This window comes from Brevibacillus sp. NRRL NRS-603, assembly GCF_003013445.1.
In the GTDB taxonomy this organism is placed as follows: domain Bacteria; phylum Bacillota; class Bacilli; order Brevibacillales; family Brevibacillaceae; genus Brevibacillus; species Brevibacillus formosus.
This window is the reverse complement of sequence record NZ_PXZN01000005.1, coordinates 57672-115342: the sequence shown is the minus strand read 5'-3', so window position 1 is coordinate 115342 and position 57671 is coordinate 57672. Positions and strand designations below refer to the sequence as shown.

Here is a 57671-nt window from a genome sequence, read left to right as displayed (position 1 = left end):
TGAAGATAAGTTCATTGCCCCCTTCGAACCTTATGCTTCTATGCCAACTCCCAAAGAAATAAGAGACTCAAAAGATAAAAACGACAGGAAAGAAAGTATCTCAGATCGAATTGGAAGAGAAGTACAGGAAGCTAAAGAAAAGATTAAAGACATTTTTAAATGGTGAGAGAATCAATAGTTACAAGAAATTAGGAGGTATTAGTGGTATTAATGGATGCTTACATAGATAATCTATATCTTGGTGCTCAAGGAGCATTTATCACTTACATTGTATTATTCTTATATTTTTGGTTAATTAAAAAACGTCGCTTTGTTTCACTACTTGATCCCAAACTAATAGGAGTAATTATTCTGGGTACACTTGTTATCACAGCTTTCTTTACTGTTATTGAATTGTAATTCTATTATAATTGCCCTCCCCAGGTTGTTCTGAAGGAGGGCAATTATTATTTGGTGATGCCTACAGTATCACGCAATGCATCTGCTGCGTAACGTGCGGCCTCCCTAACTTTTGTGATTCCTTGTCTATTTTTTTCACAGGTTTATCCTCCTTCTATGGATGCTTGTTCCACCAACCTTCGCCACCGAGAGCGTCATTGTAGTCAGAAATTTTTACGCCTCACTGCCAAATAAAAAATGGGCCACAAATATTCTTACATATTGTTTAACGGCGTCGTCTATATTTGTCAGTCATATACACGAGATGTAAACGGAGTCCTTCTACACAGTGATCAAGGATACCAGTACATTTCGAAGCAATATAATCAGTTTCTTCAGCAAAATCAAATTGTAGCAAGTATGTCTAAAATTGCTAAGATAATGCTCGTAATGAAGGGTTCTTTGGACATTTAAAAGCAGAGTGTTTGCATCTTCGCTCATTTCAAACGGAAGAAGAAGGAAACAAGCTGTTCGTGTCTATATAACTTTTATAATCTTCAACGGTTTCAATTTCGATAATAAAACCTGAGCTCGGTAGAATACCGAACACAGGCAACTTAGATAGGGCTTGTTTATAGTTGTCTACTTGACAGGGGTAAGATCAGATTTCATCGGATAAACCAAGTGCTTAATCCAATGCCTATTCCAAAGGGGCAGTTCAATGAAGCCTAGAGGCGATAATCCTTGATATAGCAAGCTTCTTAGCGCTTGGAGAATTGAGGTGCGTGACGAGCTGCTTTCAAGCCGTATTTCTTACTCTCTTTTATACGAGTAAAAAAGGCTGGCGTCGGAAGACCAATTACACTTCAACATCTTTGTCCCACCGTCTTTCCAGATCTCTCACGGTCGAACTTTTCTCGACATCCTGTTCATTCTTGTAAGTTCCCAGCATGACGTCAAAAACAGGGCTGGTAACACCGTACCAATAATGTTCATTTTTGAAGTGATGCCAGAGATGGAGCTTTTTCATCCAGCGCCCCCATGGAGATATGGGCTGAACCGGACGGTGGGCGATGTAATGCGTCCATTCATAAAATAGCAAAAATCCGATCACACCTGTAATAAAGGCATTGGTCACAATCAAGTCGGAAGTAAGCAGATAGCAAATGCCTCCGGTTCCTGCAATGAGCGGCAAGCTGTACCATACGGGCAAGAACAGCAGGTGCAAGTTGTTGGGATCGGCGTGATGATCGTAATGTAAGCGTTTTAACAAATGGAGAAAAAATGGGTTTCGAGGCGGTTTAAGGTGAAAGAGAAATCGATGAATCAAGTATTCGCTTGCCGCATATCCAATCATCCCCGCAACGAGTGCCACCCATATTTCCAATACGTACCATTCGGAAAGAGTGAAAGACAAGCTAATCAGGAATAGCATGCTCATGATGAGGATATCCGGAAACGTAAAGAATTCCTTCAGAAACTTTGGCTTCAACAGAACGCCCTCCTCTTGTGTTCCTTCACTTGTCTTGTTCCAACACGGTTCGGTTTCTCCACAGCTCCAAACTTTTTTCCATTGCCTTTCTGGCTACACGCTCTGCTTCGATGACATCTCCCTGTAAAGCGACGTTCAACAGTTCATGGTAATAGTGCCAAGATGCTTCGCGGTGTTCCGGGATGGAAAAATACCTTCGCGCCATTTTTAGGTAAAAGGAATCAAAACTGTTTACAATCAGTAAGTAGATAGGATTTTGGGAAAGCCTCGTCAGATTTTTCTGAAGCTCCCAGTCAAACACTGCATAAGAATCAGCATCAGGGTTCAGTTGATCGAGATTGGCAAGCAATGCGACTACCTTCGGCTGATGAGCAGCAACCGCGTTACGAATGTAAACAGGCGCCAACGATATCCGCAGTTCCAGCAAGTACGAAATAAACTCATCCGTAACATCGTCGTGGTTTTGAATGATATGGACAAGGGTCATTATATTGCCTTGATGCCAATAATCGTTGACAATTGCCGGATGTCCTTTCCGCACAGTGATCCAGCCATCTCTTTCCAAGCGTTGCAGTGCTTCTCTAACGGTTGGCCGACCTACCCCGTAGTACTCTGCCAACTCCCGTTCCGGTCGCAGCGTACTTCCTGTAGGATACTCTCGGGTCAAAATTGCCTTGATTAATTTCAGCTCAATTTGATCCGACGACCGTTCTTTCTTTCCCCCTTTTTTCTCCAATGTCATGATCGCCTCCCTGCGCTGCTGGTCCTACAACAAATTTTCGTGGTATTACCACAAAAGGTAATATTTTACATAACCCTTGTCAAGAGGTGACCTACACGATCAAAAAAGGCATAGCCCTCTCCCGAAAAAGAGAAGGCTATGCCTCTTGTTTTACTGGCGTGATTATTCTGTCACTTCTACCGACCAGCCAAACTTGTCTGCACGCTCACCGTACTGGATTCCTGTCATCTCTTCGTACAGTTTCGTCGTCAATTCCCCTGTTTTTTCACCGTTAATGATCATCTGATGTCCGTTCCAGTTCAGATCACCAACTGGGGAAATAACAGCCGCTGTTCCGGTACCGAATGCTTCCTCCAGATCACCGTTGACGTAAGCGGCATGCAAGTCTTCCATGGAAATCCGCTTCTCTACGACTGGAATTCCCCAGTCCTTGAGCAATTGGATGGTCGAGTCTCTTGTGATACCCTCCAGGATGCTGCCATTTAAAGCTGGGGTCCACACTTCCCCTTTTACCTTGAAGAACACATTCATGCTGCCTACTTCTTCAATATATTTATTCTCTACACCATCGAGCCACAGCACTTGCTCATAGCCTTTTTCTTTTGCTTCCACTTGTGCTTTCAGACCGCCTGCGTAGTTACCTGCCACTTTCGCGTTTCCTGTTCCGCCTCTTACGGCACGAACGTAGTTGTTTTCTACATAAATTTTCACGGGCTGCATACCACCCGCATAGTACGCTCCAACTGGAGAGAGTACAATCACCAATTTGTACGTATGCGAAGCGCGCACACCAAAGCATGGCTCTGTCGCGATTACAAAGGGACGAATGTAGAGAGACTGTCCGCTTTCTGTTGGAATCCAATCTTTATCTACTGCCACCAGCTGCTTCAATGCCTCGACCATGAATTCCTCGTCGATCAACGGCATGCTCATACGCTCTAGCGAACGGTTCATACGCTTGAAGTTTTGATCAGGACGGAACAAGCGAACCTTGCCCTCTTGATTGCGATAAGCTTTCAAGCCCTCGAACACAGCTTGCCCGTAATGGAACACCATTGCTGCCGGGTCCAATGTCAGCGGAGAGTAAGGGACAATTTGTGGATCATGCCATCCTTTACCTTCTGTATAATCCATGGTGAACATATGATCGGTAAAATGAACACCGAACCCCAGCTTGTCAGACGCTGGTTTCTCTTTTTTCTGTTCTGTCCGGGTAATTGTTAACTGACACTCCATCTTCTACATCTCCCTTAGTATGAAAACCACGATTTGAAACTTCCTATATATACAAAATAGCAACAATTTTGCATGATTTCCAGCGTAAGTTTCTCCTACCTCTACATTTTCTGGTTATTTAGCGAAAACTTCGCAATAATTTCGCGATCGATTTTTTTCTTTGTCGGCAGGATGAAAGGAATAGGTATCCCGAAAAGAATGGATAGTGACAAAATGAGGAGGGATATGTATGACCACAAAATCTCGCTTGCACGGAAAAATTGCGATCGTAACAGGAGCCAGCCGCCTTCAAGGGATTGGTGCTGCTATCTGTAAAATGCTGGCCTCACATGGCGCCGATATTTTCCATACGTATTGGACCGCCTATGACCAATCCATGGCGCATGGGATTCAAAAGGATGAACCCGCCATCTTGCAGGAAGAAATCAGACGCTGCGGAGTGAGATGTGCTGGGATTGAGATCGACCTGTCACAGCCCGATGCCTACAAAGAGGTGCTCGACGCAGTTACAGCACAACTGGGCGAACCAAGTATCCTCGTCAACAACGCTTGCTACTCAACAAATGATGGCTATGAGGCATTGGATATTGCCAGTTTGGACGCACATTATGCTATCAATTTGCGGGCAACAACGATGCTCAGTGTGGAATTTGCCCGTCGCTTTTCTCAACAACGCGGAGGCAGAATCATCAACATGACTTCAGGTCAATCCAAAGGCCCGATGGTCGGTGAGATCGCGTATGCCGCAACAAAAGGAGCCGTGGATGCCCTGACGGCTACACTTGCTGCCGAAGTAGCTACGCGAGGGATTACGGTCAACGCTGTAAATCCTGGGCCCACCGATACAGGCTGGATGAACGACGAAATCAAGCATTACCTTTTGCGGCAATTTCCATTCGGGCGGATCGGACAGCCCGAGGATGCAGCGCGTCTGGTCGCTTTTCTAGCAAGTGACGAAGCGGAGTGGATTACGGGACAGATCATGCATTCCGAAGGCGGGTTCATACGGTAAGTGAAAAAAGCACAATCCGCTGTTTCTAGCAGATTGTGCTTCTTTTTTGTTCAGGCTATAGTTTGCTCACGATTGGGAAAGAAGGCTTGAACAGCTCTTTTCCGCCCAACTGTTGATAGTCTCGCTCGACGTAGCCCAGACGCATTTTATCAAAGTAACACTGTCCCTTTGCTTTGATCTCTTCCAGATCAACTCCTGGTAGGAGGCGATCTTTCATTACGGTGCGTCCAGCAATGATGGAGAGCTTTACATCACGGCCTGAGCCACACGTGATGATCGTACGGATTGGATCATCAACCGCACCCATGTGGAAACCATCCAGATCGATGGCAATCATATCTGCTTTTGCCCCCGGCGCCAATCGCCCCAGATCATCTCTGCCGAGGAAACGTGCGCCTCCCAATGTCGCTGCGCGGTAAATATCCGCGTAGCTGGAATCTGCGACATCGCCTTCCACCAAACGGGAGAGCATGCTGGCTGTGCGAATGTTTTGGATGAAGTCAGGCGGGAACGTATCGGTTCCAATCGCGATGTTGACCCCACGACGCTTGTAACGGGCAAACGATTCGAGTGCCTCACCGTGGCGGCCGACTACGAGCGGGCAGTGAATCACGGTCGTACCTGTCTCTTGCAGGATCGCCAAATCGTCCCCCTCTCCGAATTTCGCCTTACTAAAGCCTGGAATGAAATGGGCGTGCGGAATTGCTGTTTTCTTTCCGAGGAAGCCAATCTCATTCAGGAACTGAATCGGGGATTTGTTGTGACGACGATGGATTTCCGTATATTCATAAAGACCTTGCGCGGCATGCAGACGGATCGGACATCCGAGCTCCTCGCTGTAGCGCTTTGTGTTGATCAGGCTCTCTACAGATTGTGTCTCGATTCGCTCTGGCGCCAGCATTCCACGGATGAGTCCGTTGTGAGCCCCATCGAAATCTTTGACAAATTGGACAGCCCGCTCCAAACCTGCTTGTCCTTCCGCTTCGTTCCACAGTACTTCGATCTCTCCATTTGCCTTCACGACACGCATGCCAGACTGATAGCTCGGCCCCATGTACATACGCAATCCCAAGCGTCCTGCATGATCGGCTGCGGCTGCCAGCTCCTCATACGTTTCCGCCCAGCGCTTGTAGAAAACGGATGTAATCGGCATCGCTGTCGTTACCCCATTTAGAATCAGCTGGCTGTAGGCGTAAAGGGATTTGAACGCCTCTTCCTCAGGGGTCATTACCTCATGGTAGCCTTTACGGTAGTAGTCTTCCGACCAGAGCATGTTTTTGTTTCGAGCAGAAGCTTGCTCCAGATGCACGATGTCGTGATCAATGTCACCCAACGCATTCAGGTCAATGAAGCCCGGACTGACTACTGCATTGCCGGCATCCATCACTTCATCTACCTCGCCATCAAAATCGTGCCCTACATACACAATGGTTTCATTCTCGTAAACGACTTCCCCATCTTTGATAATCACATGATCGTCGCCGTCAAAACCGATGACATATTTTGCGGTTATTTTCTTTTTCATGATGTTCCTCCCCATTCTTTCTCGTTCCGGCCTCTCCACTCCATTGCATCCTTCGCTATTATAGGAAATATTCTGTAAAATTCGTTTCAAAACTTTTACGTTTATTTGCACAATCTTTACTCCTTTTCGAAAACAAGGAAGATTCCAGACAATACGTAAAGATCATGCAAAAACTAGTAAAGAAGATGAACAACCTTGTTCGAAATATTCACTACAATTAATTAGAGACAGCTAGATTGGACTCTCATCCACTACATGCAAGATAGAGAAAGGGCTGATTTCTAGTGATGCAAGCTTTTTGGTTAACCAATGTTCGTCTCGATAAAGGATTTGAAACAGGAGATGACGGCGTCTTTCACACAATCTCAGAAATCTGTCATTTGAAGATTGAAGACGGCAAAATTGCAGAGATCGTCTCGGCGAACGAACCACTCGACACCACGTTACCGCAAGAAGATGCAAAAGGTTTATTGGCCCTCCCCTCTTTTGTTGAAAAGCATAATCATCTGGATAAAACGTATGCGGGCGCAACCTGGAAATCCTGCCTCCCTCCGAAAAAACTGATTGATCGCTTGGAGTTCGAAGCAAAAGAAATGCCGCTGATGACCGGGACGACCAAAGAGCGCGCACAAGCGATGCTCCAGCTCCATATCAAAGGCGGTGCCACACATGTGCGTACACACGTCAACATCGATCCATACATCGGGCTAAAAAACTTGGAGGGTGTTCGTGCAGCACTGGAAGAGTACAGCGATCGCCTGACGTATGAAATCGTTGCTTTCCCGCAGCAGGGGCTCCTGCGCACACAAGCAAGCTCCTTGATGAGACAAGCGATGAAGGAAGGCGCAACACTGGTTGGAGGCTTGGACCCGGCTGGGATCGATAATGAGTTGGAAGGCTCCTTGCGTGAAATGATGGACATTGCGGTGGAAGCAGATGCGGATGTCGATATTCACCTGCATGATCCGGGGACACTCGGCTTCTATACGATCAAAAGACTGCTCGATCTGACCGAGGAAGCTGGCTGGCACAACCGGATGGCAATCAGTCATGCCTTTGCGCTCGGAGATGTGTCGATGGAGGAAAGCTCGGACATGGCAGATCGATTGTCCCAGCTGGGAACGATGATCATGACGACCGTTCCGATTAATCGGGCAATGCCACCTGTTCCGATGCTTCATGCCAAAGGCGTACATGTCGCACTTGGCTATGATGGGTTCTACGATTCATGGTCGCCATATGGAACAGGCGATATGCTCGATAAGCTAAACCGTCTCGTCGAGCGCTACCGTTGGGTCGATGAGAAATCATTGGTGCAATCCCTATACTTCATCACCGGAGGAAAAACAACGCTCGATAAAGATGGCAACCGTGCATGGCCAAAGGTTGGCGACGTGGCAAGCATCGTGTTTGCCGAAAGCTCCTGCTCTGCGGAAGCGATTGCGAGAAAATCTCGTCGGGCTGCTGTTATGTTTAAAGGGAAAATTGTGCATGGTGCTTTGGAGAGAATGGGAGAAACAAAGTAGCCAGATAGACCACGGAGGCTTCGCTGATTTTTCAGGGAAGCCTTTATTGTTTTGGTCTAAATCGAGCCTTTGGTGGTGGGAGAAAAAAGAAGAAAACACTCAAGTTCTTGGGCTACCTGCTATGGGGTCATCCCTGCCCAGCTCCATGGAAAAAAAGAAACCCGCGTCCAAAGTCGCGCCTCTGCGAAGTATTTCAGAGGTGGACGCTAAAGGCAGGTTTCTTTTTTTCTATTGCGCTTCGGCTGGTGTCCCAAAGACTTTCGCTTATTTCTTCTTTTTTCTCTTACCAGCTTGAGTGTTTCTTCGCGCTTAAAAGCTTGAGCTATCGAACCCGCCATTTTATAGCCAAGCCTTTTTTAAAAGCTTCACACCAAGCAGAATCTCATCACTTGATAAATTACTGAATCCAAGTTTAATCATTGGTTGATCCGTTTTGTTTTTTATAAAGAAGAGTGAAGTAGGATAGACTTTAACTCCATGAAGGAAGGCTTGTTGAATGAGCCATTCTTCTGAGCGTTCCAGGTGTACTTTGACTAATACGTACAAACCTGACTGCTCCCCGATGATAGAGATATGATGTTTGAAATGATTCCTTAATTCACAAACAAATTGCTGCATTTTTCGTTTATAAACAAGACGCATCCGTTTAATATGGCGATTCCATTCCCCTTCCTCCATAAATTTCGCCATGGCGAATTGGCTAAGGAGTGAAGTGGGGCTCTCGAAATATGCGAATTGATTTTTATAACAGTTGACCAGTGGCTGTGGCAATACCATATAACTTAAACGAATCCCAGGCAAAAAGCATTTCGAGAAATTTCCGAGATAAATAACTCTCGTTGAATCGATGGAAGCGAGAGCCGGGAATGGTTGTTGGGTATAGCGATATTCACTGTCATAATCGTCTTCGATAATATACCCATGCCTCTTTTCTGCCCAATGGATGAGTGCATGCCTTTGTTGAATGGGCATACTTACCCCATATGGACTGTGGTGGGACGGCGCCACATAAATCAATCTTGATTTCATTTGTTCCAAGTGTGAAAAATCAGCACCTGTCTCATAGACAGGTAACGTTTCGAGTGTAAAACCATTCAATTGAAAAGCCTTCCTAGCGCCATCATAACCAGGGTCTTCCACAATCACGCTGGAAAAATCATGTTTCAGGACAAGACCGAGATACACAAGCATTTGTTGGGTACTACTGCCGATAATGATGGCATCTGGTTCTGTTTTCACTCCACGAGACTGGAGTAAATAGGCTGCGATCTGCTCACGTAGGCTTCTTTCACCAAAAGGTTCTCCGTACCGAAAGCTGTTCTTTTCCGTTAATACTTGATTCGAAATCCTCCGCCACGTTTTTAAAGGGAAATGCGATTGATCGACGACGTCTGCGCGAAAATCAATCCGCACAGGTGGTACCGGCTCTGTTTGCTTGTGAGTAGAAGAGCTGCCGACCTCTTGAAATAAAACGGGCTCTAACTCATTTACAAAATAACCTTTTCGGCCCTCTCCACGAACATACCCTTCAGCAACAAGTTGTTCATACGCCATTAATGTTGTATTCCGGCTTACATGTAAGGAATCCGCAAGTTGACGAATGGAGGGCAGTGGCTCGTCCGCCTTAATATCGCCTTGTTCAATAAATGACTTAAATTTCTCGTAGATTTGTTTGTATTTAGGAGAGTTATCCTTGAATGTAAAAATGGTATTTTTCATTCGCACCCCTTCTGACATGTATACTTGTTTGTTATTGTATCTTTTTTTATGTCAGTTTATATCATACGCTTGGATTACATTCAAGTTAAAGGGTGGTTACTATGTACATTCCTAAGCTGTATCGTATGGAACATGATGAGGCAGTTCAAACGATGAAGGCTAACCCGTTTGCCCTATTGATTACGGTTGATGAACATCGCCCATTAGCTACGCATATCCCGTTGGAAATTCGTGAAGAGGAAGGGAAAATCTATGCGACTGGGCACATTGCATACGGAAACTTGCAGAAGAAAACGTTGGATAACAACAGAGATGTTTTGCTGATTTTTCAAGGACCGCACGCTTACATTTCGTCAAGCTGGTATGAGAGTGAACAGGTTCCCACATGGGACTATCTCGCTGTACATGCGTATGGGACAGCACGTATCCTCACGAAGGATGAAATGAAGTCGGCTTTGGATTCTATGCTGAAACACTATGAATCTCACCGAGAAAATGGTCGTCTCTGGGATACATTTGATCCTGAATTGCTTGAGAGAGAAATGAAAGGAATCGTTGGTTTTGAAATTGAAATCACCTCGATTCAAGGGGCAGCCAAAATGAGCCAGAATCGCAACAACACCGATTATCAATCGATTGTGGCAAAGCTTGAAAAATCAAATGATCAAGGAGAAATTCAGGTTGCTCAGTGGATGCGTGAGCAACGGAAAGAGTTATTTAAATGATCAACCTATAGATACAACAAGGAGTTGCTTCTTATGGAGTTTTCAACGATTTGGCTATTTGTTATTGCCGCTGCTACGCTGTTAATCATACCTGGACCAGCTGTGTTCTATATTATGGCAAGAAGTATCGATCAAGGGAAGCAAGCAGGCCTGATTTCAGTCCTAGGTGTGGCTCTTGGTGGCTCTGTTCACGTTTTAGCTGGAGCAATCGGCGTTTCTGCGATCCTTATGACATCAGCAACAGCCTTTCATATCGTGAAATACCTGGGTGCTGCTTATCTTATCTATCTGGGGTGTAAGACATTACTTTCTAAAGCTGATAGCACGGCTTCTGACATTCCAAAAGCCCCTCGCAAAAAATTACGAAAGGTTTTTTACGAATCAGCGCTTGTAGAGGTAATGAATCCCAAGACAGCACTCTTCTTTTTAGCCTTCTTTCCGCAATTCATATCACCTACTGTCGGGTCAGTCACCGCTCAATTTTTGCTTTTAGGAACGATATTTATTATCCTTGCTTTTGTTAGCGATGGTCTGTATGCCTTTCTCGCAGCAAGTATGAGAAAGCGGATTGTGGGTAGTACGGCGAGTGCAAAGGTAATGAATCGGATCACTGGTTATTTCTACATTGCTCTAGGGATTTTCTCTGCCTTTGCGAGCCCCTCCAAAACATAATTAGTGAAATGAAACGGAGAGATCGGTTATGTCGAGATTTATCATTGAAGATGATTTTTGGACGTTATTTCCGCATGCAAAAATAGGCATCGTGATTTGCCAGGGGATTGATAATTCAAGGAGGGACGTTGAAAAATACGAGAAGCTGCTTCATGACGCAGAGAAAGAAGCACATAAATTTTTACGTCTGGAGGAGTTCAGCAGTAATCCTGTCATTTCCGTTTGGCGAGAAGCTTTTCAGAAATTCAAGACAAAAAAAGGGGCAAGGTGCTCCATTGAAGCTTTATTAAAAAGAGTGAAAAATGGCAATCCGATTGGAACCATTAACCCGCTTGTTGACATCTATAATTCTATTTCCTTGCGTTATGGACTTCCCTGTGGCGGAGAAGATATCGACACTTTTGTAGGCGATATTCGGCTGACACTAGCAAAAGGCAACGAACCGTTTATCCCATTGGGACAGGATGAAAATGCTTCGCCATATGAAGGAGAAATTGTTTATAAAGACGATGTCGGCGCTATATGCAGATGCTGGAATTGGCGTGAAGCTCAGAGGACGATGCTAACAGAAAACACGAAAAATGCATTCCTCTGTATTGAATTAATCGATGAAACAAGAAGCGATGAATTCCATATGGCGCTTAAAGAATTGTCTGATTTCGTGCCACATCATCTTGGCGGTATGGTGAAAATGGAAGTGCTCGATATCCATCATAAAGAAATGACCATCTTTGGTTAAACAACCGGCAGCCACATGCACTGGCTGCCGTTCTTTTAGAACATTCCATTCTCATTGGGGGAATCATCCGGTATGGGTTGGCCAACATCCCACAGCTCGACGATTTGGTCGTTATGAAAACGGAAGATATGAACCACAGCTCCCCCGAGATCCTCTTGGTTTTGCCTCACATGAGAATGAACGGCAACGATATCCCCCTCTTCGATGGCACGTTGCATTTCGAGAATCTTATGCGGATTCTTTGCGGCGTTCTCTTCCATTGCGATCATGAGAGAATGAGCATCGCCACGGAAAAAGGGATTATGGTGGCGGAAATTCGGACCTGTGTATCTTTGGTATGCTTCTCGCACATTTCCCGAAGCTACCAGTTGCAGAAACGACACCGCATTCTCTTTGAGGGAAGTCTTCAAAACCAATCATCCTTTCCTTAATAAGATACCCGTTCATACAACACGTCTATCTATGCCCAACTTTTTACACTTTTTAACTCTCCTCGTCACTTGCTATGCTTTCAATCTTGCCATATGTATTTACTATTTCTTCTGTATACCCAATTAACCTTTTTCCCACATCCGATACTCCTCTATTCTGTCATTACTATTTTCTAGAGGAAACCGCTCACCTTGCCTGCTGCGTTGAGGTATAATAGTTCAAAGCAAAGGGGGCAGGAAACTGTGGAGTGGTTAATCGGTCTGGCATGCAGCGCTGGGATTGCCGGGGCGGCTTATGTAAAACGATCGCTGTCTGGTTCCGGCTTTTTGGCGGCAGTTATACTCGGCACCGTGATGTATGCACTCGGAAGCCCTATCTGGTTCGGCTCCCTCATCGCTTTTTTTGTCTCGTCCACCTTGTTATCCAAGTGGAAAAAGCATAAAAAGGAAGAGGCAGAGAGCGGTTATGAGAAAACCGGGAGACGCGATGCTGGCCAGGTGCTAGCAAACGGCGGGCTCGGGCTCCTGTTATGTGTAGCAAATTGGGCGTTGCCCCATCCGCTTTGGTGGTACGCGTTCCTTGGCGTGATGGCGGCGGTCACAGCCGATACATGGGCGACAGAGATCGGCGGCTTAAGCCGCAAGCCTCCGCGATCGATTAAAACGGGACAGCGTGTCCCGCCTGGCACTTCTGGCGGCGTTTCTAGCCTGGGCATGGGTGCTTCGCTTGCCGGTGGACTATTCATCGGCGGTGTAGCGTGGTTGCTGCTTGCGATACTCGGTCAACCCGCGCCGGATGTGATCACACCTGCCCTTAGACTGGCAGCCTGGATTGGTACAGCAGGACTGGCGGGCATGGTAGGGTCACTGGTTGATTCGTGGATCGGTGCGACATGGCAGCAAATGTACCGTTGCGGGTCTTGCGGCCGTGAAATCGAGCAGGCTCGTCACTGCGGCAAGTCAGCCGTACGAATCCGCGGTCGCGCTGGTTGGAACAACGATGCCGTCAATGTCGCTGGATCGCTTGCAGGTGGTGCTTTCGCCGTCTTATTGGCACTGGCATTCGGTTTATCGTTTGGCCTATAAAGAAACGGAAAGACTTCGTATCACCAAACGATACTGAGTTTTTCCGTTTCTTTATTTTGAGACACAAGTCTCGGCTATTTTCGTCATTTTCTTCGCGTTCTGTACCATTTTTGAGACGCACGCCCAAAGGATGAGGCCCATTAGGAGAAAGCCGACGTTCATGCTGATGACGCCTCCCCATCCGTACGCGGACCAAAACAATCCTCCGAGTGTTCCCCCTACACTTGAACCCGTATAGTAGAAAAACAAGTACAAGGAAGAGGCCTGTGCTTTGTTTTGTAAAGCAAGCTGTCCTACCCAGCTGCTTGCAACGGCATGCGCTCCAAAAAATCCAAAAGTAAAAAATCCAAGTCCTGCAATCTTCAGCATGAGATTCGCTTCCCACGTCAAACAGACACCGATCAATGCAAGGAATAAGCTTGTGAATAACAGCCTTTGCTTACCGTGACGATCTACTAATTTTCCGGTCCAGACAGAGCTGAACATTCCGATGATCATAATTAAAAATGTCCAGCTTATATATGTTGGGCTGAGTGAATAGGGCTTTTCGAGCAATACATAAGCGATGTAATTGAACAACGCTACATTACTTCCTAGAAGTAAAAAGCCGATGATAAATAAACAAATGAGACTGGGAGCCTTTAGATGGTCCATTAAAGACAGACCTAACTTTCTCATTACGAATGGACGTGCTTTGAAATTTTGTGATGGTGGCAAAGTGTTCCAAAAAATCAGTGTGGCAACCAAACTGATGAGACCAATCCCCCCTATTGCGATCTGCCAGCCGAAGTAGTCACTCACCATTCCTGAGAAAACCCTGCCAAACACAGCCCCAATGGAATTGCCGCATATATAGAGACCCATAGCCGCTCCCAGGCTTTTGGATTCGATTTCTTCTCCAAGATAGGCCATTGCAATGGAGGGTAAACCCGCCAATGAAACACCTTCAATCGTTCGCAATACCAGGAGAATATGAAAATTCGAACTGAATGCTGTGAGAATGCAAAACACAGACGAAGCGAGCATGGAAACGATCATGATTGGCTTGCGTCCCCATACTTCAGACAACGAACCAAAAATGAGCATACTGACGGCAAGAACCATGGTTGTAATGGAGAGGGATAGGCTTGCTGTCGTTGGACTAACCGCAAATTGTTTTGAAAATTCCGGCATCAAAGGCTGTACGCAGTAAAGGATCCCAAACGTATTGAAACCAGCGGCAAAAAAAGCAAAGCTGGTTTTGCGGAAAAGTGGCGTGCCTTGTTGTATCATGTGATCACCATATCATTTCAGGATGATTATGGTTTCATGGTATCACCATTTATCTATGATGTATAATTCATTATAATCATGTTTTCCATGCATTTATGTAATGAAAAGTCCGAACGGAAAGTGGTGCTTTCGAATGGAATGGCAACAGTTCGAATATTTTCAAACCCTGGCGAGAATCCAACACGTGACACATGCTGCCGAAGCTCTCTCGATTTCCCAGTCTGCCCTTAGTCGTTCGATTGCCCGATTTGAGGATGAAATAGGCGTGCCCCTGTTTGACCGTCAGGGACGTTCGATTCGGCTAAATAAATATGGTCATCTCTTTTTAAAGCGAGTCGAAAATATGATGAAGGAATTTCATGAAGGAAAACAAGAGATCATGGATTTACTTGATCCAGATCAGGGAGAAGTGTCTCTTGGGCTTCTGCACACGTTAAGTACCAGTCGCATCCCTGATTTACTAGCTTCTTTTCGCTCCCTCTACCCAAACATTCATTTTCGACTCGGACAAGGTCCCTCCCATACGCTTATGAATCAGTTGCAAGGAGGAGAATTTGATCTTTGTCTACTTGCTCCTATGGATATGAAATCACCCTTTGTATGGAACTCTCTTTGGAATGAAGAACTGTTTGTGATTGTCCCCAAAGACCACAAATATGCAAATCGCACCTCGATTACTTTGGAAGAGATTGCAGATGAATCCTTTATCCATTTAAAACAAGGCTACTCCCTTCGTATCACCGTCGAGCAATTGTTTCAAGTAGCGGGAATTACACCTCCCATTACATTTGAAGGAGAGGAAGCAGATACCGTTGCAGGACTGGTCGCTGCTGGACTGGGAATCTCCCTTTTGCCCAATTTAAAAGGAACGGACCAGAGTAAGATCACACAAATCCCTGTCAAAAGCCCGAAGTGCCAACGAACCATTGGAATTGCCTGGGTAGAAGGGAGATATTTATCACCTGCCACTGAAAAATTCAAACAATTTGTTATGAACCATGCCTGCGATTTTGAATAGGGATGGGTGAACCTACGACTCTCCCCACTGCCTTGATTTCCGTCGCCAACTCATGAGTACCAAAGACAACGCGATTGTCGTGAGGATAATGCCAAGCACTTGCAAACCCTCGGCGCTAAACTTATCTCCCATGACAATGCTGATCAATAATGAGGAGAGAATGGTTCCCAGGTATCTGGATGTATTAAATAATCCGGATGCTACGCCGATGATTTCTTTTGGAGAGCTTTTGAACAAGGCTGCTTGCATTCCGACATTGTTTAACCCGTTGCTAATGCCGAATGCCGCTAATGCCACACACACACTGATCACATGTGAATCTTGGTTTAACGTCACGAGCCACAATGACCCAAATGTCATCAGCATAGCAGATACGACCAATGCCGGCCGAGGTCCTGATCGATCAATCCATCGTCCTGCTAGTGGAGACACAATGAGTGAGCATAAACCTAAGCTGAGCATGAGCATTCCTGTATCGAACTCACTGACATGACGAACCATTTGCAAGTAGGACGGAAGTCCGAAAAAAAGCGAATAAAAAAGGACGTTAACGAGCATGAATTCGATATTGACCCACGTCATCGCAGGATACTTCGCGAATGTCCGCAAAGGAATAAACGGGGAAGTCGTTTTTAACTCATGTCGTACGAAAGCTCCCAGTGTAACGAGGCCGATCCCTCCAACCATGATATGCCACCCTGAGACATGCCCCGATGATTTTGCAAAAAGCAATCCAACGAGCAATGCAACCAGACCGACTGCGAAGAGTACGATCCCTGTTGCATCAATCAACTCCATCCATTTTCGAAAGGACATGTTATGTGCAACAGATGCTGCCGATTCATCCTTTGGAATCATCCTCCAGGCTAACAGCAAGCTCGCCACCACGAACGGAATATTAATGAGAAAGATCGCAGACCAATCCCAATAATGAAGCAATACCCCGCCAATAAAAGGTCCAATCGCTGCTGCTCCAGACAGGAAGATGGACAGTACGGAAAGCGCAGTCGCTTGCTTCTCCGTAATATGGATTCGTACAATGGCCATTCCAACGGCAACCATCATGCTTGTTCCAATCGATTGCACAATTCGGAATACAATGAGCCACCCGAAGTTTGGTGATAATGGAGCCAATAAGGAAGCAACGAAAGATACGACAAGCCCGGTAAGAAATATCTTCTTGCGGCCGAACAAATCACTTGCTTTTCCCATGACAGGTTGAGCGATTGCACTCGCAATGTAGAACGAGAAAATAATCCACGAAACAACCGTGAAATCAAGACTGTACACATTTTGCAGCCTTGCAATCGCAACAGAAATCATCGAAGAATTTAATGGGTTCAACAATATCCCTAGTCCAACGGAAATCATCAACCACCTGTTGTGAGCCCCCATTTCCAGCCCTCCTTGTAGCGTTTTGTTGATATCGTAATGGAAACCAAGCATTTACTCCAACGCATTTCATGTTATGATTTCATTGATTGAAAGGAATGAATGGAGGGGCTAAATGGAACTTCTTCAACTGCAATACTTTCTTACGGTAGCTCGTATGGAGCATGTGACCGAAGCTGCACGAAGTCTGCATGTGACCCAATCGTCCCTAAGCAAAACGATTCAACGATTGGAGGAGGATCTGGGAGTCCCTCTATTTGATCGTACAGGGAGAAAGCTGCGTCTGAATGAGTACGGAAGCAAATTCCTCTGCCGGGTGGAAAGAGCTTTGTTTGAATTGGAACAGGGGAAACTGGAGCTTCGCGATTTGTCCAACCCGGAGCATGGCACGCTTGAATTAGCAGTGACTACTGCAAGTACGCTGCCCAATATCCTTCGAGAGTTTCGGAAAAAGCGGCCCGATATCCAATTTCATGTACAAATGCTGACCACCCAGGAAATGGTTACGCTTCTTCATAGAGGAGAGGTTGATTTTTGCCTGTCCTCCCCTCCTATACAAGACGATGACATTGAATGTCAAATCGTGTTCATTGACCCTATCCTCGTAGCTGTTCCAAAAGGACATCGACTGGCAGACCGAAGCATCGTATCTTTGACAGAGCTGAGGGATGAATCGTTTGTCGGTGTAAAGAAAGGGTACGGTACACGCGATTTCGTAGACGCTATTTGCAAGTCAGCTGGATTTGCACCCACCTATGTGTATGAGGGAGATGAACCTGCAAGGCTAATCCAGCTGGTGGAAGCAGAAATTGGCATAGCCTTCATACCAAGCACGGCAAGAGATTCTCGTGAACAAATCACGTATCTCCAAGTAGAGAATCACGAATTGGTACGGGAAATCGCATTGTTATGGCACAGGAGTCGGTACATTTCGCGAGCTGCTCAAGAATTCCGTGAGGTTGTTGTCGATTATTTTGGGAATGTAAGCAAACTTGAAAGGAGATGAATCATGAAACTTCACGATTGTCCTGTTTGTCATACCAACAGTCAAGAATGTATGATCGTCATCGAGAATGCGCTGCATCCTACAGCTGAGAAATTAACATGCAGTATATGCTCCTGGAACGGAAAGTGGTCGGACATGAAAGTGCGCGAGGTCCCAGACGAACCAATCCCGGGCGTCGAACCGATAACGGACTATGGTGTACTGCATTCCGATCAAATTCGACTTCGCTATACAGGAGGTTGTTGCCCTCATTGCGGGGGAGATGATCCTTTATGCTGGTGCCATGCATTTTAGGTGCAGGCAAATGAACACAAAAACAGACACGTCACATTCGCGTGTCTGTTTTTGTAGAGGCTACAGGAGCCTTTAGGATTATTCGATCTTCTTCCAGCTCGATTCGCAGCTTGCCGTCCGCCTGAATCGCCTGGAGGTACTCCATTGGGATCTGCAGCCTCCCCACCTGATCAAGCACCGCCAATTCTTCATGAGTGTCCGCGTTAGCTGACTCATCCCGAGACTCGGAAGTGTTATCTTCCGTTCCTTTTCGCCGCAACAGCTCGCTGGACGTTTTCCCGTCCCTAATTGCTACGACACGATCGACTTTGCGTGCCAGCTCCAAGTCATGAGTCACGATGACGACGGTTAGCCCAAACGAACGGTTCAGCTCTTGAAACAAATCGAGAATGATAGCTGCCGTTCGAGTGTCTACACTGCCAGTCGGCTCATCTGCCAAAAGCAGCTTGGGCTCGTTCGCAAGCGCGATCGCAATGGCTACCCGCTGTTGCTCGCCTCCGGAAAGTTCGCTCAGCTTGTTCTTTTTTCGGTGGCCCAGCCCCACCAGTTCCAACAACTCGTGGGCGCGCTCCCTTTTTCGCTTGCCCCGCAAAAGCATCGGCATCTCCACATTTTGCAGCGCGGATAGATAAGGAATCAGATTCCGGGCGTTGTTCTGCCAGACAAAACCTACGGTTTGCAAGCGATACTGAACCAGCTCGGAAGTCGTCAATCGAAATAAATCAGCTCCCGCGACGGAAAGTTTTCCTGCCGAGGGACGGTCCAGCCCTCCCAGCATGTTCAGAAGTGTTGATTTTCCGCTGCCGCTATTCCCGATGATCCCCATCAGCTCTCCAGCCTCTACACGCAAATCCAACCCTTGCAGCGCCACCACTTCCAAATCATTTGCCTTGTAGATTTTCACCAAATTTTCGCATACGATCATCGGATTAATCCTCCCCTAGCTTTACGGCTTGATGGATCTGCATCCGTGACAGCAGAATACCGACGATCCCGATTCCGATAACGAGTGTCACAGCAATGAACGTATAAATGATTTGTTCATCTTGCGGCATCGAAATAACGGTAAAGGGGGGAACTTGCTTATCGGCATGCAAATAGAGACTGAGTGCAGGCAAAAACAGGCTATTTGCCAGCTTGCCCGCTGTCATTCCAATCGCAAAAGCGACGCCAAACGTCAAGAGCTGCTCCCACGCGAGTATGGCAAGAAGCTGTCTGAATGGCATTCCCATCGCTCGGAACACGCCGTATTGCAATTTTCTGGCTCCAAGTGTGAGCACCCAGTACAACACGTAGCCGATAAAGGTGACCAGCATGGAAAGCAGGAACCCAAGCGTCAGCGATCCGTTCAGCCCCAAATAAAATGCGTTGTTTTTCATCTGGATGACTTGCTGTTTGGCATTATTCAGCATGGCGAGCTTGACTCCCTCTTGTGACAGACCGTTGTAAAGCGATTCAGAAGACGATCCCTCTTTCATTTTGATCCAAACCTCATACGGCTCCAGGCGAATCTTGTCTTGCACGAACGGTAGATTGGCTACTGCCAAATACTGTTCTTCTACACTGTTTCCGTATGTGCTTTTTACAGGCGCAGGATTCCATCCCGGCCAGTAATCCACGATGGCATACACAATCATTTCAACCCTGCGTGAATCTCCCCAACCGAGCTGGATGGTTTGTCCCTCCACCACTTGCAGCTTGTCAGCGAGGCTGCGAGACAGCAATAGGGCACGCGGTTCTTTTGCTATCAAATTCAAATAATCGTGGAAGTGATGCGGCAGCAAGTCAGACTTCATCCAAGCGGTCTTTGCAAACTCTTTGGTCTCGATCCCCATCAAGGTGATGTCCTTCACAGGATCACCCCGAAAGGAAGCCTCCGCCAGCCCGTTCACAAAGACTTTTGTTGCGTGTTCAACCTCAGGCAGTCGACTGTACACTCCGAAATTCGGCTCTATATACTGAACTGGAGGAGCTGGAGGCGCTTGTTCCACTTCTGCACCCTCACCATCTTCCGCATTCATTCCTCCCCGATAGACCGTTACTTCCGGTTTGTCGCTCTGCCACTCTGCCTTCAAACGAATATCCGCGCCGATTTGGTAACGGATTCTCTCCTCTGCATTTTGATTGATCGTCCGCGCCATGCTTGCACTGAACATTCCTACTGCGACCGTAATCGTCACAAACAGCATGAGAAAATGATACTGCCGTGGAGCTCTCCCTACCTGAACCAGCGTCGTATGCAGAGAAAGCGGGAGGAAGGAGCGTCCTGCCCAAGACATCAGACGTAAAAGCCACGGGTACAATCGTAGAAGCAGCAGGCCAAAACCGAGCGAAAACAGAACGGGGACAAAAAAGAGAAGGAAATCGATCGAGATGGCCGAAGCCCCTTCGCTCGTTTTTGCTGCGGTTTCAGCGGCGTTTTGATAGGAGTACCATCCATACCACGAAACCGCAAGCAGCAATACGTCCAAAAACAGTCGGTGCCAAATGGCATATCCACTCATTCTCGCCATGTTTTGCTTATGCGTGACGATATTTTGCCTAGTTGCCAGAAATACAGAAATCAAAACGAGTGTGATACAGGCAAGCACCATCCACGCAGCATACACGAAAACTTCCCGACTAATGGTGACATCCAAACCTTTGCGATCAACGAATTCGAGAAATCCATTCGAGATGCCGAGTATCTTGCTAAGCTGTATCCCCACAAACGGACCGATCAGAAAAGCGCATAACCCCAAAATGGCGATCTCCATGAAATAAATAGAAAAAATCTGCATTCTGCTGGCTCCCCTGCTGCCCAGCACAGCTATTTCCGTTCGTTGCCTTTCCACGATTAATCCTGAAATCATCACGAGATAAAGACCCAGCATAATGAAAATGGGGATGTAAAGCGACCAGAGAATGGTTTTGAATTGCTTCTCTTGCTCATTGTACTTGCCCACGAGATTAGCCGCCGGAAACTGAACGTTGATCTCCGCTTTTTTCAATCCCTGCTGTTGCAGCTTCCCTTCGATTCCGACCACCAATGAATTCAGCTTCTCTGTGTCACTGATCCGAAATGATTGATAGTGAAGGGCCGTATACAGCTGGGTTGAAATGACCAGATTTTTCTCTTCCAAAAACACATTCCGAAAAAGCCGTTCATCCAATACGAAGCCACTGGAGTATTCACTGGTCGAAGCAAACCAATAAGGATCGTTCCCCTCTTTTTCCTTGAAAACACCGACCGGCTTGATTCGCACCTTGAGTCCTTCTACCTGCTTCGTGGTCAGCTCATACAAGCTGCCTAGCACCATCCGACGGTCCTTTAACGCTTTTTCCGTTACCAGCGCTTCGTACACGCCATCAACGGGGGTTGCAGCAGGCAAGCGCCCGTCAACAAGCGTCATATGCTGCGCAAGTCCGCTCAGCGAATAGATTCGGGAACTGTCGGAACTGAACGGGCTCTTCGGCTGTATGTTTTCCTGGACGGCATTAAAGGGAATGGTCCGCAAAACTGTCACTTCTGCATACACCGGGACATCCAGCTGAGCGATTACTTCGTTTTGCAGATGAGCAGTCATTTCGTCTACAAGAGCCGCCCCATTCTGTCCCAGTTTGTTTTGATTGACCGCGATCAGTAAGCCACCGGGGAAGCGCTTCGCATTCTTCTGGTATTCCTCCATATCCTTGATCAACATGCGCTGGAGTACCCCTGACGTAAATGCGGGTATACTCGATACCAATCCGACAGCGACGATCAGCCCGATCAACAGACTGCCGACCAGCCAGCGGTTATTCATCATTTTCCGCAAGATCATTTGCAGCATCGCCACGACATTGTCCTCCTATTCCAAAATAACCAGTTGGCCTGCCGAAAGACCTTTGCGAATCTCAACCTCCGTCTGGGTCATGATACCGGTTTCCACGTCCACTTCCTTCTTGCTGTTCCCGTCGAGCACCCGAACGTACTTCCTGCCCGCTAAATCATGAAGTGCTTTTCTCGGGATAATAAGAGTCTGATCCTGCTTGTCCACAATCACCTCAATGCTGACTCCTGTCCCGATCTCCAAGCCCTTTGGAGGGATTTTCGGTGTAATGAGTAGACTTCTCCGATACAGCTCCGTCAAATCCTCTGGTAAATTCGAAGGGACATGCAGTGGCGTCTGAACAACTGTCCCCTCGCCTTTTTCGCCGTCTTTGCCGGAGAGAATCACTTTCATCCCTTCCCTGACATCTTGCAGCGCCTCTTTCTCGTGAGCGATATACATAACGAACAGCTTGTTCGGATCGCCTATCGTTACCAACTTTTGATGCGCTTCCACCTCATCTCCCACCTGCCCGTTGCTTGTAAACAGCACAATACCATCAAAGGGCGCGATCAGCTTGGTCTCGTTCCAACGCTGTTGCAGGTTCTTCAGGTCCATCTCTTTTTGCTTCACGTTTAGTCTGGCTCGCTCCACCACGTACTGCTGCTTCTTGGGATCCTGCAATTTCGCCAAGTCTAGCTGAGCCTTTTCCAATTCGATCTTGGCTAGCTTGGTCTCGTTTACCTTGGCGTTCATCTCTGCTTTCAAAACATCCAGCTTGGCGGATTCGACTTCGTAGTGATTATCCTGCTGGGCTTCAAGCAGCTCCAGCTTTGCCTTCTCCACTTCATACTGGGCCGACTCGATCTCCCTCTCCATTTCAGCCGCATCCAATTCAGCAAGTACCTGTCCTTTTTTCACCTTATCACCGCCTTGGACTGAGAACGATTTCAGCCGCAGTCCCTTCGTTTCTGGGAAAGAGAGCTCCGCCGTTTTCACGGTCGTGAAGGAGGCGTTTCCTTTCACACTTTTTACGATCGTCCCTTGTAAAACTTCTGCCACCTCATATTTGATAGGCGACGGCTCCACTAATGGCGGAGCCAAAACCTCCTCTTCCTTAGGAAATAGAGAACAGCCCGTCAACAACAGGAAAACGGTCAAGTACGCCCATTTTAATTTGCTATTCTTTGATACGACCGTCCTCCAATTCATAGACATCGTCCGCCACCTCCATTACACCAGGATCATGTGTCGTCATGACAATGCTCATAGTACCTTCATCCACCAGTTGGCGAAACAAACGGCTAATTTGCAGACCCGTTTTACTATCCAGCTCAGCTGTCGGTTCATCCGCCAATAGTAGTGTCGGCCTGTTCGCAACCGCTCTGGCAATCGCACAGCGTTGCTGTTCTCCACCGGACAGCTCAAACGGTCGATGATGCGCCCGTTTGGACAGCCCAACGATATCGAGCGATTGGCGAACACGCTCCCTCCATTCGGCAGCAGGCACCCCTGACAGGCGGAGTCCAAACTCGACGTTTTCAGCGGCTGACATCAGCGGAAGCAAACCAAACGACTGGAAGATAAAGCCCATGTTCTTTCGCCTGATCCTCGTTCGCTCATGATCCGATAGCTGGCCGATTTCTCGTCCCTGAAAGTACACGCTTCCTACCGTCGGACGATCAAGACCACCTAAAAGGTTTAATAGCGTCGTTTTTCCTGATCCTGATCTGCCTTTTAGTACGAGCAATCGTCCTGATTCTACGCGCATTTTTACGCCCGCAAGCGCTCTGACAGCAGTTGCCCCTCTACCAAATATACGTTCTACGTTTTTGGTCTCTGCAATGAACGACAAAAAGACACCCCCGAAAATATATCTGAAAAATGCAAGTTTTGTTAATAGTAACTCAAATAAATACTATTGTTTAGTAAAATTGGAATAAACTAATATTAACGAAAATAAACTCCACATTTTGGCCACTATTGTCACTACAAACAGAAAAAAGGCAAAACCCTGTGGTTCTGCCTTTTTTTCTTTTCTTTTCGATTTTACAAAGCCCCAGAAACAACATTCCCGCGGAACATCACAGCTTGGCGCTTCGCCCGGCGTGCAACTGCTTCTGCTGCCGAGGATACATGAACGAATACGATATCCGCTTCGTCGCCAACATTCGGCCATTGGCGGTTGCCCTCTTTATCCAGCGGCGTCTTCCCACCTGTAATGAAGCCCAGTGCTTGGGACAGGGAGCGCTCGTCCTGCATGCGGAAGCGTTCAGCCAATCGTCCAGCTTTTTCCAAGCTGTCGCCTTGTCCAAATGGCGACCAGTGATCGGTAATACTGTCGTCACCGAGAGAGACCGAAACGCCTTTCTGATGGAGCAATGGGATTGGAATCGTCCCTCTGTTCACTGGTACAGTAGAAGTGATCGAAATGCCCAAGCCAGCGAGCATTTCTGCTACTTCCCCTGCTTCCTCCAAACTGATGTCAGCAAGGGAATTGGCATGGCTGATGGTAACGCGACCTTGCCACCCTGCTTCTTCGGTCATTTTAGCCAGACGCTTGAATGTAAACACCCCGAGATGATCCGGGTCATGCAAGTGAACGTCGATTGGTGCATTTGCTTCAACTGCCAGCTCAAAAATGGTAGCGAGCGATTTCTCAATGTTTTGATCGACGGTTGCCGGGTCTACGCCACCAACGTAGGTCGCGCCCATTTTCAAGGCTTGGCGGATGTTCTCTACTTGGTTGCTTCTCAGGAGACCTTGCTGTGGGAAGGCCACGACCTCGCACTGCAATCTGCCGCTAAAAGTCTCCAGTGCAGCCATGGTGGCTTCTAGGTTTTTGAGTCCGATGTATGGATCGATATTACAATGGGAGCGAATATGAGTGGAGCCTGCGGACAGCAGCAATTCCAGCATTTTTTCTGCGCGCTCTTGTGCTGTTGGCAACAGCTTCGGCATGAGCTGGCTCTCTTCTTCCAGTCGACCCAAGATGTTTTTTACTGGCGTCACGGCTTTCCAAGGGCCGCCATAGTACGTTTTATCGATGTGGATGTGCATATCCCTAAACGACGGCAGTGCCAACAGACCGCAGGCATCCTTCGTTGGCAGTTCAGTTTGTGGAGCAGCTCCACTCACGATCTGTGCAATTCGTCCGTCTTCAATTAATAGATGCGCCACTTCAGTATCTGTAGCAACCACCTTGTCATTTTCTTTGCGGTATCCGCTCTCCAAACGGACGTTGGTTATCCAATAGGCTGTAGACATCTATTCATGACATCCTTTCTATTTAAAAGTAGTACTACCACTCACCAGCTACCCTGTTGCCTTGGAAAAGAACGACCTTGCGCTTCGCACGTCTTGCAACCGCTTCTGCTGAACATGTCGCTTCGACCGCCATCAGGCTCGCCTCATCTCCTAGCAATGGCCACAGGCGATTCCCGGTTTCATCGAGAGTGATCCGCCCTTCTGTCACGAAGCCGAGTGCTACGCCTAACGATCTTTCATCCGTCAAGCGGAAGCGTTCAGCCAGTCGTCCTGCTTTTTCCAACAAGTCTCCACTGCCAAAGGGTGTCCAGTTGTCTGTCAGGCTATCGTTGCCGAGCATGACAGCAACCCCTTCTTGATGCAGCAATGGAATCGGAATGGTCGGGCGATTGATCGGAACGGTCGATGCAATGGAGATACCTAGGGAGGCGAGTCGTTGTGCCAGCTCTCTGGCTTCTTCCTGCGAAACATCGCCTAATCCCATCGCGTGACTAATCGTGACACGTCCCTGCCAGCCTGCCTCTTCCGTCAGAGCAGCCAGGCGCTTCATCGTAAACACGCCGAGATGCCCCGGATCATGCAAATGCATGTCAATGTCGGCATCTGCTTCGACTGCCAGCTCTAGTATCGTTTGCAGGGAACGCTCGATGTCGCCGTCTACTCCACCCGGATCGACGCCGCCTACATGAGTGGCACCTTGACGCAGCGCCTCACGTACCATGTCGCGCGCTTGTGTACGTAGCATGCCATAATGCGGGAAAGCAACGATTTCGTGGGAGACACGGTCTGCATACGTCTCAAACGCATTCTTCATTCCTTCCAAAAACCCAAGACCAACCTGTGGGTCCACATGACAATGCGTTCTTACATGCGTAACCCCTGTTTCCACCAGCAGCGAGAGAATATTTTCTGCTCCTGTCTGAGCCTGCTTGAGATACTTCGGCAACAGCCCTCTGTCCTCAGCGTGGCGTTCGAACAAGTTTTTTACGGGAGTTGTTGCCTTCCACGGGCCGCCGTAATACGTTTTTTCCAGATGAATGTGCTTCTCCGCCATAGACGGCAAGATCAGTAAACCCTTCGCGTCCTTTTTAGGCAGCCCATCCTCCAAAATCTCACTGGAAGGGACAATGCGTGTGATTTTTCCATGCTCAATGAGCAAATCGCACAGCTCTGTCCGCGTTCCACTGATCACGCCTTCTTCCCACTCATACCCGATTTCCAATCGAGCGTTGACGATCCAATAAGGAGAAGATTTCACCGGCTTTTCCCCCCTCTTAAACGTTCACTTCTTCCACTTGACCAGAAGCGAGCTTGCCTTTGAAGAATACAGCGTGTCGATCTGCACGGCGCGCGATCGCTTCTGCCGAGCAGGTCGCATCCACGAGGACCAGGCTAGCGTCTTCCCCTTGTGCAGGCCACAGCTGTGTTCCGTTGGCATCCAGCGTCGTTTTGCCACCTGTGATAAAACGCAGCGATTGAGACAGAGACAGCTCGTCCAGCCAACGATTGCGTTCTGCCAGTCGCCAGAGGCGCTCCAGCACATCGCCATTTCCGTAAGGCTGCCACGTGTCAAAAATGTTGTCGCAGCCGACCGCAACGTCTACGCCATTTTGGTGCAGCAGCTGCACAGGTGGAATCACGCGGCTAAATGGCACGCTGGTGATGATTGTAATGCCCGCTTCCCGCAGGATCGTCGCCATCTCTTCTGCTTCTTGAACAGGGATATCTCCGAGCGCAAACGCATGGCTGATTGCTACGCGGCCTTGCCAGCCAGCGTCTACGGTCATAGCTGCCAGTCGCTTCATCGTGTAAGCACCCAAATGTCCTGGGTCATGCAAATGCAAGTCCACACCTGCGTCTGCTTCTACTGCCAGCTCCATCATTTGGTGCAAGGATTCTTCTATATCGCCATCTACATTAGCTGGGTCTACGCCCCCTACATGAGTCGCACCTTGGCGCAATGCCTCACGCAAGAGTGCTTTTGCGTCTGTACGCAACAAGCCATGCTGCGGAAACGCCACGATCTCGTGGGTGACTCGATCCGCGTAGGTTGCTAATGCTGCTTTAACTGATTCCAGATTGGAGATTCCCACTTCCGGGTAAATGTCCACATGTGTGCGCACGTGCGTCGAGCCATAGGACAAGAGGATCTCCAACAGATTCTCCGCACGCTCTTGTGTGGTCGTCGGCAATCCCGGCAGTGTGCGCTTTTCAATTTCGCAGCGCTCAATAATATTGGACACAGGAATGACGGCCCGCCATGGTTCTCCCAGAAGCGTCTTGTCCAAATGAACATGCTTCTCTACGAAAGACGGGAGTGCCAATAAGCCTTTTGCATCCTTTTGTAAAATACCGTCTGTCAGCTTTTCTGTCGCTGGTACAATACGCGCGAATTTTCCGTCTTTTACCAAAATGTGAAACAAGGATGCCTCTGTCCCCGTGACGACACCATTTTCCCGACGGTAGCCCGTCTCCAAACGAACATTGGTCAACCAATAGGTAACGCCCATCCATTATCCACCCTCTCTTTGTCTCTCTCCATTCCTTTCTCCCCCATTATCTAGGAAGCCGGAAGACTTGATTTGCACAATCTTTACGTCTATTTTCACTATTTTTACGACTTGTTCAAATTGCCTTTACTTCGTACATTTTTCTGATAACTTTGACGTAAGCAAAGGAGGGGTTACACCATGAAGGTTGAGATCGCACCAACCAATCAAGCTCTTCCGCCGAAAGCAGCGGCTGCACGCCCTAGCAAATGGCGGACTTTTTACAGGAAACTACGAAAAAACAAACTTGCCATGGTAGGCGGCTGTATCGTGATTTTTTACATCGCGATTGCCCTGTTGGCGCCATTCATCGCTCCCTACGATCCATATGAAATTGACTTGGTTAACAAGCTGAAGCCACCATCTGCTGAACACTGGATGGGTACCGATGACAAAGGTCGGGATGTACTGAGCCGTCTTTTATACGGAACACAGCTTTCGATGTCCGTCGGATTTGTCGCCGTCTTTATTGGTGCATTTTTCGGAATTATTCTCGGCTTATTATCCGGTTATTACGGAGGCTGGGTAGATACAGTTATCTCCCGTATCATCGATGTCCTGCTCGCCTTCCCGGGAATCCTGCTTTCTCTGGCTATCGTAAGTGCTTTAGGGCCGAGTCTCTTTAACGTTATGATCGCCGTTGGTATTTTCTCGATTCCTGTATTTGCACGGATCGTCCGCGGCTCAACCTTGACTGTGAAAAAACTGGAGTACATTGATGCGATCCGCTCACTCGGTGCCAATGACTTCACAATTATCTTTAGACACATTTTTCCAAACATTTTGTCTCCTATTATCGTTCAGGCAACGATGCGCCTCGCTACCGCGATTCTTTCCGCCGCTGGCCTTTCGTTCCTCGGACTGGGAGCACAGCCTCCTCTGCCGGAGTGGGGCGCCATGCTCAGTAACGGACGCGACTTCTTGTTTACCGCTCCACATCTGGCCATGTTCCCTGGTTTCGCAATTGCAACTCTTGTTCTCGGCTTCAACATCTTTGGGGACGGCCTCAGGGACGCTCTCGATCCACGAATGAAACAATAGGAGGGAATGCTACATGTTTGTTTACATTACCCGTCGCCTTTTGCAGATGATTCCCGTCCTGCTCGGTGTCATTCTGGTCGTCTTTTTGATCATGCAAATGGTTCCTGGCGACCCGGCTGTATTGCTTGCTGGTGAAGGCGCTTCTGAAGAGACGATTGCGAAAATGCGCACACAGCTCGGCTTAGATCAGCCAATCATGGTTCAATACGTGCAATATGTCGCCAACGTGTTCCAAGGCGATCTTGGTACATCACTTCGCTCTAATCTTCCAGTGTGGGATGAGATCATGGCGCGCTTGCCCGCTACTATCGAGCTCGCCGTTGCCAGTATTTTTGTAACGGTTGTCCTCGGGATGATCGCAGGGATCATCTCTGCTACCAAGCAATACTCTGCTGCTGATATTACGATCATGGTCATTGCCTTGCTCGGTGTATCCTTGCCAAGCTTTTGGCTCGGCTTGAGCTTGATCTACACGTTCTCCGTCAAGCTGCAACTCTTCCCGGTCGCAGGCTGGGGCACCTGGAAGCACATGATTTTGCCAGCGATCACACTCGGTACCGCTGGGGCCGCCATCGTTGCTCGTATGACTCGCTCCAGTATGCTCGACGTCGTACGTCAAGACTACATCCGCACAGCGAAAGCAAAAGGCTTGCGTGAAACAGTCATCATTTACAAGCATGCTTTAAAAAATGCGTTGATCCCGATTATTACCGTCGTTGGCTTGCAATTCGGTTTCCTTTTGGGTGGTACGGTTCTCGTAGAATCTGTCTTTGCCATCAACGGCTTGGGTCGTCTGATCGTCGATGCGATCCGCATGCGTGATTTGCCTGTCGTACAAGGCGGCGTCCTGATCGCTTCCATTATCTTCGTGTTCGTGAACCTGCTCGTCGATGTATTGTATCGCTACTTTAATAAACGAATTGATCTGAATTAAGGAGGGATCACCATGCCGGAGCAACAAGATATCATCCTGGACGTTCGCAATCTGCAAACGCATTTTTTCACAGAAGATGGCGTCAGTAAAGCAGTGGACGGCGTTGATTTCTCTCTAAATAGAGGAGAGACACTCGGTCTGGTAGGAGAATCGGGCTGTGGAAAAAGTATCACTTCCCTCTCCATCCTCCGTTTGATTGCCAGTCCTCCGGGAAAAATTGTAGGAGGAGAAATCCTTTTCAAAGGGCAAGACCTGACGAAAAAATCGGAAGCAGACATGCGCGCGATCCGTGGCAACGAGATTTCGATGATTTTCCAAGAGCCAATGACCTCGCTTAATCCGGTGTATTCGGTGGGGGAGCAAATTGCAGAGGTATTGCGCCTCCACCAAAACATGGGACGTAAGGAAGCATGGGACAAGGCTGTAGACATGCTGCGTCTGGTCGGTATTCCTTCCCCGGAAAAACGCGCGACTCAAGAGCCGCATGAATTGTCTGGGGGTATGCGTCAACGCGTTATGATCGCGATGGCTCTCGCCTGCCGCCCGGAAATTTTGATCGCGGATGAACCGACGACAGCTTTGGACGTTACCATTCAGGCTCAAATTCTCGAGCTGATGAAAAAGCTGCAAGTCGAAATGGGCATGAGCATTATCATGATTACCCACGATCTTGGCGTCGTTGCTGAAACATGCGATCGCGTTGCGGTTATGTACGCGGGAAAAGTCGTAGAGTATACGACTGCACAAAACCTGTTCGCGAATCCACGCCATCCCTATACAGTAGGGCTGATGAACTCCCTCCCCCGTCTGGATGAGGATGTAGAAGAGCTGCAAGCGATTAAAGGGAACGTTCCAAGTCCGTTCAACATGCCAGTTGGATGCCGCTTCGCTCCACGCTGCCCGCATGCAACAGAGCTGTGCAATACGAAGCTTCCTGAACTCTTGGAGTATGCAGACGGAAGCAAAGTTCGCTGCTGGATGTACACGTCTGAGTGGGACGGCGACACCAAGACTGCTACGGAAGTGGGGGTATGACCATGATGACAACACAAACGAATCCAACGAAAAAACCACTGCTCGAGGTAAAAAATCTCAAGCAGCACTTCCCGATCAAAGGCGGCATTTTAGGCCGTACCGTCAACCATGTAAAAGCCGTGGATGACATCAGCTTTACGATCCATGAAGGAGAAACACTGAGTATTGTAGGCGAATCCGGTTGTGGCAAATCCACTACCGGTCGTGCCATCCTCCGTCTGGATGAACCGACGGGCGGAACGGTACTATTCGAGGGACAAGATCTGCTGGCGATGTCCAAGAAGCAAATGCGCGACATGCGCAAGCATTTGCAGGTCATTTTCCAGGACCCATTCGCTTCGCTCAACCCGCGCCAATCGGTATCCGCTATTCTCGGGGAAGCGTTGGCGATCCAAAATATCGTACCTGCCCATCAACGCCGCGAGCGCATTATCGAGCTGCTCGGCTATGTAGGCTTGCGTCCGGATCAAATTGACCGTTTCCCGCATGAATTCAGCGGCGGACAACGCCAACGGATCGGGATTGCCCGTGCCCTCGCGATGCAACCGAAGCTAATCATTTGTGACGAAGCCGTATCGGCACTCGACGTATCCATTCAGGCTCAAGTGCTGAATCTCCTGAAATCGTTGCAAAAGCAATTCAAGCTGACGTATTTGTTCATCTCCCATGACCTCGGCGTCGTTCGTCACATCTCGGATCGCGTCATGGTGATGTACCTCGGAAAAGTGGTAGAGATCGCGGATAAAAAGTCGCTGTTCGACAACCCGCAGCATCCTTACACTCAGGCACTCTTGTCTGCGATCCCGGTGCCGGACACCAACAAAAAGCAGGAGCGGATTATTCTGCGCGGAGATGTACCTTCTCCCATCAATCCACCACAGGGCTGCCGCTTCCATACGCGTTGCCCGTATGCGATTAATCGCTGCAAAACAGAAGTACCAGGACTCACGAGCTTGCACGACACACACCAAGTAGCCTGCCACCTTGCCCAAGTCTAATCATAGAGAGATTAAAATTTTCTAAAAACGCAAGAGATCACGAAGCAGCATGATATGATGGTAACTGCAAAATCTATCCATACAGAAGGGATCTCATGATAAGCTTTGAAGGTTTCACATTGCTCATTCTGCTGTTTATTTTGGCTCCTATCATAGGAGCTATTGCTTTATTATTTCTGTTCATTTTCGAGAAGCGGATTGATCTGTTAGAAAACAAGAATCTGAAGATTGAGCTGGAAAAAGAGTTGCAGCAAGCTCTCTACAATCAATTGAATCAACAAATCCAGCCTCACTTCTTGTTTAATACGCTAAATGTCATTTTGAGTCTGGCGCGATTGAACCGAACGAAGGAACTGGTGAGAGCGCTCGAAGTCCTCTCCCAGTTTCTCAAATTCAAATACAAATCCACAGAGCCATTGATTTCATTGGCGCGGGAGATTACGTACACGGAGCAATATTTGGAGATTCAAAAGCTGCGTTTCGGCGATCGGCTTCGGATTCAGCTAGATTGTGCAGAAGATCTCTTGCAAGCATCCATTCCGCCATTCGTCTTGCAGACGCTTGTGGAAAACGCATTTAAGCATGGATTGGAACGAAAAATGGGCGAAGCTATTCTAGACATCCGCATAAGCCGAAAAGATGACGATGTCCTGCTTACGGTCATCGACAACGGTTCTTCCGGACTCACAGCATTCCAGAATGAAAGTGAGATCGAAACTGAACAGCCACATGAGGAGAGCGGTCACGGGTTGGACAACATCCGCAGGCGGCTTCACCTTTGTTTTGGTGATCATGCACATCTGGAGCTCGCTCCGATATCCGAGGGAGGAACTCTTGTATCTGTCAAGTGGCCCTGTACGTATGAACAAATCGATCTGAGGTGAGAAGATGAACGTACTACTCGTGGATGACGAACCGTTGGAGCTGGATCAACTCGAGTATTTGATTCAGCCCATGTTCCCCTTGTGGAAATTCTACAAGGCCGCAGATGGCAGTCAGGCCATGGCGATCAGCCAGAAGGTTCCTCTTCATCTCGCCTTTCTGGACATTAATCTTCCGGGGAAATCCGGGCTGGTGCTTGGCGAAGAGCTAAGAGCCCAGCACAAAGACATCGAGCTCATCATTGTAACGGCTTATCAAGATTTTCAATATGCCAAGCAATCGATCCGCCTCGGTGTCGTGGATTACATCACGAAGCCCGTCATTGAGAGCGAGCTGGTCGACATTCTGAAAAAATATCAGAAGAGTCCTGCCCTCTCCGCTTACACCCGAATTATTTCCGATGCGATGAACATCATCCATCAAAAATTCGCGGAGAAGCTGAATTTGGCTGATCTGGCCGCAGAGGTCCATATCAATCCTACCTATTTGAGCCGCCGTTTTCATGAAGAAGTGGGCGTCTCATTCTCTGAGTATTTAATGCAGTACCGCATTCAAATGTCGAAGAAGTTTCTAATCGCTCATCCTGATTGGAGCATATCGACGGTTGCCGAGCGGACTGGCTTCAACAGCCAACACTATTTCAGCACCATTTTTCGCAAGGTAGTGGGGAAAACCCCGAAAGAATACCGGGACAAGGGGAATGCCTCTTGACCTACTTATCGTTTCGCGAATACGTGGTCGGTGCTGCAAAGATCGGCATTGGGCTTGGGGTCGTCTCGATCCTCGCCCGCTGGGTAACCGGAAACACGATATTCGGTTCACCGGAAGCACTCGTCAAATACGGGATATTTGGCGGGATCGGCTTCGCTTTGATGGGAGCATTTGCCCTTAGTATGTTTGGACTGCTTGGGCGCAAGGTCCGGCGTGAGTTATCAGAAGGGATGACCATCGGGGATTACATGCGGGACAAGCTGCATCCGTTTGGTTACTGGCTAATGATCATCATCCTTTTGATTACGACGATTGAAGCGATGTTCGTCCAGGGAATGGCTGGAGGCGTATTGCTGAACATCTTGTTTGGCTTACCGATCCCTCTTGGCTTGCTCTGTTTTTTTGGATTTTGTGTGCTATTTGCAGGCATCGGGGGAATCCGCTCGATCCATCGTTTTGCCATCGTGCAAATTGTCATTACGTTTGCGGCCATCATCCTGATTCCCGTCTACTTTTTCGTCGGAAAGGGTGTCGAGCACGTCTATAACGGACTGCGTCTTTACCATCCTTACCTTCTGGTGCTCAACAACAACGAGGGTCTTTTTTTTATCATAACCGGGCTGTTGATTGGGTTTGGCCAAGTGTTTGTCGATCAGGCATCGTGGCAGCGGCTCTATATGATGGAAGAGAAAAAGATCGTCCCTACCTTTCTGGTGTCCGGGCTCATTTTTGCCACCGTACCCCTGGCGTTTTCCTCGCTGATCATCATCGTCCTTTTTACGGGCGGCTTTGATGATATCTACTCGCTGTTGTTTGATCTCGTTCGCAAGATTGACACGATGATCTTGCTTGTATTATTTGTCCTCTGTGCCTTTGGTGCGATCATGTCCGCATTTGGTGCAGGTCTTCATTCCATGATCAGTCTGATGGTCAACAACGTCTATCAACTGTTCCGCCCAGACGCTTCGGAACGGCAAAAAATCCGTTTGGGCTACAGCCTTGCCATTGCCATCGGTGCGCTTTCATATGGTCTGACGATCTACTTCCAGCCGACCTTGCTGGATTTGCTGTTCTTCTTTGGCATTATGTATGCCTCGCTGTTTTTGCCTGTCGTCGTCATCGTGTTGACGAAGGGAAAAGCACCTACATTCATTTTGATCAGCGCAGTAATGGGATTCGTCGCAGGCTACAGCAGCCGGATGTACGTCGATCCGATGATGGCAATCTGGATTGCCTCCTTATGTACAGCTCTGGTCTTAACCGCCTACTTGTGCATGACCTGGCTATGGAAACGGTACATCCGAACGCCGGATCACACTCGCTGACCCACAGGAAGGAACGAATCCTATGCTACGCTCCTACTTGCTGCTCATTTTTTGCGTAACCGCTTGGGGCAGCAATTTCGTCTTCGGGAAAATGCTCGTCGCCGAGTTTTCTCCGCTCTTTTTGTCGGCTATGCGTCTCTTGTTTATCGTGTTGTTTCTGCTCATTTGGTCCAGAGGGCGGCTGAAAATGCCAAAGCTCTCTCGAACGGACTGGCTCTTGCTCGCGATACTGGGAGTTGTCGGCGTATTCATCAACCAGTGGTCCTTCTATAAAGGGCTCGTTACAGCTGATCCGACAACCTCCGCCCTGATCCTGGCATTGACGCCGATTACAACTGCTCTCTTGGCTGCCTTGTTCTTGAAAGAGTCGCTGACTGGCCGCATGGCAATCGGTTCGGTGATCGGTACATCAGGTGTTTTATTCGTCATTTATACAGGGGCAGAGCTGCATTTTGATGTCGGTATCCTCTGGATAGTATTGACGATGCTGACGTTCGCTACCTCGATCATCCTCGTCAGGTTGTTGGGACATCGACTCCCTCCACTCGTGACGACGCTCGTATCCAATTTGATCGGCTTCGGATCGATGCTGCCTTTTGTCCTGATCAGCATCCCTGCGGCCACGGTAAGCACCAGCCTTTCATCCTGGTTTCTCTTGTTTGTCACCGCTGTCGTCATGCACGGCATTGTGACCTTAATCTGGAACAGCCAACTACAGAAGGTAGGCGCTGCCAAAGCTGCGATGTTTGCCAATCTGGAACCGTTTATTGCCATGCTTTTCGGCTTATTATTGCTGGCAAAGCCTGTAACAGCCGTACAGTTTTTCGGTGCGATTCTCATCATCGCGGGTGTGACCTTGACCACAACCTCCAAAGAACCGCATGTAAAGAAGAAGCTCTCCTCGTTTTCATCGTAAGCAAAACAGCTCGCTGCACTTTTCATAGTAAAACAGTCGGAATTGTAGTTGAGAAGTACAATTTCATTGTTTTATACTAGAAGAAAGGCTGGCGATGTCTGTGCCGTTACATCGTGATAAGAGGAGGGACAGTCCATGTCTACCGTAAAACTATCCCAGTGGGAAACGATGCTCTTAGAGGCAGCCCGTGCCCATGGATTCGTCGATGAAGAAATCATCCACAAGCTGAGAAAGGGTGACCCTGCGCCTTTTTCGGACGTGGAGGGCGGCAAGTACGATTACACCCATCTCTTTGAACTGTCCAAAAATGATCCCCTTACGCTGGAAGTTGCTATTCGCGAAGGCTACCAGATCAAGTTCACCACGTTTAACGGGATCAAGTTTTTGCTGAACAAACGCTACAACATCCAAGCGGAGCGTGACTATCAAGTCGAGGAAACAGCGCTGCACCATGTTCGCTTACGAGACGATGCATTGGCATGGATGCGCAGGACAATCTCCCATAACTGGCGAATTGTTGAACTAGAAAAGCTCGCAGACACCAAAGAAACGCTCGTCAGATTTGAACTGGCAGCATCGTAAATACGAAAGAGCACTTTCCTTTGGGGAGAGTGCTCTTTTTTCGAAATGCGGGGTATTGGAAGGAGAATCATGATGACAACGCAAGCGTATATCCAACACATTCAAGCAACGTATCCAGAGTTGACCATCACTTCCGCCTACTTTAACGAGATGGGCCAAAACAATGATGTGCTCATCGTCAATGACGCGTATGTGTTTCGCTTCCCTAAATATACCGCCGGAATCGAGCAACTGAAGGTCGAAACGAACATTTTACGTACGGTAAAACCATATCTCTCCCTGCCGATTCCGGCTCCAGTCTATTTGTCCTTGGCCGAGGAGACACCTGGGCGGGTGTTTGCCGGATATCCTCTACTCGAAGGTGAGCCTTTTACCCGAGAAGCTTTTCAAGCAGCCTCTCGTCAAAACGCGGTACCGACTGTCGCTACCCAGCTGGCACAATTTCTTCATGAACTGCACCAGCTCCCCGTCTCCTCCTTGCTCCCGGAGCTTATCCCTGGTGATTTTGACATGGCCAAGCAATTGACAGAGCTGTATGAACAGATTGTTTCGCAGTTGTTCCCAGCCATGCGTGAGCAAGCCAAGAAAGATGTGGCAGAGCGCTTTGAAGCATATCTGTCAGACCCTGCTCACTTTGATTTTCAGCCTTGCCTGACTCACGGAGATTTTGGCACAGGGAATATCTTGTACTCCCCAGCAAAACAACGCATCACAGGCATTATCGACTTTGGCGGCTCTTGTGTAGGCGATCCTGCTTACGATCTCGCAGGACTCTGCGCGAGCTACGGGGAATCGTTCTTGCAGCATTTCACCCCGGTGTACCCCCAGCTTGAGCAGGTGATGACTAGGATGAGATTTTACCAGAGTACATTTGCCTTGGAGGAAGCGTTGTTCGGTTTGGAAAACGACGATGAGACAGCGTACCAAGCTGGCATGCGGGACTACCTCTAGCCTTTTACAGCCCCCTGTGTGAGCCCTTCCACCAAGTACTTTTGGCAAAACGCAAACAACAGCATCGTCGGGATGACTGACAGCACCGTAGCCGCCGACATCGCTCCCCATTCGATATCGTATTTTTTGATGAAGGCATTCATCGCGACGGGAATCGTTTTGACTGACTCTTCATCAATGAACAGAACCGCCATAATCAGCTCGTTCCAGCATTGAACGAAGGCGAAAATAAATGTGGCGGCAATTCCGGGGAGCATGATCGGGACGATGACGCGAAACAGGGCGCTCAATCGGGAACAGCCGTCCATCATCGCCGCTTCCTCCAAGGCATTGGGTATCCGTTGGAAAAAGCCGGACATGATGATCGTACAAAATGGAATGAGCATGACCGTGTAAATGAGCATCAACGAAAACAGGCTGTTTAAGATGTGCATCTTGGACATCATCATGTACAACGGCGCCATGCCTATGAACATCGGAATCATTTGGGTGACGAGAAATCCGAACATCACCTGACGCTTGCCTGTAAACGAAAAGCGGGCCAACACGTAACCGCCGAGCATCGCAATGAACACGACCATAGCCGAAGCGACCAAGGAAACGAGAAAGCTGTTCCAGATGTACACCTGAAAGCGGGAAATCTGAAAGATCTCCAAGTAGTTGATCAACGTCACCTGCTCCGGCCAATATTGAATCGGGAGCGAAAAGATTTCCTTTTGACCTTTGAGCGACGTAATGATAATCCAATACAGCGGGAAAATCGCGAACGCAAGAAACAAGGTCAAGACAATCGCTCTGCCAGTCCTCCACCCTAGATGTTCACGGTGCATCAGAAGTCCCCTCCCTTCTCTACTTTGGTCGCTTTCACGTAAAAGATCGTGAACAACATCAAAATCAATACGATGATGACACCCACTGCCGACGCTTGCCCGTAGTCTTGTCCAAAGATGACCTTATCGATCATGTAGGTAGCGAAAATATGCGTGGAGCCTGCAGGAGCTCCATTCGTCATCGCGTAAATAATGTCCGGGAAGTTGAGAATCCAGATGACCCGCAACAGGATCGTCACCAGCATCGTAGGCATGATAAACGGCAGTGTCACCCTCCAAAACTGCTGAATCCGCCCCGCTCCATCCATCGCCGCCGCTTCGTACAGCTCCTCTGGGATCGATTGCAGGGCAGCCAGAATCATGATGGCAAAAAACGCGACGCCATACCAAATATTCGCGATAATGACGGCAGCCATCGCCCAAGTTCCATCTGCCAAAAAGGAGATCGGCGCATCGATCAGCCCCATTTTCAAGAGCAAATCATTAATGACACCAAACTGGGCATTGAACATCCACCGCCAAATCAGCCCAATCAGAAAGCCAGACATCGCCCATGGAAAAAAGACAAATGCCTGGTAAATCCCTCTCCCGCGAAATTTTTTACGCATCAAGAGGGCCAGCATAAAGCCAAACAGCAATTGAAAGACAAGGGAGAAAAACACCCAGTAAAAGCTGTTCATGGCAACACGCGGGAAGTCTGGGCTTGTCAGTACGTTTACAAAGTTGTCCAACCCGATGAACTGAATATTCATCAAATCAAAGAGCGTGTAGTTCTGAAAAGACATGATGATTCCACGCACGAGTGGATAATACGTAAAGACGGAAACAAACAAAATGGCGGGCAAGAGGCACAAAAATATAAAGCGACCTTCTTTGGAGATCCGGAACGATTTCTTCCCTTCCGGCACAACCTGCTTCGTCGTCATGACGATGGGTTTTTGCGTGTCCAAGCTACCATCCCCCCACGTCTACTTTCGCTCGGCTTTTTCTTTTGTCCAGTATTGATCCCATTTTTTCAACAGGTCCTCTGCGGTGAGCTGATCGAGCAAAAAGCTCTGAATATCTTTATCCGCTGTGCTTTGCCAAGCTCCCCAGCCTTTGTAGTCCACAGGACGTGAAACATCGAGGAACTTCGTCGGCTGCTGACTCATCTCAATAAACGGCTGGAAGTAACCCGTCTTGTAAAATTCATCCTCTGCCGCGCTTTTCACGACAGGAATCGTGGAAGTCTTTTTCGCAAAATGAGTGCTTTGTTCAGGCTCAGAGAGGAATTCAATCAGCTTCCACGCCTCTTCCTTGTGCTTCGAATACGACGTCATCCCCCAGCCTGGTCCACCGACTACTTGTTGAGCGACACCTGAAGGACCAAGCGGAATCGGAGCGGTCGCCCACGTCCCTTCCTGCATCTTCTCCTTCGCTCCATCGATGACATCAGGGTCTTGAATCAGCATGGCAGTTGAACCCGCTACAAAGCCCTGTACCATCTCCTGAAAGCCCCAGCTCACCGAATCTTTTGGAGAGGCTTCTTTGTAAAGCTGTTTGTAATATTGCATTGCTTCCAATGATTGCGGCGTGGAGAAGATCGTGCGTCCATCCTTCATGAAAAAGGCAGAGTCAGGGTCGACCTCTGTCCCGTTGTAGGCCCACATCGTGATCAGCGCGTAATCCCACCCGGTCGCTCCTCCCCGGAAGCTGTACCCGTAGCGGTTTTTGGCTGGGTCCGTCAGCTTTTTGGCTGCGCCCAAGAGCTCATCCCACGTCTTCGGCACCTCGATTCCCGCTTCCTTAAACCAATCCGTCCGATAATACAAGACGCGCTGGTAGAGTCCATTCGGAATGTAGTAAGGAGTTTTGTCCACCCAAGTGGCTCGACGTTTGGCGACGTCAGTCAGCTGATCGTAATTTTGCCATTTGTCTGTGTAGGGCTTCAAATTTTCAATAAAGCCGTTCATCGAAAACTGCTTGGCATTGAATTCGCGTACCTCTAGTACGTCCAGCTCTTCTTTTGCCATCAGCATCTGTGTGATCTTCTGATCCGCTCCTTCAAATGGAGGTGAAATCAGATCGACTTTGATCCCCGGATTCTTCGCTTCAAACTGGGCTAGCATTTCTTTTAACAGCGCCGTTCATTGTGGGCTAGTAATGCTCTCGACCATTTTTAGCGTGACGCCATTTGCACCTGACGACGCTGCTGAGTCAGGAGTGGCAGCTGGCTGACTACAGCCTACAAGCAATGCTGTCGCCATCATTAATTGGAGCGCGACAGATATCCAGGAACGAAATCCCATACACGAACCCCCTCATGATCTTTTTGCGAGATAGTTCGTATTATATTAAATATTCTGAATTATAAGTTTTAATATCTTTACCAGTTTTTTCGTTTTCTTTACTCTTTTTTCAGTGCGGCTTTCCTGACACTATCTATTTGACTAACTGGAATAAATACGTTAGCATTTTATATGCTATAGCATATAATCAAAGGGGTTTCGATTTTCTATGGAATTATTCAATCTGACCGGATTCCTTCTTCACCGAACAGATATGAAAATGACGAACTATTTTAAGAAGAGGTTAAAACAATTCGAGATCACACCAGAGCAATGGGGAATTCTTAGTGTCATGGATGGAGAGAGAGCGATCACACAAAAGGACCTTTCGGATGCGATTGACCGAGATCAAACCACCGTCGTCAGAATGATTTACTCGCTTGAAAAAAAGGGAATCGTCATTCGCACTTTAAATGACGCGGATCGACGCTCTCATAACTTGTTGCTGAGCGACAAAGGGATGGAGCTAAAATCAAAGCTTCTACCCGTCGTTACCGAAGCGCATCAACATGTAACGCAAAACCTTACCGAGGTAGAGATTGCGGAATTGCATGCTTTGCTCGACAAGCTATATCAAGTGGTAAAAGATGAATAAATGGAGATGCAGATACTTTCTTCACCAAATACATGCTATAGCATACATCGAATTTGATACGGAATAAACGAAAGTGAGGAAGCTGTTATGGTTATGACCCTAATCGTTTTGCAAGTCCTTGTTGCGATCTTCTTTATGTTTACAGGTACAAAAATTATTTCCGGTAAAATGGCGAATGAATTTGATCGCTTTGGCCTCCCTCCCATCTTTAACTTCTTAACTGGTTTTATTGAGATCATCAGTTCCATTGGCTTGATTATTGGAATATGGTTTTCGATCGCAGCATTACTATCAGGATTGCTTTTAGGCGTGACCATGTTGGTAGCTGCCTTCATCCTGCTTGTGATTGCTAGAGATCCTTTTCCGAAAGCAATACCGGCGCTCGTTCTTTGCTTTCTTTCCTTTTTAATCTCGACGTATCATTTTTAGACTAGGCAGAGGAATCCCAACCAAACAGAGGATACAGTCATAACAGCGGAGAGTCCAAGACTTTATGATCATGTCTTGGGTCGCCGCTGCTTCATTTATGGAAGTCAGTCTAGAACTTGTTTTCACTCCTACAGAGCATCCTCAGCCCCATGAGGACCGCCCATGCTTGCTGCTGTTTTTTGAAAAAGAAGCGCAGAGGCTGTCCATTTTGTACATCGATCAGCGTATCGTGGCTACTGGCCCGTAACTCGTACTCCATACCAGCTACCTCTGCTACAGGAGCATCCTCTCGAAGGAAGAGTCGCAATCTTCCGCCTTCCCCTGACGTGTACGTCCCGACGAGCTTCTCTAGCTCTTCTCTCGTCGGCGCATAGAGCGGGGCTTCGTCTTCTTTATGTGCAAGCGGTAAACCAAGGGCAGCGTTCACAGCAGCCAGCCAGACGTTTCTGATCGGCACGTTTTCCAGATTGGAAAGAACGGTGACGACTAGCCCTTTTTCCGGAACGAACCCAAAGTTCGATGACACCCCGGGCTGACCGCCCCCATGCTCAACGAGCGTGATTCCGGCATAATTGGGGGTTGTTTTGAGCGCATAGCCATACCAGGCATCCTTTGTCAGGCGATGAACCGGCTGCCACATGGCTCTAAGCGAGGCTTCATCTGCGACTTGCTTCTCTTGATAGCGCCCAGCATTGATATAGAGCTGTCCGTATTTCAGCAAATCAACGACGCAGGAACGAATGCCTCCCCCCACTTCATAATTGCCGAGTGTGGGCCACGGCACTTTTTTCAGTTGCTGCTCCTCCCCTTTGACATAAGGAACGGAGACATCGGAAAAGCGAGCGACTTCTTCCAGGTTATAGGTCGAGCGATTCATTTCGAGCGGCGCTAGCAGGCGTTCTGTTACATAGGTACGGTAGCACTGCCCCGTGACACGCTCGATAATAGCCCCCAGCAGGAGAAACATGTCGTTACTGTAACTGATATACTCACCTGGCACACCAAGGGGAGCAAATTGGACTTCGTTCAAATAGGCAATATGCTCGGGCAGTTTGGTCAATTCTTCACGGCGCAACAGCGGTGGAACACCTGAAGTGTGAGAGAGCAAATGGTGGATCGTAATTTTGTCAGTATGTATGTTTCCCTTTCCTTGTAAATCAGGCAAATAGTTGCGAATCGGGTCTTCAACAGACAACTTGCCTTCTGCCACGAGCAGCATGATGGCAGCAGCTGTAAAGGATTTGGTAACCGAAGCAATGCCGAAAATGGTCTCGGGTGTTACGGGCTGATTCGTCCCCAAATCGGTAACACCAAAGCCCTTTTGATAGATGGTCTCACCATCCCGCAAGATGCCAATGGAGAGCCCAGGCACTTTTTCCCTCTCCATGAACTGCTGCACAAATGCCTCCAGAGCTGAAACACTTGCGTGATCCATTCCATTCAACATGCCCTAGGAACACTCCTTTTCTACGTGATCTCATATTTTTTCATTTTATTGTACAGCGGCATCGCCCTTACATGGCTTTCCCCCATTCGACCTCTTCCCATGCAAAAGAATAGGCCAACACATCGATACATGAGTCATGTGCACATAATACCCAATGCTTGACTCCGCTCCTCATAACCTGTAAAACCGACGAAATCATGTGAGGGGGAGATCATCCAGGGAACTTCGACAGGTACAACTTTCATTTGACTCATCGATTTACCCCCGCTTCAAAGACCACCCTCTCATCAAATGTAATCCCTAGATAGCTGTACTTTATATTCACTCTGTTTACTGCTTCGTGATGAATAAGACTAAGTCCATAGATTTCATCGTTTTTCGAAGCAACACCCTCATCCATTTTTTTAAAATAAGCAGAAGGAGATGTGCCAGCTTTTATCGCTATATCCTCTATATTCTGAAATCCATACGGTTTGGAGCCCGGATTATCATAATCATCCGTTATGATGAAGCCTTGTAAAGCATTACTTACCTGTACTTTTGTTTTTGAAGGTTTTTCATCGTTATTAACTGAAACATCCATGATTTGCACTTCACCAAAGCCCTTATTCCCCATCCCCACAACAACAGATTTATGATCTTTACTTGTAACAAGGGTGCCAATTTCCAATGGCGGATTACCTTTTACAAGGAAATAAAAGCCTCCCACAAATATTGCTGTAAGTAGTATAGAAATCCACAGTTTTTTCTTCAAATTCCCCATCCTTAATCGTTATTTTTCCATGTGCTGTTGAAAACTATATTTGGGTAAGTTCGAAAAGAAATAGCCGATATCCTGCACCAAGGCAGAAATATCGGCTTTCTAACCCTCTCCATATCAAGAGTTAATAAACTCCATCAGCTTCGTATTAAAATCATCCGCCTGACAAATCGGCAATCCATGTCCGCTGTTATCGAACGGAAACAGCTTCGAGCCCCTGATTTCCTTCTGTGTAAGCTCGGCGCTTTTGAATGGAATCAATTGATCGTGAATCCCATGAAAGATTCCAGTTGGCACGCGGATTTGACTCAAGTCATTGATCACATTCTCTCTCGATGCTGCTTGCAATATTTTGATGAGCGCATAGGAAGCGGAATCCAGCCCCATTTTGACAAACCACTGGAGCGTAGCAGTCCCTAAATTCCGATTAAAAAACTGCAAAGAAACTGTGTTTAAAAACTCAGGCAAATTGGCGTACATTTGATTAATCAGCGCATCCGCTTGCTCCTTCGAAACGCCGTATGGAGAGCCCGGCATTTTCACAAAGGAAGGAGACACGGCATCCACTAACGCTAGCTTGGAAATATGACGTCCCTCATAACGAGACATATACCGAATCGAAATCGCTCCACCCACCGAAAAACCTAGCAAGACGGCATCCCTTATCTGTAATGCTTCCAAAACGACATAGATGTCATCTGCTAAGCGATCATACGTATAGCCCCTCCACGGTTTGTCCGATTGGCCGTTGCCGCGTATGTCCATGGCAACACAGCGGAACCCGTGCTGGGGAAGTACGTTGAATTGGTAGGAATACATGTTATGGTTGAGCGGCCAGCCGTGAACGAAAAAAATCGTTTTGCTATTCGGGCCAGGATTGAGGTCCTCAACGAAAACCGTGACACCCTTTTCGACTTCAATGTACATAACCCTACCTCCTGTATCACACCATGCAGCTCTTTACACCCAAGGTATGTCACCAGTTGTAGGGTTATGTTACTACTCTCCTATGCCCTCAATGGGATACGCATGAACGATTCGTCCTTTTCTTCCTGTAGTCGTGACTGCTTGCGCAAGAGAATGGTAGATCGCTTCCTCTGTCGCTTCTGCCGCAGCAGCAAACAGCTCGTTCATGATCGGGTGATCCTCGCGTAGCTGCACGCGCGTTTCCGCAATGGCTGTTGTCTGATGGGGGATTTTTTGCGCTGTAGAAAAAGCGATAACGATGTCGCCGCTCCCGTGCCCAAAATGGCTCCCCGTTCGTCCCAAGCCGATTCCTGCGCGCTTTGCTACCCGAAGCAGTTGTCGATCACTGAGCGGCGCATCTGTCGCCAGTACGATAATGATGGAGCCATCCTCGGACTTCTCTACTGCGTTTTCGTTGCTTTTGCAGCTTGTGAACAGATTTGCTCCCAGGAAATCATTCTTGTTGCCAAAGTTGCTGAGTACCAAAGCTCCCAATGTATAGGCCTGCCCCTCAATCACAACGATGCGAGAAGACGAGCCGATACCACCTTTATAGCCAAAGGCAACCATCCCCGTCCCTGCCCCGACAGCTCCTTCTTCTACAGCCTGGTCCGTTGCGTTCTGAATCGCTTCTCTAGCATCTTCCGGGCGCACGACACAGCGGCGAATGGAATTGAGATAACCATCATTGCATTCGCCCACGACTATGTTGATCGTCCCAGTCGTGTCCCCGATCTCTTCGTTCGTATCCAGCATGTATTGCAGAGTCCCTTGTGTAACCGCTGGAACGGAAAACGTATTGGTGAGCATGATCGGCGATTCCAATACCCCCAGCTCATTTACTTGCACGAGTCCCGTCGTTTTGCCGAAGCCATTGATCACATAGCTGGCTGCGGTTACCTTTTCGCGAAACAAGCTGCCGCCATGGGGCAAAATGGCTGTCACACCGGTGCATGCATAATCGTCGTTGTCCAGCTCATGTTGAATCGTCACATGGCCCACTCGGACTCCGGCCACATCCGTAATATCATTTTTCTCACCGACCGGCAGCCTCCCGATTGTCGCACCGAGCTGCCTAATTTTTTTCGTCATACATTCCATTCCTTTCGTGAATCTATGCCGATCGCTTACACGGGACGATTGCGCAGAAAGTTCTCATAGGCAAACCCGCGCACTTCTTCTTCCTTATAATGCTTGAGCAGCTCGTTAATCAGGTTTTGGCTCTGCCCCGCATGCTCCAAGCCTACGACCTTTGCGGTAATGCCGTCGAAGTCGGAGCCGAGCCCGATATGACGAACGCCACCGAGTGAACAAAAATGATCGATATGCTTGAGCAGATCATTTATCGTGGTTGGTGTCGTTTCATTGATAAACTGGGTGCAGTAGACGACATGTACATTCGCGCCTTTGGCAAATAACGCTTTTGCCTGTTCATCCGTCAGATTGCGTGGATGGTCGCAGATTGCACGTGCATTGGAATGACTCGCGATTGGGTAAGTGGCGAGCTCCATCGTATCCCAAAAGCTGCCCTCCCCTAGATGCGAGACGTCCGTCAACATTTTATGCTCATTGTGGAACTGAATGATTTCCTTGCCAAAGGTCGTCAGTCCGGCATTCCTCGGTTCCAGCGCACCATCCGCAGCGAGATTCGCGAAGTTCCAGGTAAGACCCACAGAGCGAACCCCTAACTGATAAAAAATGTGCAGCTTCTTCAAATCGTTGCCGATTGGCTCTACACCCTCCAGCGTCAGCAATGCTCCGATCTCTCCCTCTTGCAAACGGTCGAGATCGCTCCAATCCCGGATTTGTTTCATTTCTGGATGCTTCCCGAGAACCTCTGTATAAAAGTAATGAATTTGATCCAAAGCTTTTTGAAAACGTTGCTCCGTGGACAATTCAGGTGATGTCCAGATCGCATAGCACTGCAGCTTTACCCCGCCATCGTGTAGCCGTTTCTTGTTGACGTCCAGCTCGTCCGCATCCGCAAAGGACAGAGCCCCATTTTTCTCCCAAATTTTCAGAAGTGCATCACAGTGCAAATCGATAATCGGCATCTTGGCCATTTTCATCCATCCCTTGGGCTATTTTCTTTTGAGAACTCTACCTATTCTGCTAATTTTAAGTTAATGTAATTTAATAAGCGATTCCAATTAAAAATTGCAATAGACCACTTTAAAAATTCACATAATGGAGCGACTACTCATGAATATGGAGCAAATGGAAGCATTCATCTTTGTCGCCCTGACCGGGAGCTTCAGCAAAACGGCTGATTTGCTCTATCTGTCACAGCCCACGGTCAGCATGCGGATCAAGGCACTCGAGACGACTATGGGCTGTAAGCTGTTTCAACGTACGGGTCATACGATTTCTCTTACAAAGGAAGGCGATCTGTTCCTTCCCTATGCAAAAAACATCATGCACATGCTGCAAGAGGGACAGCAAGCGATTCAGCGATCACAAGGCGATGTAGAGGGAGAATTGACCATCTCCACCGTTTTTGTCTCTGCCTTTTACATTTTGCCTGACCTCGTTCAGCAATTCCAGCAGCTGTACCCCAAAATCAAGCTGACGATCCTAACCGGACATTCCCATCAGGTGCTCGATATGGTTCTGAACCACGAAGTGTCATTCGGAATTGCTCGTGCTGTTACCCATCCACAGATTAACCGGATTCAGCTGATGCCAGATGACATGGTCTTAGCGATTTATCCCGACCATCCGTTTGGATATCGCCATCAGGTTTCCATTGAAGAAGTCGCACGTGAACGACTGATCTTGTTCAATCGGGGCTCGCTCGACTGGAAGCTGATCAACAACGCGTTCAGCCATTTTCAGCTACAAAACAATGTCGTCATGGAGGCTGACAATATCGAGGTCGTGAAACGGATGGTCAAACAACGACTGGGCATCGCCTTTTTGCCTCGGTTTGCCATCTCCAAAGACTTGGACGAAGGCGAGCTGCAGGAAGTAGACGTCCTGAATCTGCCGCAAATCAACCGGAACTTCGAGCTGATTTACCTCAAGGATACACCTGTTCACGGGATTATGCGTACGTTTATCGACTTTTTGATGCAAAGTAAAGCCTTGCAGCAATAGGAAAGGAGCATCGGCTTCCCCTCTAAAAAAGCTTCACATCTGAACCAATGGTGTTGGTTGATGCGAAGCTTTTTTAAGAAGCGCTGCGTCTCTCTCATGCTTTTTTCGGTGCTCGCAATTTCGTACGAATGATCATCTCTGCCGTCACGACAAGTCCAATCATGGCGGCATATACACCGATTGTGTAGCTGAGCTCATACGGCAATCCTGCTGCCTTCTCTACGATCAGCTTCACGAAATGAATCAGCATGTTGGTGAACAAGAAGACGAAACTCCGGACCATCCATTCCTTATGCTTCATGACTTGACGCTTTCTAATTTTGACGAGCGCCGTAATGGTGATGGCCGGCCATATGATATTCAACAGGTGGAAGGGCCAACTCGCCACTTTTCCGCCCGTTACATAAGGAGCCATATATCCCGATGTGACTACTACAACCAACACACTAAAAAGATAAACATAGCCTGTTACTTTATGTAGTTTCCGGTTCTCAGCGAGCAGCTTGTCCGAAAAGTTAGCCACCCCACAGACCAGGGCAATCAGGGCGAAAAACAAATGGACATACATGACCGTAAGCCAGATCGATGTGTTCATTCGCTCCTTGTTGTAATCAGATTTGTGATTGAGAAAGCCTTTTGCTTCTGGATCGATGATAAAGTTTTGCACGAGTGCATACGTGATCGCTATACAAGCGACGAAAATGACAATCGAATACGGTTTGATACGGTTCATCCTGCCACACAACCCTTTGTTCGATTTTCGAGACCGAACGGTTCGGTCTCTTTTTGATTTTACATGATTGCCTTCTTTCGTACACGAGAGAAATGTTACAATAACTTGGACGAATAAAGACCGTGTTGGCCGAATGAAAGGACTATCGCAATGCGAAAAGGCGAAAAAACAAAGCTGCATATTATCCAGAAGTCAGCAGAGCTGTTTAATCAAAACGGATATACAGGAACCTCCATGCAAGACATCATGGATGCCACGGGACTTACTAAAGGTGCCCTCTACAGAGGTTTTGCCAGCAAAGATGAAATTGCAATAGAGGCCTTCAAATATGCGGGTGAAGTGTTACAAGAACATTTTGCGGCTGCGCTGGAAAAACAGGACACGGCCACTTCAAAAATCGTAGCCATGGCAAAGGTGTATTCTGATGCGGTAAACAATCCCCCGCTCCAAGGTGGCTGCCCGCTTCTCAACACAGCCATCGAAAGTGACCATTCGTTCCCTGTTCTTCGCGATTATGCTGTCGCCGCTTACCAAGAGACCATTTCGTTCATGCAGGGATTGCTGGAAGAAGGAATCGTCCAGGGAGAATTTCGTTCTGACATGGACACAGAAGCCGTCGCTTCGTTTATCTTCTCTTCCATTGAAGGAGCCATCATGGCCAGCAGACTCACACACGATAACAAGCATGTCCATTTTGCTATCAAGCATATTGAGCAGCTTTTACAGACATACAAGCCCTAGCAAAAAGAAAAGAGCAGTCTTGCAGGATGTGCTACCCCTGCCTGCCTGCTCTTTTTTCGTGGACTCATTTCTATTTGATGTAGTGTACTTTTTCATGTCCGAGCAATGCTTCCAGCACCTGCTGTACTTTCACTCCTGTTTCAAACGTAACCAGTCTGGCATCCCCACCGTTCATCGCAATGGACAGCTCATCCAATAACAGGGAAAGACGGTCTTGCTGTGGAACTTCAGCCGGAACGAGCGCTTCACCGTGTCCACCCACAAACAGATTGCTCCAGTTCACGACACTCAGCGTCCCTTTTGACCCGTACACACGATAATCCAAATGCTCCTGATGCGCGATACCCGCCAAGCCATTGATTGTAACCGGGGTACCATCTGTCAGACGCAGGAAGGCCGATACACCAGTCTCGCATAGCGCAGGATCTGCTGGATAGTCTACCTCTGTGCGGACTACATGCAGGTCCCCGAAGAGCGCGTAAGTCAGATGAGTGAAATGTGGGAGCACTTCACGGATGAAACCGCCTTGCTCACGACCAGCCAGCCAAGGTGTTTGCTGCCATGGACGCGGCCACTGGTGAAAATGCGTCACAATATCGATACGGCGAACATCTCCGATTTCTTCGAGTCTACGGGAGAGCTCAGGAAAAATACCTTGATAGTAGAGCGGGAAGTTCATCGCATGGACAACCCCTGCGTCATTTGCTGCCTCCAACATTTCTACCGCTTCTGTCAACGAATTAGCCAATGGCTTTTCGCAGAGCAAATGCTTTTTGTGCGCCAGTACATCTAGGGCAATCGCGTGATGGAACTTGGGAGGAACCGCCAAATAGATGACGTCCAGCTCTACCTTTTTCAACAATTCCTTGTAATCTGTGTACCAAGGCACATCGCCGGACTTATGCGCGGCTTCCTGTGCTCTTTCCGCAGAAACATCACTCACTGCGGCTACTCGAAATTTTTCGTGGGTACGGATAGCGTTCATCATGCGCTCGCCCATGACGCCTGCGCCAATCACCCCAACGTTCCATTTCACTTGGTCCATCTGCATTTCCTCTCTTCCTGGTGAATTGTTCGTCTTCGTGCCTCTACCCCTTTCTCCATTGATCTGAACATTCCTTCTGAAAAGCTTAGATTGTCAGCTGCTTCTGCGCTTCCTTTTTTACCCGCTTTTTCTCCTTCTGGATGGCTATGACTGTATAGAGAGAGGGAACGACAATCAACGTGAGTAACATCGAGAACAGCAAGCCAGAAATGATCGTAATGGCGAGCGGCTGAAACAGCACGCTTCCCGTAATCGCCATCGGTGACAGACCAGCTACTGCGGCAAAGGTCGTCAGCAAAATCGGGCGCAACCTTGCTTTCCCCGCCCTGATGACTGCATCGTTCAGAGAGACGCCTTGATGCCTCGCTTCCTCAATGAACTCGATGAGTACAATTCCGTTGCGAACGACGATACCCGCCAATGCGATAAAGCCTGCTACTGTCATGAATCCGATCGGTGTGGAAGTGATAATTAGCCCGATCAAGCTGCCCGCGATGGCGAGGTAGACTGTACTCATGACCAAGACAGGAATAGACAACGAATTAAACTGCAGCACGATCAGCAAAAAGATGAGAAAGACCGCCACAATCGCAAGCATACCCAGATCGAGCAAAACTTCCGATTCCTCCTCTGTTTCACCTGTTACATTCCAGCCATACCCGTCTGGCAATTCCAATTTCTCCATTTTCGCTGTTATTTCACTCATCACGTCTGCAGCCGTCCGATCTCGGACATCACTCGTGATCGTGACACTACGGGACATATTGTAACGAGGAATACTCTGCATCGATAAATCCGGCTTCATTTCTGCAATTTGTGAAACCGGGATGAGCTGCCCACCCGCATTCGGAACCGTAAGTTGCGCGAAGACTTGCTCTGTCGTCATTCCCGACTGATCGGCTAACAGCGTAATATCGATCAAGTTTTTCCCATTGTCAAATTGCCCCATCGGAATGCCTTGGCTGATCAAACGCAACGTTCTAGTCAAATCCGACTCGTTGATCAGCTCCTTGTCCATCTTTTCTTGGTTCACATGGAATTGAAGGGAGTACTGTTCATTTCCGAGGGTGTCGTTGATGTTGTACGTTCCTTTTGACTCCATGATGAGCTGCTTGATTTGCTCAGAGATCGCGTACAGCTGTTGCAGATCATCTCCATACACCCGAATTCCAACCGGGCTTCCGGAATACATCCCCGCCTTCACACTGTACGGAATGATGTTCGCTTCTGGATACATCCGCTTAAATTGCTCCGTCCACGGCGCCACCACCTTGCGCGCATCCATTTTGTGATTGTCAAAAGTAACGATCAATTGCGCTACATGTTCACCTGTACCAACCGGCGGTGCTGAGGGCATCATCTGTGGCGCATTGCCACCTACGAAAGACGAAACCTTTTGAATGTGTGACTGTTTCGTGATCCATTCGGAAACACCCAGGGCAATTCGATCCGTTTCCTGTAAATTGCCGCCAATCGGGGTCGTTATATTCACAACCATTTGTGGCCTGTCATCATCAGGAAAAAGCTGAACAGGAACAACCGCAACAAGTCCGTAAATGGCAGTGGCAATCAGTACTCCGCTCACTCCTGTTTTCAGCGGATTTTTCAACATGGCTTTCAGAACACGATCTCCATACCAATTCGTCAATGCATCGATTTGTTTTCCTAATAAACCCGCTGGCTTACGGTAGTCCGTCTCTGCTTTGCTCCCTTTCTTGTTCCTTCGCTCGTTCCATTCCCGGTAAATCGGAATGATCGTAAGCGACATGAACATCGAGGCCGCCATCGTAAAAATGATAATGAGCGGTACCGGAAAAATAAACTGACCGGCATCACCAGGCAGAAACATGATCGGCCCAAACGCAGAGATAGTAGCAAGAGTAGCAGTGACAATGGAGATGGCCACTTCCTTCGTCCCGGCTATAGCAGCCGTGTACGGATCTTCGCCCAAAACAGATAATCTGCGCTCGATGTTGTCATTTACCACCACTGCGTCGTCTACCAAAATCCCGAGAACAATGATAAGCCCGAAAACGGTCATTTGATTGAGCGTAATGCCAAAGAAGGGCAGGACAACCATGCCAGCCGCCAAAGAGATCGGGATCGCCAATGCAACCATCAAGGATGTCGTCACATTCAATCCAAGGATGCAAATGAAAAGTACCGCGACGATCGCAATGATCATTTCCAGATACAATTCGGAAAAAATACTGTCGATTCGATCCACTTGCAAAAACACGGGCTCTTTTTTTGCCCACGCTGGGAGACTCTTTTCCAACGCGGCAAGCTTCGTATCGACCGCTTTTTGCACAGCTGGAACATCGCTTCCCAGCTCAGCATTGATGCTAATCGTCGCAGCAGGCTTCCCGTTGTAATAGGTTCGATACTCCACCCGTTTTGTACTGTCGGAAATGGCGGCAATATCCTTCAAATAGACGGGCATTCCCTCCTGCGTACGTGTCACGACTACCTTTTCAAATGTCGCTACTTCATAGCTGACCGGTAATGTGAGCTGATATTTTCTTGTATCGATATTGACATCACCCAAGGGTGTTGTTTCGTTTTTCGTTTGGACAGCATGGATGACTTGCGCCCAGGAGATGCCGTATTGTTGCAGCTTCTGGGGATCGACCGCAACCTTTACCTCCTGCTCCGGCAATCCTTGGATCGAAACATCGGATACGCCTGGCACGGTTCGAAGCTGATCCTTCCACAGGTCAAGCATATCGCGCAATTGGAGGATTTCTTCAAAAGAGTTGGCTGTGATTTGAAAGGTCTGGATGAAGGTCCGGCTCATGTCATCATTGATGATGGGCTGCTCTGCTTCATCGGGTAAATCGGCCTCGGCATCCTTTACCTTTTTCCGTACATCTTCAAACACCGTTTTCGGTTCAACGCTATTCTCTGTTCGAACGTTGATAATAGATACACCTGATCGAGACTCCGAACTAATGGATTTGATTCCTTGCACCTCGTTGATTTTTTCTTCCAGCTTCTTCGTGACTGTCTGCTCCACCTTTTCAGGAGTCGCTCCCGGATAAACGGTGGTGATGGTAGCCATGCTGACGATAATGTCTGGCTGCTCTTGCTTCGGAAGCGTAACCGAGATGAACATACCAATCAGCACGAGCATCGAAAAGAAAACGAGGGTGATTTTGCGCTTGTTGATGAAAAACTCGATCATGGCTGATTGCCTCCTTTCACGGTGACAGAGTCCCCGCCAAGCAAACGATCAGCACCTTTCGTAATCAACATGTCTCCTGCTTGCAAGCCAGCAGTAATTTCCAAATGATTGTCAACATATTGACCAATCGTGACAGTTGTCTTAATCGCTTTTCCATCCGCTAGCAAAAAAACATAAGGCTCAGAACCACGGCTAAAAACGGTTTTGGCAGGGACAAAAATGCCTTTCTTTTGGGAGAAGGTTCGCTTTGCGCTGATGACTTGCCCTGCAAACCAATCTTTTTTGGCGTTATCAATGACGACTTCCACGCTAATCGTGCCCGTCTGCTCGTTCGTCGCCGGATAAACCGTCGTAACCTTTCCGATTCGTTTGTCTTCATACAAACGAATCTCGACCTCATCCCCCACCTTCCACGCTGAGATATCCTTGTCCGGTACAGGCAAGACTGTTTTCAACTGTTGGATGTTGCCGATTCGATAGACAGGAGCCCCTGGACTTGCGAGCTGTCCAACATCAGCCATTTTCGCTAGCACCGTTCCTTGAATAGGTGCTTTCACTTCCGTTTTTGCCAAAGTAGCTGCAGCCTGGTCACGGGTGACCATCGCTCCTTGGTAGCTGGCATTTGTCGCGCTGATATCCTCAGTTCGAGCGCCTTCTATCACTAGCGAATACGTCTCTTGCGCTTCTGCATAATCTTTATCTGCTAGTTCAAAGGCATTTTTGGCACTTTCAAATTCGGTTTCGGAGATAGCCCCATTTTTATAGAGCTGTTCCATGCGCTGATAGTCTTTCTGTGCTTGATCCCGAGAGATTTTCTTCGCTTCGACCGCTACTTTCGCTTGCTGAACTTCTTGTTCCCGCGCTCCGTTTTTTACTTTGGAAAGCTCGGCGCTCGCACCATGCATCTCAGCGTTTGCCAATGCCAGCTGGAGAGAGTAGTCTGTAGCATTGAGGCGGGCAAGCACTTCTCCCTTTTTGACAGCATCTCCTTCTTTGTACGGCAACGACTTGATTTCCCCGGCAACTTCAAAAGAAACAGTCGTCTCTTCGATAGGGGCAAGTGTCCCTGACAGTTCACTGGTCGATTGGAAGCTTTTCAGCTCGACCGGCTCCGCTTCCACAATTTTGGCCTCGGCTTGGACTTCGCTTTCCGTTGACGGCTTCATCTGATTGCAAGCCGTCCCAATCACTGCAAGGGAGATGATCAGCAACATCCCCATCACTTTTCTTCCCGTCTTAGTCATGTAGGCCTCACTCCTATTGCTTTATAGAAAGTATTCCGGAATGAATATTCATTCCGTTTTCTTCAAAAGAAGGATCAGAATTAATGAATTCTGATCGCATCCCAGCAAGCTTCCTCTACACCAGCAAGCAATTCCGGGGTTTCTTCGATCTCGCCAGCCTTGATGCACTTGTTCAATGCGATGAATGCCCCGTCCATAAGCGCAATCAATGCATCCGCAGGCAATGGACGGATGACCTTATTCTTTTGTCCCCGTTCAATGAACTCACATAAAAATGTTCGCAGCCTCATGTACGCTTCGCGGCTGGCTTCGTCTAGGTAGTGACCATTTGTATGGGAATCCAGAAACAGCAAGGCGTTCAAATTCTTTTTGGCGTAGCGAATCACCTGCTTCGCAATATGCCCAAATTGCTCACGTAAGTCATCAGATGTGTGAGGATAACCATCATTGATTGTCTCAAGCAGCTCCCCCACACATTCTTGAAACAGCGTATTGACGAGCGCCTCTTTGTTTTCGAAATAACGATAGATGGTACCGGCACCGACCCCTGCCTTTTCGGAGATCATCGGAACGGTCGTCCCATCAAAACCGCGATCTACAAACAAAACGAGCGCTGCATCCAAGATTAATTCGCGCTTGGTTTCAGACAAGTTCATGACTCCTCTCGTGCGGAATGAATTTTCATTCTGGAGGAAATTATAGTATACATATTGCTGGGGTGTCAAATGGCACTTGCTTGGATTACCTGTTGGCTGGAGATTTTTGGTTGCGGGCGATTATGCGGATGTTTGGTTTGACCCAGAATAATTAATACAAAACAGCTAGGGAACCGGCGTAAAAACCATGTTGCCTAGCTGTTTCTTTATCCATCTGCTTCGTTATCTGATGTGCAAACCAAATGCTTTATCTCCGAACGAGACCGTCTCCATATCTGCTGCTTTCGCAAAAGTCACATCCGAAACGAGTACACTTTCACGCAAAACATGATCAAAACGCTCCAATGCTGCTCGCAGCTCATCGTCCACATCCAGTGTGAGCTGGACACGTTTATCGATGGGCAAATCCAGCTTTTTGCGTGCATCCTGTATGACACGGATGACCTCACGAACCAAGCCTTCTTGCTCAAGCTCTTCTGTCAGTGTCGTATTCAAAGCCACGTGGAGCTGATAGCCGGATGCAGAAGCGAAGCCTTGCTTCCCTTGCTTTTCCACAAGCAGCTCATCTAGCGTAAGCCGCACACTCTCGCCTGCGACCTCCACATTCAAGTAGCCATTGTCTACTGCCTTCTGTGCATCGGCTGCGTTCAATTCTTTTAGGTACCCTTGGATTGGCCCAACGAGCTTGCCGTATTTTTTCCCAGCTACCTTCAGGTTGAGCTTGAAATGATACGTCACGAAGCTGCTGTCGCTTTGCTCTACCCGAATGTTTTTGACATTGATCTCGTCTTGGATAATGCCAGCAAATCGCTCGAGGTTAAATGGCTGCTCCATCGATACGATCAGCTCGGACAGAGGCTGTCTTGTCTTGAATCCAGTTTCGTTGCGAACATTTCGCGCCAGCTCCACGATTTGTCGAGCCGTTTCCATGTCCCGCTCAAGGGTTTCGTCGATTGCTTCTGTGTTCACCTTCGGATAGTCAGTCAAATGAACACTGCCTTCGCCCCCCAGATTGCCATACATATCTTCTGCGATCAGCGGCGCGTATGGTGCAATCATCTTCGCCAGCGTCAGCAACACTTCCCGCAGGGTCTGGTAAGCAGATACTTTGTCAGGCGTCATCCCGCTGCTCCAGAAGCGGTCCCGGGAACGACGGATGTACCAGTTGCTGAGCTCGTCTACGAACGCTTCAATATGTCCAGCCGGATTCATGAAATCGTAGGTTTCCAGACCTTTTACTACGTGCTGCAAGGTGGTATTCAAGCGGGAAAGTATCCAACGATCCAATTCGTTCACAGGTTGTTGCAGCGGATGCACTTCTGGCTTGAATGAATCAATCAAGGCGTATAGCGAATAAAAAGCATGCGTATTGTTGATCGTATCGATCACTTTGTACTTCGCCTCGGCGACGATCCGCTTGGAGAACCGCTTGCTGCTCCACGGCGCACTGTCAGACAAAAGCGCCCACCGGAATGCATCTGCACCGAACTCCTCGATTACCTCCCATGGATCGATCCCGTTTCCTTTGCTTTTGGACATTTTCTGACCGTGTTCATCCAAAACGTGACCGGTAGAGATGACCGCCTTGTAAGGCGCTTTTCCGTTATACAAAGTAGAAACTGCCAACAAGCTGAAGAACCAACCCCGTGTCTGATCGATTCCTTCTGAAATGATGTCGGCAGGGTACTGCTCCTGAAATACCTTTTCGTCGCCGAATGGATGATGGTACTGCGCAAACGGCATCGAACCGCTGTCGAACCACACATCAATGACCTCAGGAGTTCGCTCCATTGTACCGCCGCACGAGCAACGCAGCTTCACCTCATCCACAAACGGCTTGTGCAGCTCCAGCTTTTCGTCAAGTGGCGCCACGGATTTCTCGCGCAACTCTTTTACACTGCCTGGCGCATATTCGCTGCCACACTCCTGACAAAGCCATAGATTGAGCGGTGTCCCCCAATACCGATTGCGGCTAATATTCCAGTCTACAAGCTCTTCAAGGAATTTCCCGAAGCGCCCTTCGCGCAAGTGTCCCGGGTACCAATCGATCTTGCTGTTGTTTTCGATTAGCTGATCCTTGATCGCTGTCGTTTTGATGAACCAGCTCTCCATCGCGTAGTACAGCAGTGGCGATTTGCAGCGCCAGCAGAACGGATAGCTATGCTCATAGCGCTCCTTAGAAAACAACAGACCGCGATGAGACAAGTCTTTGACGATATCAACGTCGCAATCCTTGACGAAGCGACCCGCGAAATCCGAGATTTGATCGGTATAGCGGCCAGCCAAATTCACGACGTTCACGAAATCAAGCCCATGCTGGCGAGTCGTGCGATAGTCATCCTCCCCGTGCGCTGGAGCAGTATGCACGATG

Annotated in this window: 56 protein-coding genes (2 of these 56 cut by a window edge); 25 read left to right on the top strand and 31 right to left on the bottom strand. The window is 48.2% G+C overall.

All coding sequences use genetic code 11. The annotated features are described in order from the left end of the window. Window positions 1-166 carry the 3' portion of a hypothetical protein gene (locus C7R94_RS02080; RefSeq protein WP_106778260.1) on the top strand. The gene continues 185 nt to the left of window position 1, outside the view, so only the last 166 of its 351 coding nucleotides appear in the window; its start codon lies beyond the left edge, outside the window; it ends in the stop codon at window positions 164-166. 35 nt (window positions 167-201) lie between these two features. After that, complete coding sequence (locus tag C7R94_RS02075) at window positions 202-399, top strand: hypothetical protein (protein WP_106778259.1); 198 nt, start codon at window positions 202-204, stop codon at window positions 397-399. Between the two features lie 740 nt (window positions 400-1139). On the opposite strand, the gene rpsI is transcribed toward C7R94_RS02075, so the two are convergent. From rpsI to C7R94_RS02050, 4 genes are all read right to left on the bottom strand, one after another. Then, entirely contained in the window at window positions 1140-1205 is a 66-nt protein-coding gene (rpsI, locus tag C7R94_RS30930) for a 30S ribosomal protein S9 (protein WP_369834976.1), read from the bottom strand. Between the two features lie 32 nt (window positions 1206-1237). Beyond that, complete coding sequence (locus C7R94_RS02060; protein ID WP_106778258.1) at window positions 1238-1870, bottom strand: sterol desaturase family protein; 633 nt, start codon at window positions 1868-1870, stop codon at window positions 1238-1240. A 25-nt stretch (window positions 1871-1895) separates the two neighbouring features. Then, window positions 1896-2612, bottom strand: coding sequence for a GntR family transcriptional regulator (locus C7R94_RS02055; protein WP_106778257.1), 717 nt, complete (start codon window positions 2610-2612; stop codon window positions 1896-1898). 162 nt (window positions 2613-2774) lie between these two features. Next, window positions 2775-3848 carry a branched-chain amino acid aminotransferase gene (locus tag C7R94_RS02050; RefSeq protein ID WP_106778256.1) on the bottom strand — a complete coding sequence of 358 codons (1074 nt, stop codon included), beginning with the start codon at window positions 3846-3848 and terminating at the stop codon, window positions 2775-2777. Between the two features lie 229 nt (window positions 3849-4077). Here C7R94_RS02050 and C7R94_RS02045 point away from each other — a divergent pair, with 229 nt between their 5' ends. Continuing rightward, complete coding sequence (locus C7R94_RS02045) at window positions 4078-4860, top strand: SDR family oxidoreductase (RefSeq protein ID WP_106778255.1); 783 nt, start codon at window positions 4078-4080, stop codon at window positions 4858-4860. 55 nt (window positions 4861-4915) lie between these two features. Here C7R94_RS02045 and C7R94_RS02040 read toward each other — a convergent pair whose 3' ends face one another. Continuing rightward, entirely contained in the window at window positions 4916-6385 is a 1470-nt protein-coding gene (locus C7R94_RS02040) for an amidohydrolase family protein (protein ID WP_106778254.1), read from the bottom strand. 284 nt (window positions 6386-6669) lie between these two features. On the opposite strand from C7R94_RS02040, the gene C7R94_RS02035 reads away from it, so the two are divergent. Further along, on the top strand, window positions 6670-7911 hold the full coding sequence (locus C7R94_RS02035; RefSeq protein WP_106778253.1) for an amidohydrolase family protein: 1242 nt from the start codon (window positions 6670-6672) through the stop codon (window positions 7909-7911). A 339-nt stretch (window positions 7912-8250) separates the two neighbouring features. Here the strand turns inward: C7R94_RS02035 and pdxR are convergent, their stop codons facing one another. Beyond that, window positions 8251-9630: a MocR-like pyridoxine biosynthesis transcription factor PdxR gene (pdxR, locus tag C7R94_RS02025; protein WP_106778251.1), complete on the bottom strand. Its 1380-nt coding sequence runs from the start codon at window positions 9628-9630 to the stop codon at window positions 8251-8253. A 101-nt stretch (window positions 9631-9731) separates the two neighbouring features. Here pdxR and C7R94_RS02020 point away from each other — a divergent pair, with 101 nt between their 5' ends. Genes C7R94_RS02020 through C7R94_RS02010 form a run of 3 tightly spaced genes read left to right on the top strand, consistent with a single transcriptional unit; the run spans window position 9732 to window position 11766 of the window. Continuing rightward, window positions 9732-10355 (top strand): FMN-binding negative transcriptional regulator, encoded by a 624-nt coding sequence (locus tag C7R94_RS02020; RefSeq protein WP_106778250.1) that lies wholly within the window; start codon window positions 9732-9734, stop codon window positions 10353-10355. A gap of 33 nt (window positions 10356-10388) precedes the next feature. Then, entirely contained in the window at window positions 10389-11027 is a 639-nt protein-coding gene (locus C7R94_RS02015; protein ID WP_106778249.1) for a LysE family translocator, read from the top strand. A 28-nt stretch (window positions 11028-11055) separates the two neighbouring features. Then, window positions 11056-11766: a B3/B4 domain-containing protein gene (locus C7R94_RS02010; RefSeq protein ID WP_106778248.1), complete on the top strand. Its 711-nt coding sequence runs from the start codon at window positions 11056-11058 to the stop codon at window positions 11764-11766. Between the two features lie 35 nt (window positions 11767-11801). Here the strand turns inward: C7R94_RS02010 and C7R94_RS02005 are convergent, their stop codons facing one another. Beyond that, on the bottom strand, window positions 11802-12176 hold the full coding sequence (locus C7R94_RS02005) for a nuclear transport factor 2 family protein (RefSeq protein WP_106778267.1): 375 nt from the start codon (window positions 12174-12176) through the stop codon (window positions 11802-11804). Between the two features lie 264 nt (window positions 12177-12440). Here C7R94_RS02005 and C7R94_RS02000 point away from each other — a divergent pair, with 264 nt between their 5' ends. Further along, a complete protein-coding gene (locus C7R94_RS02000) occupies window positions 12441-13283 on the top strand; it encodes a DUF92 domain-containing protein (protein WP_106778247.1) in 843 nt (280 codons plus the stop codon). A 51-nt stretch (window positions 13284-13334) separates the two neighbouring features. Here the strand turns inward: C7R94_RS02000 and C7R94_RS01995 are convergent, their stop codons facing one another. After that, on the bottom strand, window positions 13335-14555 hold the full coding sequence (locus C7R94_RS01995; RefSeq protein WP_106778246.1) for an MFS transporter: 1221 nt from the start codon (window positions 14553-14555) through the stop codon (window positions 13335-13337). Window positions 14556-14688: 133 nt separating this feature from the next. Between C7R94_RS01995 and C7R94_RS01990 the strand changes: the two genes are divergently transcribed. Continuing rightward, a complete protein-coding gene (locus C7R94_RS01990; protein ID WP_106778245.1) occupies window positions 14689-15573 on the top strand; it encodes a LysR family transcriptional regulator in 885 nt (294 codons plus the stop codon). Window positions 15574-15585: 12 nt separating this feature from the next. Here the strand turns inward: C7R94_RS01990 and C7R94_RS01985 are convergent, their stop codons facing one another. After that, window positions 15586-16968, bottom strand: coding sequence for an MFS transporter (locus tag C7R94_RS01985; RefSeq protein WP_106778244.1), 1383 nt, complete (start codon window positions 16966-16968; stop codon window positions 15586-15588). A gap of 112 nt (window positions 16969-17080) precedes the next feature. On the opposite strand from C7R94_RS01985, the gene C7R94_RS01980 reads away from it, so the two are divergent. After that, window positions 17081-17971: a LysR family transcriptional regulator gene (locus C7R94_RS01980; protein ID WP_106778243.1), complete on the top strand. Its 891-nt coding sequence runs from the start codon at window positions 17081-17083 to the stop codon at window positions 17969-17971. Between the two features lie 3 nt (window positions 17972-17974). Then, entirely contained in the window at window positions 17975-18265 is a 291-nt protein-coding gene (locus C7R94_RS29835) for a hypothetical protein (RefSeq protein WP_146142753.1), read from the top strand. 31 nt (window positions 18266-18296) lie between these two features. Here the strand turns inward: C7R94_RS29835 and C7R94_RS01975 are convergent, their stop codons facing one another. From C7R94_RS01975 to C7R94_RS01945, 7 genes are all read right to left on the bottom strand, one after another. Then, window positions 18297-19190, bottom strand: a complete 894-nt coding sequence (locus C7R94_RS01975; protein WP_106778242.1) for an ABC transporter ATP-binding protein — start codon at window positions 19188-19190, stop codon at window positions 18297-18299. 4 nt (window positions 19191-19194) lie between these two features. Further along, entirely contained in the window at window positions 19195-22077 is a 2883-nt protein-coding gene (locus tag C7R94_RS01970) for an ABC transporter permease (protein WP_233220451.1), read from the bottom strand. A gap of 18 nt (window positions 22078-22095) precedes the next feature. After that, window positions 22096-23274 carry an efflux RND transporter periplasmic adaptor subunit gene (locus C7R94_RS01965; RefSeq protein ID WP_106778240.1) on the bottom strand — a complete coding sequence of 393 codons (1179 nt, stop codon included), beginning with the start codon at window positions 23272-23274 and terminating at the stop codon, window positions 22096-22098. Then, complete coding sequence (locus C7R94_RS01960) at window positions 23237-23911, bottom strand: ABC transporter ATP-binding protein (RefSeq protein ID WP_106778239.1); 675 nt, start codon at window positions 23909-23911, stop codon at window positions 23237-23239. Before C7R94_RS01960 ends, C7R94_RS01965 begins: the two co-directional genes overlap by 38 nt. A 194-nt stretch (window positions 23912-24105) precedes the next feature. Beyond that, entirely contained in the window at window positions 24106-25323 is a 1218-nt protein-coding gene (locus C7R94_RS01955) for an amidohydrolase family protein (protein ID WP_106778238.1), read from the bottom strand. Between the two features lie 34 nt (window positions 25324-25357). Then, window positions 25358-26581, bottom strand: coding sequence for an amidohydrolase (locus C7R94_RS01950; RefSeq protein WP_106778237.1), 1224 nt, complete (start codon window positions 26579-26581; stop codon window positions 25358-25360). Between the two features lie 16 nt (window positions 26582-26597). Beyond that, window positions 26598-27833: an amidohydrolase gene (locus C7R94_RS01945; RefSeq protein WP_106778236.1), complete on the bottom strand. Its 1236-nt coding sequence runs from the start codon at window positions 27831-27833 to the stop codon at window positions 26598-26600. A 180-nt stretch (window positions 27834-28013) separates the two neighbouring features. On the opposite strand from C7R94_RS01945, the gene nikC reads away from it, so the two are divergent. From nikC to C7R94_RS01895, 10 genes are all read left to right on the top strand, one after another. Beyond that, the gene (nikC, locus tag C7R94_RS01940; RefSeq protein ID WP_106778235.1) at window positions 28014-28913 is read left to right on the top strand and encodes a nickel transporter permease; all 900 of its coding nucleotides are present in this window, start codon (window positions 28014-28016) and stop codon (window positions 28911-28913) included. A gap of 13 nt (window positions 28914-28926) precedes the next feature. Further along, the gene (gene nikB, locus C7R94_RS01935; RefSeq protein WP_047070888.1) at window positions 28927-29847 is read left to right on the top strand and encodes a nickel ABC transporter permease; all 921 of its coding nucleotides are present in this window, start codon (window positions 28927-28929) and stop codon (window positions 29845-29847) included. A gap of 12 nt (window positions 29848-29859) precedes the next feature. Then, window positions 29860-30882, top strand: coding sequence for an ABC transporter ATP-binding protein (locus tag C7R94_RS01930; RefSeq protein ID WP_048031874.1), 1023 nt, complete (start codon window positions 29860-29862; stop codon window positions 30880-30882). A gap of 2 nt (window positions 30883-30884) precedes the next feature. After that, window positions 30885-31880 carry an ABC transporter ATP-binding protein gene (locus tag C7R94_RS01925; protein ID WP_106778234.1) on the top strand — a complete coding sequence of 332 codons (996 nt, stop codon included), beginning with the start codon at window positions 30885-30887 and terminating at the stop codon, window positions 31878-31880. A 95-nt stretch (window positions 31881-31975) separates the two neighbouring features. Next, a complete protein-coding gene (locus C7R94_RS01920; protein ID WP_106778233.1) occupies window positions 31976-32764 on the top strand; it encodes a sensor histidine kinase in 789 nt (262 codons plus the stop codon). A 4-nt stretch (window positions 32765-32768) separates the two neighbouring features. Next, window positions 32769-33473 carry a response regulator transcription factor gene (locus C7R94_RS01915; protein WP_106778232.1) on the top strand — a complete coding sequence of 235 codons (705 nt, stop codon included), beginning with the start codon at window positions 32769-32771 and terminating at the stop codon, window positions 33471-33473. Continuing rightward, a complete protein-coding gene (locus C7R94_RS01910; RefSeq protein ID WP_047070881.1) occupies window positions 33470-34798 on the top strand; it encodes a sodium:solute symporter family transporter in 1329 nt (442 codons plus the stop codon). The genes C7R94_RS01915 and C7R94_RS01910 overlap by 4 nt, the downstream gene beginning before the upstream one ends. A 22-nt stretch (window positions 34799-34820) precedes the next feature. After that, window positions 34821-35714 carry a DMT family transporter gene (locus C7R94_RS01905; protein WP_106778231.1) on the top strand — a complete coding sequence of 298 codons (894 nt, stop codon included), beginning with the start codon at window positions 34821-34823 and terminating at the stop codon, window positions 35712-35714. Window positions 35715-35849: 135 nt separating this feature from the next. Then, window positions 35850-36296: a hypothetical protein gene (locus C7R94_RS01900; protein ID WP_106778230.1), complete on the top strand. Its 447-nt coding sequence runs from the start codon at window positions 35850-35852 to the stop codon at window positions 36294-36296. A gap of 72 nt (window positions 36297-36368) precedes the next feature. Further along, entirely contained in the window at window positions 36369-37247 is an 879-nt protein-coding gene (locus tag C7R94_RS01895) for a phosphotransferase family protein (RefSeq protein WP_106778229.1), read from the top strand. Here C7R94_RS01895 and C7R94_RS01890 read toward each other — a convergent pair. The 4 genes from C7R94_RS01890 to C7R94_RS30490 are packed head-to-tail and all read right to left on the bottom strand — an operon-like array spanning window position 37244 to window position 40365. After that, window positions 37244-38077 carry a carbohydrate ABC transporter permease gene (locus tag C7R94_RS01890; protein WP_106778228.1) on the bottom strand — a complete coding sequence of 278 codons (834 nt, stop codon included), beginning with the start codon at window positions 38075-38077 and terminating at the stop codon, window positions 37244-37246. The two genes, C7R94_RS01895 and C7R94_RS01890, sit on opposite strands and share 4 nt — an antisense overlap. Beyond that, a complete protein-coding gene (locus C7R94_RS01885) occupies window positions 38077-39027 on the bottom strand; it encodes a carbohydrate ABC transporter permease (protein ID WP_106778227.1) in 951 nt (316 codons plus the stop codon). The genes C7R94_RS01890 and C7R94_RS01885 overlap by 1 nt, the downstream gene beginning before the upstream one ends. An 18-nt stretch (window positions 39028-39045) precedes the next feature. Continuing rightward, window positions 39046-40185: an ABC transporter substrate-binding protein gene (locus C7R94_RS01880; protein WP_233220449.1), complete on the bottom strand. Its 1140-nt coding sequence runs from the start codon at window positions 40183-40185 to the stop codon at window positions 39046-39048. Window positions 40186-40203: 18 nt separating this feature from the next. Then, window positions 40204-40365, bottom strand: a complete 162-nt coding sequence (locus tag C7R94_RS30490; protein ID WP_233220448.1) for a hypothetical protein — start codon at window positions 40363-40365, stop codon at window positions 40204-40206. Between the two features lie 208 nt (window positions 40366-40573). Between C7R94_RS30490 and C7R94_RS01875 the strand changes: the two genes are divergently transcribed. Together C7R94_RS01875 and C7R94_RS01870 are read left to right on the top strand one after the other, a co-directional pair. Then, on the top strand, window positions 40574-40999 hold the full coding sequence (locus C7R94_RS01875) for a MarR family winged helix-turn-helix transcriptional regulator (protein ID WP_106778226.1): 426 nt from the start codon (window positions 40574-40576) through the stop codon (window positions 40997-40999). Window positions 41000-41092: 93 nt separating this feature from the next. Beyond that, window positions 41093-41428: a DoxX family protein gene (locus tag C7R94_RS01870; RefSeq protein ID WP_106778266.1), complete on the top strand. Its 336-nt coding sequence runs from the start codon at window positions 41093-41095 to the stop codon at window positions 41426-41428. A 109-nt stretch (window positions 41429-41537) separates the two neighbouring features. On the opposite strand, the gene C7R94_RS01865 is transcribed toward C7R94_RS01870, so the two are convergent. From C7R94_RS01865 to C7R94_RS01840, 5 genes are all read right to left on the bottom strand, one after another. Beyond that, on the bottom strand, window positions 41538-42863 hold the full coding sequence (locus C7R94_RS01865; RefSeq protein WP_106778265.1) for a serine hydrolase domain-containing protein: 1326 nt from the start codon (window positions 42861-42863) through the stop codon (window positions 41538-41540). A 262-nt stretch (window positions 42864-43125) separates the two neighbouring features. Beyond that, the gene (locus C7R94_RS01855) at window positions 43126-43638 is read right to left on the bottom strand and encodes a hypothetical protein (protein WP_106778225.1); all 513 of its coding nucleotides are present in this window, start codon (window positions 43636-43638) and stop codon (window positions 43126-43128) included. A 114-nt stretch (window positions 43639-43752) separates the two neighbouring features. Continuing rightward, a complete protein-coding gene (locus tag C7R94_RS01850) occupies window positions 43753-44562 on the bottom strand; it encodes an alpha/beta fold hydrolase (RefSeq protein ID WP_106778224.1) in 810 nt (269 codons plus the stop codon). A gap of 72 nt (window positions 44563-44634) precedes the next feature. Beyond that, the gene (locus tag C7R94_RS01845) at window positions 44635-45693 is read right to left on the bottom strand and encodes a DmpA family aminopeptidase (RefSeq protein ID WP_106778223.1); all 1059 of its coding nucleotides are present in this window, start codon (window positions 45691-45693) and stop codon (window positions 44635-44637) included. 35 nt (window positions 45694-45728) lie between these two features. Next, window positions 45729-46664, bottom strand: coding sequence for a dipeptidase (locus C7R94_RS01840; RefSeq protein ID WP_106778222.1), 936 nt, complete (start codon window positions 46662-46664; stop codon window positions 45729-45731). A 139-nt stretch (window positions 46665-46803) separates the two neighbouring features. Between C7R94_RS01840 and C7R94_RS01835 the strand changes: the two genes are divergently transcribed. Then, complete coding sequence (locus C7R94_RS01835; RefSeq protein ID WP_106778221.1) at window positions 46804-47697, top strand: LysR family transcriptional regulator; 894 nt, start codon at window positions 46804-46806, stop codon at window positions 47695-47697. 94 nt (window positions 47698-47791) lie between these two features. Here C7R94_RS01835 and C7R94_RS01830 read toward each other — a convergent pair whose 3' ends face one another. Next, entirely contained in the window at window positions 47792-48430 is a 639-nt protein-coding gene (locus C7R94_RS01830) for a DUF2306 domain-containing protein (protein ID WP_106778220.1), read from the bottom strand. Window positions 48431-48580: 150 nt separating this feature from the next. Between C7R94_RS01830 and C7R94_RS01825 the strand changes: the two genes are divergently transcribed. Then, window positions 48581-49171 (top strand): TetR/AcrR family transcriptional regulator, encoded by a 591-nt coding sequence (locus C7R94_RS01825; RefSeq protein ID WP_106778219.1) that lies wholly within the window; start codon window positions 48581-48583, stop codon window positions 49169-49171. A 70-nt stretch (window positions 49172-49241) separates the two neighbouring features. Here the strand turns inward: C7R94_RS01825 and C7R94_RS01820 are convergent, their stop codons facing one another. The 5 genes from C7R94_RS01820 to ileS form a co-directional block, all read right to left on the bottom strand. Continuing rightward, window positions 49242-50216 (bottom strand): Gfo/Idh/MocA family protein, encoded by a 975-nt coding sequence (locus tag C7R94_RS01820; protein WP_106778264.1) that lies wholly within the window; start codon window positions 50214-50216, stop codon window positions 49242-49244. An 85-nt stretch (window positions 50217-50301) separates the two neighbouring features. Next, window positions 50302-53400 carry an efflux RND transporter permease subunit gene (locus tag C7R94_RS01815; RefSeq protein WP_106778218.1) on the bottom strand — a complete coding sequence of 1033 codons (3099 nt, stop codon included), beginning with the start codon at window positions 53398-53400 and terminating at the stop codon, window positions 50302-50304. Then, complete coding sequence (locus tag C7R94_RS01810; RefSeq protein WP_106778217.1) at window positions 53397-54644, bottom strand: efflux RND transporter periplasmic adaptor subunit; 1248 nt, start codon at window positions 54642-54644, stop codon at window positions 53397-53399. Before C7R94_RS01810 ends, C7R94_RS01815 begins: the two co-directional genes overlap by 4 nt. 80 nt (window positions 54645-54724) lie before the next feature. Continuing rightward, window positions 54725-55300, bottom strand: a complete 576-nt coding sequence (locus C7R94_RS01805; RefSeq protein WP_327934790.1) for a TetR/AcrR family transcriptional regulator — start codon at window positions 55298-55300, stop codon at window positions 54725-54727. A 222-nt stretch (window positions 55301-55522) separates the two neighbouring features. Next, a protein-coding gene (ileS, locus tag C7R94_RS01800) for an isoleucine--tRNA ligase (protein ID WP_106778215.1) crosses the window boundary here: on the bottom strand, window positions 55523-57671 show its 3' portion. 932 nt of this gene lie beyond the right edge of the window; only the last 2149 of its 3081 coding nucleotides appear in the window; the start codon falls outside the window, past its right edge; the stop codon is at window positions 55523-55525.

Coding starts and splice junctions, on each gene's coding strand:
- C7R94_RS02055 (WP_106778257.1), bottom strand. CDS start 2,612: ATGACATTGGAGAAAAAAGGGGGAAAGAAAGAACGGTCGTCGGATCAA.
- C7R94_RS01845 (WP_106778223.1), bottom strand. CDS start 45,693: ATGACGAAAAAAATTAGGCAGCTCGGTGCGACAATCGGGAGGCTGCCG.
- C7R94_RS01835 (WP_106778221.1), top strand. CDS start 46,804: ATGAATATGGAGCAAATGGAAGCATTCATCTTTGTCGCCCTGACCGGG.
- C7R94_RS01920 (WP_106778233.1), top strand. CDS start 31,976: ATGATAAGCTTTGAAGGTTTCACATTGCTCATTCTGCTGTTTATTTTG.
- C7R94_RS01865 (WP_106778265.1), bottom strand. CDS start 42,863: ATGGATCACGCAAGTGTTTCAGCTCTGGAGGCATTTGTGCAGCAGTTC.
- C7R94_RS01840 (WP_106778222.1), bottom strand. CDS start 46,664: ATGGCCAAGATGCCGATTATCGATTTGCACTGTGATGCACTTCTGAAA.
- C7R94_RS01805 (WP_327934790.1), bottom strand. CDS start 55,300: ATGAACTTGTCTGAAACCAAGCGCGAATTAATCTTGGATGCAGCGCTC.
- C7R94_RS01945 (WP_106778236.1), bottom strand. CDS start 27,833: ATGGGCGTTACCTATTGGTTGACCAATGTTCGTTTGGAGACGGGCTAC.
- C7R94_RS01810 (WP_106778217.1), bottom strand. CDS start 54,644: ATGACTAAGACGGGAAGAAAAGTGATGGGGATGTTGCTGATCATCTCC.
- C7R94_RS01925 (WP_106778234.1), top strand. CDS start 30,885: ATGATGACAACACAAACGAATCCAACGAAAAAACCACTGCTCGAGGTA.
- C7R94_RS01900 (WP_106778230.1), top strand. CDS start 35,850: ATGTCTACCGTAAAACTATCCCAGTGGGAAACGATGCTCTTAGAGGCA.
- C7R94_RS02045 (WP_106778255.1), top strand. CDS start 4,078: ATGACCACAAAATCTCGCTTGCACGGAAAAATTGCGATCGTAACAGGA.
- C7R94_RS02015 (WP_106778249.1), top strand. CDS start 10,389: ATGGAGTTTTCAACGATTTGGCTATTTGTTATTGCCGCTGCTACGCTG.
- C7R94_RS01965 (WP_106778240.1), bottom strand. CDS start 23,274: ATGTCTATGAATTGGAGGACGGTCGTATCAAAGAATAGCAAATTAAAA.
- C7R94_RS01930 (WP_048031874.1), top strand. CDS start 29,860: ATGCCGGAGCAACAAGATATCATCCTGGACGTTCGCAATCTGCAAACG.
- C7R94_RS01855 (WP_106778225.1), bottom strand. CDS start 43,638: ATGGGGAATTTGAAGAAAAAACTGTGGATTTCTATACTACTTACAGCA.
- C7R94_RS01915 (WP_106778232.1), top strand. CDS start 32,769: ATGAACGTACTACTCGTGGATGACGAACCGTTGGAGCTGGATCAACTC.
- C7R94_RS01830 (WP_106778220.1), bottom strand. CDS start 48,430: ATGAACCGTATCAAACCGTATTCGATTGTCATTTTCGTCGCTTGTATA.
- pdxR (WP_106778251.1), bottom strand. CDS start 9,630: ATGAAAAATACCATTTTTACATTCAAGGATAACTCTCCTAAATACAAA.
- C7R94_RS01955 (WP_106778238.1), bottom strand. CDS start 25,323: ATGTCTACAGCCTATTGGATAACCAACGTCCGTTTGGAGAGCGGATAC.
- C7R94_RS01850 (WP_106778224.1), bottom strand. CDS start 44,562: ATGTACATTGAAGTCGAAAAGGGTGTCACGGTTTTCGTTGAGGACCTC.
- C7R94_RS01975 (WP_106778242.1), bottom strand. CDS start 19,190: ATGATCGTATGCGAAAATTTGGTGAAAATCTACAAGGCAAATGATTTG.
- C7R94_RS01815 (WP_106778218.1), bottom strand. CDS start 53,400: ATGATCGAGTTTTTCATCAACAAGCGCAAAATCACCCTCGTTTTCTTT.
- C7R94_RS02020 (WP_106778250.1), top strand. CDS start 9,732: ATGTACATTCCTAAGCTGTATCGTATGGAACATGATGAGGCAGTTCAA.
- C7R94_RS01825 (WP_106778219.1), top strand. CDS start 48,581: ATGCGAAAAGGCGAAAAAACAAAGCTGCATATTATCCAGAAGTCAGCA.
- C7R94_RS01905 (WP_106778231.1), top strand. CDS start 34,821: ATGCTACGCTCCTACTTGCTGCTCATTTTTTGCGTAACCGCTTGGGGC.
- nikC (WP_106778235.1), top strand. CDS start 28,014: ATGAAGGTTGAGATCGCACCAACCAATCAAGCTCTTCCGCCGAAAGCA.
- C7R94_RS30490 (WP_233220448.1), bottom strand. CDS start 40,365: ATGGGATTTCGTTCCTGGATATCTGTCGCGCTCCAATTAATGATGGCG.
- C7R94_RS02040 (WP_106778254.1), bottom strand. CDS start 6,385: ATGAAAAAGAAAATAACCGCAAAATATGTCATCGGTTTTGACGGCGAC.
- C7R94_RS01890 (WP_106778228.1), bottom strand. CDS start 38,077: ATGCACCGTGAACATCTAGGGTGGAGGACTGGCAGAGCGATTGTCTTG.
- C7R94_RS01980 (WP_106778243.1), top strand. CDS start 17,081: ATGGAACTTCTTCAACTGCAATACTTTCTTACGGTAGCTCGTATGGAG.
- C7R94_RS29835 (WP_146142753.1), top strand. CDS start 17,975: ATGAAACTTCACGATTGTCCTGTTTGTCATACCAACAGTCAAGAATGT.
- C7R94_RS01880 (WP_233220449.1), bottom strand. CDS start 40,185: ATGCTAGCCCAGTTTGAAGCGAAGAATCCGGGGATCAAAGTCGATCTG.
- C7R94_RS02050 (WP_106778256.1), bottom strand. CDS start 3,848: ATGGAGTGTCAGTTAACAATTACCCGGACAGAACAGAAAAAAGAGAAA.
- C7R94_RS02010 (WP_106778248.1), top strand. CDS start 11,056: ATGTCGAGATTTATCATTGAAGATGATTTTTGGACGTTATTTCCGCAT.
- C7R94_RS01990 (WP_106778245.1), top strand. CDS start 14,689: ATGGAATGGCAACAGTTCGAATATTTTCAAACCCTGGCGAGAATCCAA.
- C7R94_RS01995 (WP_106778246.1), bottom strand. CDS start 14,555: ATGATACAACAAGGCACGCCACTTTTCCGCAAAACCAGCTTTGCTTTT.
- C7R94_RS01970 (WP_233220451.1), bottom strand. CDS start 22,077: ATGCTGCAAATGATCTTGCGGAAAATGATGAATAACCGCTGGCTGGTC.
- C7R94_RS01870 (WP_106778266.1), top strand. CDS start 41,093: ATGACCCTAATCGTTTTGCAAGTCCTTGTTGCGATCTTCTTTATGTTT.
- C7R94_RS01985 (WP_106778244.1), bottom strand. CDS start 16,968: ATGGGGGCTCACAACAGGTGGTTGATGATTTCCGTTGGACTAGGGATA.
- nikB (WP_047070888.1), top strand. CDS start 28,927: ATGTTTGTTTACATTACCCGTCGCCTTTTGCAGATGATTCCCGTCCTG.
- C7R94_RS01820 (WP_106778264.1), bottom strand. CDS start 50,216: ATGGACCAAGTGAAATGGAACGTTGGGGTGATTGGCGCAGGCGTCATG.
- C7R94_RS01875 (WP_106778226.1), top strand. CDS start 40,574: ATGGAATTATTCAATCTGACCGGATTCCTTCTTCACCGAACAGATATG.
- C7R94_RS01895 (WP_106778229.1), top strand. CDS start 36,369: ATGACAACGCAAGCGTATATCCAACACATTCAAGCAACGTATCCAGAG.